Genomic DNA, 57,671 nt, shown 5'->3' on the forward strand with positions numbered 1-57,671 from the left:
GGGATCGTCGCTGCGTGCGTCGTTGGGGATGGTGCCGCCGGGGTTGTTGCTGGCGACCGGGCAGGTGCTGCCCGTCTCCAGCGTGCACCGCCTCGCCCGGACCTCGACTCTGGTGCGGATCGTCATGAACGCCGACGGGCAGGTCCTGGACATGGGGCGCAAGGTCCGCCTGGCGACTCCTGCCCAGCGCCGGGCCGTCTTCGCCCGGTACGCCACCTGCTGGGTTGACGGCTGCCCCCTGCCCGCGACCATGTGCCAGATCGACCACGCCGACAACTGGAGCAGCGGCGGGCTCACGGACCTGAAGCTGCTGGGCCCGGCCTGCCAGTTCCACAACCGCTACACCCGCCGCAACGTCGGCGAAGACCGCTGGGCCTTCACCTACCACCGCCTCGGAAGAACCCCACGACTACACGAGTAAGACGCGGGGGCACACAGGGAGCGCGGCGCGGCACCGGGCGACGCGCGGGAGCCCGCACGGCCGCGAGCAAGGCGGGAGGCAGCGGGCGGGGTGGACGCGCAGACAGGCCCAGCGGCTGCGAAGTGAAGCGGGAGGCACAGAGAGAGCCTGCCGCGCAGGCAAGCCCGGCGACGCGCGGACAGGCCGCACGGCTACGGGAAGGAGACAGGAAGCACAGGGGGGCGTGGCACGCAGGCCGCCCCGGGCGGCGCAACCACAGGGTCCCCAGCGCGGACCGGCCCGCGCGGCTGCCGAAGCGAAGCGGGGAGGCGCAGAGGGAGCGGGGCGCGCGGGCAGACCCGGGGCGGATATGGGAATGAGGCCGGAATGGAGAACTCGGGCCGACGAGGTCAGGACCCGAAGCGCCAGGAGCGGAGATACTCCTCCTGCTCGCCGGTGAGCGCGTCGATCGAGATCCCGGCGGCGGCGAGCTTCAGGCGGGCCACCTCGGCGTCGATGTCGGCCGGCACGTCATAGACACCCGGCGACAGCCGGGCGGACTCGCGGACCAGCCAGGCGACGGCGAGCGCATGAGCGGAGAACGACATGTCCATCACGGCGGCCGGGTGGCCCTCGGCGGCGGTCAGGTTGACCAAGCGCCCTTCGGCGAGCAGCAGCAGCCTGCGGCCGTCTTCCAGGACGTACTCGTCGGTGTTGGGCCGGATCCCGAAGCGCACCTCGCGCGCCATCTCCTCCAGCGCCCGTACGTCGATCTCGACGTCGAAGTGACCCGCGTTCGCGAGGATCGCGCCGTCCTTCATGACGGCCAGGTGCTCGGCGCGGATGACGTCGCGGTTGCCGGTGACGGTCACGAACACGTCGCCGGCCTCGGCGGCCAGGCTCATCGGCCGTACGTCGTAGCCCTGCAGGGCGGCGTCGAGTGCCTTGACCGGATCGATCTCGGTGACGACGACCCGCGCACCAAGGCCCTTGGCCCGCTCCGCGACACCCCGGCCGCAGAAGCCGAAGCCGGCCACGACCACGGTGCGGCCCGCGAGCAGGACATTTGTGGCCCGCATGATGCCGTCGAGGGTCGACTGGCCGGTGCCGTAGCGGTTGTCGAACATCCGCTTGGTCCGGGTGTCGTTCACGGCGACCATCGGGAAGCGGAGCGCGTTCTCCGAGGCCATCTGACGCAGCCGGATGATCCCGGTCGTGGTCGCCTCGCACCCGCCGACCACGCCGTCGAGGAGTTCGACGCGCTCGGTGTGCAGGGTGTTGACGAGGTCGCATCCGTCGTCGAGAACGACGTGGGGCGCGATGTCGAGCGCCTGGTGGATGTGCCGGTAGTAGGTCGCCTTGTCCACGCCGGCGCGGGCGTGCACGGCGATGCCGTACGTCCTGAGCGCCTCGGCCACGTCGTCCTGCGTGGACAGCGGGTTGGACGCGGCCAGGGCGATGCGGGCACCGCCCTCCCGCAGCGCCCCGAGGAGCACCGCCGTCTCGGCGGTCACGTGCATGCAGGCGGCGATGCGCAGGCCGTCGAGCGGCCGGTCGGCGCCGAACCCGGCGCCGACCGCCTGGAGGACCGGCATCGAGCGGGCCGCCCACTCGATGCGCCGCTCTCCGGCCTCCGCGATGTCCGCCGTGATGTCCGGCTGAATCACGCCGTCTGCCTCCTGACGAGGGGCGCGGGCCGGGCCCACGCCCCCGTCGTGCGAGTCGCGATCAGTAGCGGTAGTGGTCCGGCTTGTACGGGCCCTCGACGTCGACGCCGATGTACTCCGCCTGCTTCTTGCTGAGCTTGGTCAGCTTCACGCCGAGCGCGTCGAGGTGGAGGCGGGCGACCTTCTCGTCGAGGTGCTTGGGCAGCACGTAGACGCCGGTCGGGTACTCGTCGGTCTTCGTGAACAGCTCGATCTGGGCGATGACCTGGTTGGTGAACGAGTTCGACATGACGAACGACGGGTGGCCGGTGGCGCAGCCGAGGTTCATCAGGCGGCCCTCGGCGAGCACGATGATCGAGTGCCCGTCGGGGAACACCCACTCGTCGACCTGCGGCTTGATGTTGACCTTCTTGATGCCCGGGATGCGGGCCAGGCCGGCCATGTCGATCTCGTTGTCGAAGTGGCCGATGTTGGACACGATCGCCTGGTGCTTCATCTGCGACATGTGCTCGGCGCTGATGATGCCGTAGTTGCCGGTGCAGGTGACGAAGATGTCCGCGATGCCGACGACCTCCTCCAGGGTGGTGACCTGGAAGCCGTCCATGGCGGCCTGGAGCGCGCAGATCGGGTCGATCTCGGTGACGATGACCCGGGCGCCCTGGCCGCGCAGCGCGTCGGCGCAGCCCTTGCCCACGTCGCCGTAGCCGCAGACCACGGCGACCTTGCCGCCGATCAGCACGTCGGTGGCGCGGTTGAGGCCGTCGATCACCGAGTGGCGGCAGCCGTACTTGTTGTCGAACTTCGACTTGGTCACCGAGTCGTTGACGTTGATCGCCGGGAAGAGGAGCGTGCCCGACTTGTGCATCTCGTAGAGGCGGTGCACACCGGTCGTGGTCTCCTCGGTGACGCCCTTGATGCCCTCGGCGACGCGGGTCCACCACTTGTCCGCGGAGACCGTACGGCGGAGCGTGTCGAGGATGACCGCCCACTCCTCCGGGTCGTCCTCACCGGCGACCGGTACGGCACCGGCCTTCTCGAACTCGACACCCTTGTGCACGAGCAGCGTCGCGTCGCCGCCGTCGTCCAGGATCATGTTGGGGCCGGAGCCGTCGGGCCAGCGAAGGGCCTGCTCGGTGCACCACCAGTACTCCTCCAGCGTCTCGCCCTTCCAGGCGAAGACCGGGACACCGGAGGGGTTGTCGACCGTGCCGTTCGGGCCGACGACGACCGCGGCGGCGGCGTGGTCCTGGGTGGAGAAGATGTTGCAGCTCACCCAGCGGACGTCGGCGCCGAGCGCGACCAGCGTCTCGATCAGCACGGCGGTCTGGATCGTCATGTGCAGCGAGCCCATGATCTTCGCGCCGCGCAGCGGCTGCGCCGCTGCGTACTCCTTACGGGTCGCCATGAGGCCCGGCATCTCGTGCTCCGCGAGGCGGATCTCTTTGCGGCCGAATTCCGCAAGCGAAAGGTCGGCGACCTTGAAGTCCATGAGCGTCTCCTCCGTTGTCCGTCGTTGCGAGTTTAGGCGTCGCGAACGCACGAACGCATACGCAGGGCCGCGAACCTGACACAAGAATGTGAGATTCCCTGTCCGGCGGGTTCCGGAGGCACTCAGAACTGTCTAGCGTGGACCCAGGAACGGGGACCGGAGGCACGATGCGCATCACCGAGGCGGCCAAACGGCTCGGCATGTCTCCCCGGATGTTGCGCTACCGGGAGGCTCTCGGCCTGCTGCCGCCCGTACGGGACAGGGGCGCCCATCGGCGCTTCGGGCCCGACGAGCTGGAGGCGGTGCGCCAGGCGATGGAGCTGGAGAGGCGGTTCGACGTCTCACCGGCCGAGCTGGCCTTCGCGCTCCGGGCGCTGTCCGAACCCGCGGTGGCCCAGGCCGTACGGGATCTCGGCGTGCGCATCGGACGCATCCAGGCGCCGCGCCGGGCGCTGGACTTCGAGAAGGAGAAGGCCCTGCGACTGCTCCGGCACCGGTGAATCAGGCGCTCGGGCAGCCAGAGCTCAGGCGCCGACCACGAGGCGCAGGTCGTCGGCCCGCAGGGAGTCGGCCGTGACGTACGGCTGCTCGCTGACGATGTCGGTCATCGTCAGCGGGACGTTCAGGGACGGCACCAGTTTGAGCGCCCTGACCAGCAGGTTCGGGTGCTCGGCGGTGAACTCCTGAGGCACGCCGAGAAGCTTGGCGGTCATCTTCGTGGTGCAGATCACCACGTTGCCCTCGAAGGTGAACGTGCTGCCGGTCAGCGTCGCCGGGCCCATCGTCTGCTGGGGCTGCTCCAGCACGGCCTTGTCCATGGTGAAGCGCAGCATCTTGACCGTGCCGGTCGCGGTGGGCATCTCGACCACGCCGGTGAACTTCATGCCGGTCATGGTCAGCGAGGGTGCGCGTACGGCGGCCGGCTCGGTCGCGACCCGCACCGCCCCGGGCGTCGAAGGGGCTCCCGGCTGGTCGTCCCCGTCCTCGCCGGGTGACGGCGAGGGGCTTTTCCTGCCGGTGAGCGACCCCACGGCGCCCTCCAGATCCGTGGGCAGCTTCGTGGGTAGCTTCGTAGGCAGCGACGTGGGGAGCGCCGTGGGGAGTGTGCTGGGCAGGACACCGCCGAGGACGTCGGACAGGCCGCTGGGGACGGCACTCGGGAGGACGCCGGGCAGGAGGGAGCCACCCTGCCCGGAACCGCCCTGCCCGGAACCGCCCTGCCCGCCCGTTCCCGGATCGTCCCGCGCCAGGGCCGTCCCGGCCGCCAGGATGACGGGCAGCACGGCGATGGCCAGCGCCTTGGCCCCCGGACCCGGTCCGGTGTCCCCGCGCCCGCCGCCGTCCGGACGTACGCCACCGCCACCGTCGTCGGGGTCCTCATCGGCACCGCCGCCAGAGCCGGGGGCGTCGGGGGCGTCGGGGGCGGGATCGGCGTCGCGCTTGACCCGGGCGACCAGGATGCGCGGGCTCTCGTCCGCGGGTTCGGCGGGCCGCTGCGGCGGGGCGGCTTCCAGGCGCTCGTCGCCGCTGCCCCCCCGCCGCTCGGTGAAGGTGATGCCCCCGTCCGAGAGCGCGGGAGGCGCCGCGGGCGCGGCCGGAGCCGTGCCGGCCTCGGTGGTCTCCGCGGGCGTCCAGGCGACCGCGAGCGCGCCTCCGACCAGGCCGAGCAGCATGCCGATCAGGAAACCGCCCAGGTTGGCGTAGACGAACGAGGCGATCGAGACCAGTACGGCGACCACGCCGAGGAAGGCCCGCTGGCCGGGCTGGAGCCACACCATCAGGCCCAGGATGATCAGCACCAGCGCGATCAGATAGGTGGCGCCGACCGTGCCCGACTGGATGACGAGCGGCAGGGCCTGGGTCGCGAACGGGATGCTCAGCAGCTCCAGGCCGGCCGCGAGCACGAGCAGGCCGCCCCAGAACGGCCGCGACCGCCGCCATTTCACCGGCCGCTCCATCAGAAGCACTCGTGCCGGCCCGGCTCCACGGCGAGTTTCAGCCCCGGCAGCTTGAACGTGGCCGCGTTGACGGCCCAGGAGACCTGCCGGAAGTCCTTGATGGTGATCCCGGCGGCCTGCTGGCCGAACATGCCGGACGCGCCCTGTCCGTCCGGAAGCTGGTCGAGGGCGCTGGCGTCGCGGCCCGCCTCCAGCTTCGTGAAGACCGCGTTGCCCTCGATCTGGGTGGCGTCGACGATCATGTTCTCGGCGGTCACCGGGTCTTTGCCCGTGCCGGCGGTGATCCGGATGGTCACGGCGCCGACGGGCGACTTCACCAGCACGGTCTGGCACATGTTGGTCAGAGTGGCCTTCCGGATGCCGGAGACGGCGACCGGGATCTTCTGGCCCTTCTTGTTCTCGACCGTGCTGCCGTACTGCACGAAGCCCTGGCCCTGCAGTGTGTCCGCGGAGACCTTGAAGGTGTCACCGGAGACGACGAACGACGCCCCGATCGCCCCCTCCGCGGTCGCACCGACCAGTACGGAGGCGACCGCGAGCGCGGGCACGAAGACGAGGGCGAATCGTTTCCACCGCACGCGTCCCTGAACCACGAGTCACCTCCGGAGTCAACCAGCCGTAATGTAAGGGTAAAGTTACCGACTGGTACCACCAGCGATGAAGTGACCGTGCATCACATTTCAATCACGGTGCGCAAGGAAATCGAACCGCCCGTAACGGGCGTTATGCGCCGGTACGTTGCCCCGAGGCGGCGTCCGCCCGATAGAGGTCCGGCTCCAGGTAGATCACCCGGGCCATCGGAACCGCCTCGCGGATGCGCCGTTCGGCCTCGTCGATGCCGCGAGCCACCTCACCGGCGGTGTCGTCGTGCTCGACGGCGATCTTCGCGGCGACCAGCAGCTCCTCCGGGCCGAGATGCAGAGTGCGCAGGTGGATGACCCGGCTGACCTCGGGCGCGGCCTCCAGCGCGGCGCAGATCTTGTCCTCGACCTCGGGCGTCGCGCTCTCGCCGATCAGCAGCGACTTGGTCTCGGTGGCCAGGATGACCGCGATCACGGCGAGCAGCACGCCGATCACGAGGCTGCCCACGCCGTCCCACGCGCCGTTGCCGGTGACCACGGCCATCGTCACGCCGAACAACGCGAAGATCAGACCGAGCAGCGCGCCGAAGTCCTCCAGCAGCACCACCGGAAGCTCGGGCGCCTTCGCCCTGCGGATGAAGGCCACCCAGGAGTGGTCGCCCTTGAGGGCGCTCGACTCCTTGATGGCCGTACGGAACGAGTAGCCCTCGGCGAGGATCGCGAAGATCAGCACCGCGAAGGCCCACACCGGCGACTCCACCGGCTCCGGGTCCGCGATCTTGTGCCAGCCCTCGTAGAGGGAGAACAGGGCGCCGATCGTGAAGAGCACCACGGCCACCACGAACGCGTAGAAGTAGCGCTCCCGGCCGTAGCCGAAGGGGTGCTTGCGGGTGCTCTGCTTGGCGGCGCGCTTGCCGCCGAGCATCAGCAACGCCTGGTTGCCGGAGTCGGCCACCGAGTGGACCGACTCGGCGAGCATCGACGACGACCCGGTGAACAGGAACGCCACGAACTTCGCCACGGCGATCGCCAGATTGGCGCCGAGCGCCGCAAGGATCGCCTTGGTACCGCCACCCGCACTCACGATGGACTCCTCATTTCAAACGGCCGAGGCGATCCTATTGGGAAATCCTGGCCTGAAGTTCCCTCGCCGCGACGGCCGACGCCGGGTCGATCCCGTACCCGAGAGCGAGGTAGACACTCGCGTAGTCGCACAATCCGGCCAGTGCGGCGAACCGGTCCAGCGGGTGCGCGCCCTCGCCCAGGATCTCGGAGACCGGAATCCCCCGGTCCTCGGCCAGCCGTACGGCGGCCGTGCGCGACCTGGTCACCTGCGGGTGCTCCTCCTCGTCACGCAGCAGGAACAGGCGCAGGCGCGCGCCGTCGCCCGGCTCGTCGGCGAACGGGTCGGCGAAGATGTCCCGCCCGGCGAGGGGTCCGTCGAACGTCGTGATCTGGTTGTGGGCGGCCTCGGGCAGCTCTCCCCAGATCGCCGGATAACCGGCGTCCCCGCTCAGCCGGCCGGCCAGACCGTGGGCCGCCACCGCGGCCAGCGGCGAGGTGCCCCAGATGACCGGGAGCGTCCCGGCCAGTTCCATCGCCAGCGTCTTGCCGGGGTTGATGAACGCCTCGCTCGACGGCCGGCACCGATGGGCCAGGTCCTCCAGCCGTTTGGCCACCGACTCGAACTCGCTCTCCCCGGCCGTCACCAGCCCGAGCGAGGCCGCCGCGAGAATCGGCGGCACCATGAGCGACCACAGCGTGGCCCTCGGCTGCCCGGCCACCCCGGTCGCCCCGCCCACCTGCGCGTACGGCCCGCCGGCCCGCTCGACCAGCGCCGACAGCGGCGTGCCGGGCGCGCCCACGCCCACGAGCGCGCACCCGCGGCGTACGGCCTCGGCGGTGACTGCGACGGTCTCCTCGGTCTTGCCGGAGCGGGAGACGGCGATGACGAGATCGGCGGCGCCGACCCAGCCGGGCAGCCGGTGGCCGCGCACCGTCACCACGGGGACCGGGGCGCCGTATCGGCAGAGCGCCTCGAGCACGTCGCCCACGAGGGCGGAGACGCCCATGCCCGCCACCACGATCGCGCGGGGGCGGCCGTCACGGCCGACCCGGGCCACGCCGTTCTCCACCGCCGACCGGTAGGCCGCCCGCACCTGGGCGGCCGACGACGCCACGGAACGGAGCACGCCGGAGGGGTCGCCCTCCACCAGGTATGCCTGGTCGTCGAGCCGGTCGGGCTCGAATCGGGCCCCTCCGGCACTGCTCATGCCTTGCGTGCCTCGTCGACGAGGAGCACCGGGATGTCGTCGCGCACCGGGTAGACCAGCCCGCACGACTCGGAGGTGCACGCCAGCTCGTCCGCGTCGGGGACGGCGCGGAGCGGGGACTTGCACGCCGGGCAGGCGAGGATGTCCAGCAGCCAGTCGTCGATCTTCAACTCGTCAGCTCCTTACAACGGCGAGAACTTCGTCTCGGACTGCGGCGACCTTCTCCTCGTCGGCTGCCTCCGCGTTGAGCCGGAGCAGCGGCTCGGTGTTGGACGGACGCAGGTTGAACCACCAGTCCGGACCGCTGACGGTGAGTCCGTCCAGCTCGTCGAAGGTAACACCCTCACGGCCCGCGAAGGTCTCACGCACCCGGGCCAGGGCGCCGGCCTGGTCGTCGACCCTGCTGTTGATCTCCCCGGACGCGGCGTACCGCGAGTACTGCGACAGCACCTCCGACAGCGGCCGGTCCTGCTCGCCCAGCGCGGCGAGCACGTGCAGGGCGGCCAGCATGCCGGAGTCGGCGTACCAGAAGTCGCGGAAGTAGTAGTGGGCCGAGTGCTCTCCGCCGAAGACGGCGCCGGTGCGGGCCATCTCCGCCTTGATGAACGAGTGGCCGACGCGGGTGCGTACGGGCTTGCCGCCGTGCTCGGCGACGATCTCCGGCACGCCCTTGGAGGTGATCAGGTTGTGGATGATCGTGGCGCCGGGGTTCTTGGCCAGCTCCCTGACCGCGACCAGCGCCGTGATCGTGGACGGCGAGACGGACTCGCCCCGCTCGTCGATGACCCAGCAGCGGTCGGCGTCGCCGTCGAAGGCGATGCCGATGTCCGCGCCCTGCGAAACGACCGCCTTCTGCAGGTCGCGCAGGTTCTCCGGCTCGATCGGGTTGGCCTCGTGGTTGGGGAAGCTGCCGTCGAGCTCGAAGTAGAGCGGGGTCAGCTCGATCGGCAGGCCCTTGAAGACCTCCGGGACCGTGTAGCCGCCCATGCCGTTGCCGGCGTCCACGACCACCTTCAGCGGCCGGATGCCCGACAGGTCGACCAGCGTCTTGAGGTGGGCGGCGTAGCCCTCCAGCAGGTTGCGCCGGGTCACCGTGCCCGCGCCCGGCGTGCCGCCCAACCCGGTGTCGAGCAGTTCGGCCGCGTGGTCGCGGATCTGCAGCAGGCCGGTGTCGGTGCCCACCGGCACGGCGCCCGCCCGGCACATCTTCATGCCGTTGTATTTCGCCGGGTTGTGGCTCGCGGTGAACATGACGCCCGGCAGGCCGAGGCTGCCGCTGGCGTAGTAGAGCATGTCGGTCGAGCCGAGCCCCGCGTTGATCACGTCGGCGCCCCGGGAGGTCGCGCCCCGCGCGAACGCCTCCGCCAGCGGGCCGGACGAGGTGCGCATGTCGTGCGCCATCACCACCGATGACGCGCCGGTCAGCTCGACGAAGGCCGCTCCGACGGCCTGTGCGATCTCCTCGTCGAGCTCGTCGGGCACCACGCCCCGCACGTCGTACGCCTTGAAGATCCTGCTGAGGTCGGCCACTGCACGCCCCTAAAAGTCGTTAAGTCTTCGCACCTGAGCCTATAGCGCCCTATCGCCCACGCAGCGGGGTGTCAGCGCTCCCTGTTGGGCTGGGCGGACTTGAGCACTCTCAGGTGACCTCGGCGGCCCACCTCGACCGCCTGGCCGACGGGTTCGCCGGCGGCGGGAGCGGGGCGCGCGGCCTCGCGTACCGCGTTCGCCAGGGCCTCCAGGTCGTCCCCGCTGGGGGTGGCGGACTCGGACGGAAGGCGCACGACCTCCCATCCCCTGGGCGCGGTGAGCCGTTCCGCGTGCTCCGCGCACAGGTCGTAACAGTGTGGCTCGACGTACGTCGCCAGGGGGCCGAGGACGGCGGTCGAGTCGGCGTAGACATACGTGAGTGTGAAGACGGCAGGCTGCCTGCAGGCGGTACGGGAACAGCTGCGGACGGGGCTCACGGAGGGACCGTATCCGGTCCGCGTTCACATTGCCCCCCCCCCGCCGCTCTTATTGAACGTGTCGCCACAATTCCGCGATCTCTGAAGTCGACATGACGTTGTTGGGCAAAGCGGACACGAGCGGACACGAGCCGTCGGGCCCACCGCATCGGCGGGGTGGGCTCTAAGCTGACTGCGTGAGCGATCGGAGCGGTGACAGGCCGGATCGAGGGCGGCGGGTGCGCCGGCGTGACCGGCATGGCCGCGGCATGCGCGGACCCCTCGCGCCCTCGCACGTCCCCATCGCCAAGTCGCGCGGCGAGCGGTTCGACGACCTGGTGCTCGACGCGGTCGACCGGCTCAAGCCTCGGTGGGGCACCCAGCTCGCGTCAGTCGAGTTCGCGGTCGAGGAGGTGCCGCCCGCCGCGGAGCTGCTGGACGGGCCGGCGCGGCTGTCCTCCGACCCGATCCCCCTGGGACGGGCGGAGTCGGCCTCGGGGGACGAACCCGCCGCCGTGGTGCTGTATCGCCGTCCGCTGGAAGCCCGGGCCCGCGACCGCGAGCAGCTCGGCACGCTGGTCCTCGACGTGGTCGTCGAGCAGGTGGCCAGCCTGCTGGGCCTCACCCCGGAGACGATCGACCCCGGCTACGACGACCGGCACTAGCTCCTTAAGGAAGCACGGCGCCCGGGGAGTCGACGGTCGGGGGCACCAGGGCCCAGATCCTGGCCATGGCCAGCGGCTGCGCGGTCACCATCTGACCATCACCGGCCCCCTCGTCGAGGACGCGCCCGCCGTAGACGGGACCTGAGCCCGGCTTCGGCCGTACGACGACGCTGAAGCCGCCCTTGCCGCCCTTCGGCGGCGCAAGCTTGAGCTCCTTGGTGCGGGCGGCGGGCAGCTTCACCTCGACCGGGTCCGGCGCCGCCCCCTTCGTCGGCACCATCTGGACCTCCACGGTGGCCGCCGCGAAGGGCGCCGACAGCACCAGCCGGGAGGTCTGCTTGCCCTCCGCGCGACCGTCCGCGACGACGCTGCCGAGGTCGATGGACGGGGCGCCGGCCGTGAAGGCGACGTCCTGCCGCATGCCCGTTCCGGTGATCTTCAGGCCGGCCACGATCGGGACGTCGGACTCCAGCACCAGCGCGGCCGGCTGGCCGCCGATCCCGGTGGACAGGTCGAGCGAGGACGCCGACCCGGCCGGCACCTCGATCGTCTCCTTGTTCTTCAGCGCGTAGGAGCCGTCCTTCAGCACGGCCTTGATCCGCACGGACGTGTCCCGCTCCCCCGGCGCGGCGACGTACAGCTCCCGCTGCCCGGCGGTGCCGGGAATGCCGGGGACGACGACGCGGGTGGCCGGGGCGGCGGCGACGGGCAGCCAGTCGACGCCCCTGCCCTCGCCCAGCACGGCCTTGACCGCGGCGGCCACCCGGCCGCTGCGGGTGCTCACCTGCAGCGCCATGATCAGCGGGGAGGGCGCGAGGTCGCGCAGCCTGATCACACGGTGCTGGCCGGGCTTGACGACGACGCCGTTGCCGCGCTCGCTCAGCACCGGGCCTTCCCCGGAGTAGACCATGAACGAGACGTTGGCCGGGGCCGCGTCGGGGTTGGCGAGGTAGAGGGTCATCTCCGCCGCGGCCGGCCCCGGCCCGATGAACCAGCTCTCCGCGCCCGGCTCGACGCACCGCACTCCGGCGAGCCCCCGCTGGGCGCCCGACGTCTCCCTGGCGGTCTGGGCGCTCTCCAGCCCGGCGGCCATGGAGCCGGTGGCGTCGACCACGAGAGGCCCGCCCCCGGCGGCGATCTCGCGCTGCCACAGCAGGCCCGGCCGGTCGATCACGGCGTCGCCCTTGCCGCCCTTCCCTCCGCTCCTGTCTCCCGGAGCCTTGATCCCCGACAGGGTGGCGCTTCCGGGGGCCTCGGGCCGTTCGGGGTCGGCCGGGGTCACCACGCTCACCCGGCTGCCGGACGGCGCGGGGCACACGGCGGTCACCGACTCCACCGGCGCCCTGACGGCCTGCGGACGCGCCTGCGCGACCGGCGCGGGCCGGCTGACGAAGGCCACGCCATACAACGCGCCCAGCGCGACCAGCACCAGGGCGAGCAGGCCGAAGCGGTTCTCGATCAGTCTCCTCACGCGGGCACCCGATCTTCCTTGGCCCGGCCTTCCTTCGCCCTGCGGCGGTTGCGCGGGGCCTCCTCGGGGGGCGCGTCGATGTAGTCGCCCTCCGGCTCCTTCGTACGGGCGCCGGGCGAGGCCAGGATCAGCACGAGCACGAGCAGCCCGCCCTGTGCCCACAGCCAGCCCCGATGCAGCGTGCCCGCGGTGGCGGGTGGCGGGGGCACGGTCACCTGACCGGCCACGCGCCACAGGCCGCCCGTCTCCGAGAGGCTCACCCTGACCAGGGCGGGCTGGGAGTCGAGCGCCCGTTGCAGGGCGGGGTCGACCGGGCCCGGCACGGTCACGAAGCGGACCCCCGACGACGCGAGCGTCTCGACGTACGTGCTGCCGCGGCCCGAGGCGAGCCCGGCGACGGCGGTCGTGAAGCGGTCGGTCACGTCGCGGGGTGATTCGAGGTCGGACTCGCCGATCAGCGGGCCCCGTCCGCGCATCAGCGTGTAGCCGACCCTGCCGTCCCTGGGACGCAGCAGGAGCGTGCCCTCGCCGGGCTCCGACTGGAGCTCGGCGAGCACCGGCACCGGGTCGCTCAGGTCGCCGCGCAGCGGGCCCTGCGCGCCTCTCATCACCCACAGCGCGGCGGCGGCGAGCGGGGTCGCGAAGGCGACCACGACGATCAGCATCGCGCCCAGGCGGCGCCACCCTCTCGCCGCCCGGAACTCGGCGATCCGGTGCGCCTGATGCGCGGCGGCCACGAGCAGGCCGGTCGCCGCGAACGCCAGCGGCACCCCCGGCCACGCCGCGATGTTCACCCGGCTGACCACGATCGCCACCAGCAGCCCGAAGAGCATGACGCCCCAGCCGATGGCGACGACCATCTGGTGCCGCCGCAGCAGCAGCGCGGCCAGCGCGACCGCGATGAGGCCCGCGGTCGCCCACACGGGCGGCACCCCCGGCCCGCCGGGGCTCAGCATGAGCAGGTGGTCGGCGCCGAGGCGGGGATCGATGAGGCGGGCGTCGTGCAGGCCGGACTCGAGCAGGATCCGGCCCGGCTCCCTGGCGATCTGCACCAGCCACGGGAACAGCAGCACGACCGGGGTGCCGAGGCCGATCACGAGCGACCGCCTGACGCCCCTGCGGATGCCGCCGAAGGACACCGCGGCGAGCCCGCCGAGGATGGCCACCAGCGCGTACACGAGCGGGACGAAGGCCGTGCCCACGGCCAGGAGCAGGCCGAAGCCCCAGGCGGCCCGCCGCGACCCGGCGATCACCCGCGTGGCGAGCGCCGCGTAGACGGGCAGCAGCACGATCACGATCGCGGTGCCGAGCCGCCCGCCCGCGATCACGCCCGTCGTGACCGGCAGCAGGGCGTAGGTGGCGGCCAGCCAGACCCGCGCGGGCGTGTACGAGATCATCCGCTTGGTCGCGGCGTACGCCGAGATCCCGGCCAGCGGCACGCAGCCGAGCAGCACCACGGCCACGGCCAGCCACGTCTTGCCCAGCGCGACCGCCGACAGCCCGGCCAGCACGGCGACGTACGGCGGCGCCCAGGTCTGCGAGCCGAGCCCGGCGGCGTGGTGGTCTTCGACGTAGAGCCGCCACAGGTCGGACGCGCTCCCGGTGACCGGCACCAGAGCGCCGCCGCCCAGGTGCCCGTCGGACGACAGGAGGGCGGGCAGCAGCGTCCTTTCGGCCGCCAGCGTGATCACCGCGAGGATCAGGCAGAGCACGACGCCGGGGCTGCTGAACACGCGCTGGACGCCGCCGGAGTCGGTCAGCAGCTCGTCGCCGTCGTCCTCCTGGCCGGGGTCCGCGGCCGCGTGGTGGCGGCCCGCCGAGTCGACCGGCCCGGCTCCGGCGAGGAAGCCCTGCACCATGTCGGCCAGCCGCCGCAGCGCGGCGCCCGGCGGGGTGAGTTTGCGGCGGATCGCGGGCCAGCCCTGTTTTCTGCCCTTCTTCCTGGCCTTGCGGGCCCGCCGCAGCCGCCAGGGGTGGCCGATGACCGAGCCGAGCGCGGCCAGCTCGTCGAGGGCGTTGGCCGGCTGCTTGGCCAGCAGGAACAGCAGGGCCCGCAGCGTCGACCCGATGACGTTGCGCAGCAGCGCTCGCACGAGCGCGCCGAACGGCACGTTGGCCATCAGGACGAACAGGCCGTTGCGCCGGTCGAGCCTGCGCGGGTGCTGCTCGCTGGTGGCGATCCTGCGCCGCCGCCGCGCCGACGCCTCGGCGTGCCAGGCCACCGCGTCGCTCACGTTGAGCACGCGGTGCCCGGCCGTACGGGCCCGCCAGCACAGGTCGAGGTCGTCGCGGAACAGCGGCAGCTCGGGGTCGAGGCCGGACAGCTCGTCCCACACGTCCCTGCGGATGAGCATGCCCGCTGTGGAGACCGACAGGACGTCGGCGATCCCGTCGTCATGCTGGCCCTGGTCGTACTCCCTGGGCTCCAGGCCGGTGTCGCGCCGTCCCGACCTGCTGACGGTCACGCCCATCTCCAGCAGCACCCGCCGGTCGAGCCAGTCGCGCAGCTTGGGGCCGAGGATGGCGGCCTTGGGATCCTGCTCGGCGGCCCACAGCAGGGCCTGCAGCGCGTGCGGGTCGGGCGCGCAGTCGTCGTGGAGCAGCCAGACCCACTCCTGCGCGGGCGCGGGCGGCAGCCGCCGCAGCACCTCGTGGACGGCCTCGCCGAACCCGGTCGACCTGGGCAGGGTCAGCACGTTGCCCTGCCCGAACGCCTCGGTCAGCAGCTTCCCGCTGCCGTCACGGCTGCCGTTGTCGACGCCGACGACACGGTCGAGAGGCCGGGTCTGCCGCAGCACCGCTGCCAGCGTCTCCTTGAGCCAGCGGGCGCCGTCGTGAGCGACGACGATCGCGGTCACCGAGTGCACGTCGAGTCCTAGGGGGGTCGTACGGCTGAGCGCCGACCACGATACGGCAACCCGGACTCACCCGATCACATCCAGGCGAAACAGGATGTCAACAGCAACCCAGACAGATGCCCGCAGACAGCCGCGTACAGACATGAGTGCGGGGCCGCGCGTCGAACGCACGACCCCGCTCACGTCGCAGTCATGGACGCCTAGACAGCCTGGCGCTTGATCTTGCGTCTTTCCCGCTCAGACAGGCCGCCCCAGATGCCGAAACGCTCATCATGCTGAAGCGCGTATTCAAGGCATTCGGCGCGTACCTCACACGAACGGCACACCTTCTTTGCTTCCCTGGTGGAACCGCCCTTTTCAGGAAAGAACGCCTCAGGATCGGTCTGCGCGCACAATGCGCGTTCCTGCCACCCAAGATCTTCACCATCGAGCGCCTGTGCCATGACCAGATCGGTCATTGCACACCTCCCTGTCGCTCGCCCGCCCACATGGAGCCCCCCATAAAAACGCCTGCCCTATACCCACCCTCGGGAAGGCGTAACAACATGTCTGTAATTACACGCGCGTGGCGCGTGTGGCGTCAAGCGGCATAACGATACCCGGGGAAAGACCTGCTCGCCCCGGTTCGTAACGCCCCGATCTACGGTCCTATCAGCGTTCGGAACCATACCAAGGGAGGTTGGGGTCGGTTCCGCGGCCTGCCTGATCAGGGGCGGAACCTTCCTCATACTTTGCCTGCGACCGATCCGGGGTGTAGATGGCCGTCGGATCGAGCGGCTCCTCCCTGCGCAGGGGGTCGCTGAGCGGGTCTCCCTGATAGCCGGAGGGGTCGAAGCGGAGCGTCTGGTCGGCGGGGCCGGGCATCGGGGGCTGGAACGGCGCGGGCTCGGACTGGGGGTGGCCGAGCGGGTTGTCGTAGTACTCCGGCATGTCCTGCGGGCCGGTGGGGTGGTCGGGCAGGGCGCCCTGCTGGTAGCTCTGCGCCTGCTGGTAGGCCTGCGCGAGCTGCTGCTCCCTCGGGTCGGCCGGGGCCTCGTACGCGGGGGGAGCGTCGAAGGCCGTGCCGCCGGCCGGGTGCTCGCCGCCCGGGCGGGCGAACGCCTGGCCCGAGTAGCCGGAGAACGGCGAGCCCTGCCCGTAGGACTGGTCCTGCCCGTACGACTGGTCCTGCCCGTACGACTGATCCTGCTCGTACGGCCTGGCCTCGGGAGCCGGGCTCGGGCTGTAGGAGGAGGGCTGGCCGTAGCCACCCGAGACGCCGGGGGCGTTGGAAGCGCCGGGGGGAGCGCTCGGGATCTGGCCGTAGCCGCCGGAGCCGGAGTCCGTCTGCTGGCCCGCGTAGCCGTACTGGTCGAACACCGGGCCCTGCGGCGGCGGGGAGTAGTCGGGCCGCTGGGGCGCCGCCGCGGCCTCGGGCTGCGCACCGTAGGCGCCGTAGTCGGAGTAGTGCGCGCCGGTCTGGACGTCCTGCAGCGACGGCCGGGGCGGCTGCTGCGAGTGAGCCGGGAGCGGGGCCGGAACGGGCGCGGGGGCGGCAGCCGGGGTGGGAGCCGGGGCCTGCGCGGGCTGCGGGAGGAACTGCGGGGGCTGCGGCGCGGTCGGGGCGGGGTTGTAGGAGGGCTGCTGCTCGTACTGCTGTTCCTGACCGAACTGCTGCTCGTACTGCTGTTCCTGGGCGTACTGCTGCTGGTGCTCCGGATACCGGTGCTCGGCGGGCGGGAGCTGGGGGTGAGCCGGCACCGGCGCGCTCTGCCCGTACGCGGGCTGGCCCTGCGGCTGATTCTGCGGCTGATTCTGCGGCTGGCCCTGCTGCGGAGTCTGGGGGGCGCTCTGCGGCGCGGTCTGGGGGACGTTCTGGACGGGCGCCTGCTGAGCGGGCATCGGGCCGGGACCCTGCTGGGGAGCGTGCGGAGTGTGCGGGTCCTGCGGGCCGTAAGCGCCCTGCGGCACCTGCGGGCCCTGCGGAGTTTGCTGGGGCGGCAGGCCCGGAGCGTACGGCTGGGGCGGGTAGGCGTCGTCGCGCCTGCCGAAGAAGTCGCCCGCCGGTTCCCTGGCGGGCTGGAGCGCCGACGCCGTGCTCAGCGCGTACAGCGCGCCGAAGACGGCGAGCGCGACCATCGGCAGTCCGGTGATCAGGTATTCGAACCGGTCGCGGAACGTGGGCAGGTCGCCCACGAGCACGCCCAACAGGGCGATCACGCCGAAGACGATGCCGAGAGCGAGCGACCCGGCCGCGCCGAGCGCCACCAGGCGGGCCCGGGGGGTCGGCGCGCCTGCCTTGGCGACGAGCAGCACGGCGCCGAACGCGAGCGCGGCCGACACCGGGGACACGAGGGAGTAGAGGTTCGCCGCCGCACGGATGCCGAAGGTGCTGCTCACCGTCGATCCGATCAGCATGCGCGCGATGCTGACGAGGACGCTGGTGATCACCACCGCGAGCATCGTCCACGCGGCCGGCTCTCGGAGCCGGCCGGTATCGACCTTGAGCACGACTACCCCCATCGGTCCAAACGGCACTCGGGGAAGTTTTGCACATGACTGACTTAAGCGTCGTCAGACCCAGCAACCTCACAAGCCGAACACACCCTACATATCGCTGTTCGTCCCGTTCCTGGGGTGGGTGTCGGCGATCCCGTGGGCGGCCGGTGGAAGACTGGCGGCATGCGCATCGTGTCCCTCGCCGGAGGAATCGGCGGCGCCCGGTTCCTCCGAGGTCTCAAGGCGGCGGCCCCCGATTCCGAGATCACCGTGATCGGCAACACCGGCGACGACATCACTCTCTTCGGCCTGCGCGTGTGCCCGGACCTCGACACGGTCATGTACACGCTGGGCGGCGGCATCAACGAGGAACAGGGTTGGGGACGGGCAGGTGAAACGTTCACCGTCAAGGAGGAGCTCGCCGCCTACGGCATGGAACCGCAGTGGTTCGGCCTCGGCGACCGCGACTTCGCCACCCACATCATCCGCAGCCAGATGCTGGCGGCCGGTTATCCGCTCTCGCAGGTGACCGAGGCCCTGTGCGACCGCTGGCGGCCCGGGGTGCGGCTGCTGCCGATGTCCGACGACCGCACCGAGACCCACGTGGTCGTCTCCGACGAGGCGGGCAGGAGGGCCATCCACTTCCAGGAGTGGTGGGTGCGGCTGCGCGCCTCCGTGCCTGCCGAGCAGATCGTGCTCGTCGGCGCGGACGAGGCCCGGCCCGCGCCCGGTGTGCTCGACGCCATCGCGGCGGCGGACGTCGTCATCCTGCCGCCGTCGAACCCGGTCGTGAGCATCGGCACGATCCTCCAGATCCCGGGCATCCGGGCGGCCCTTGAGGACAAGACGGTCGTCGGCGTCTCCCCCATCATCGGCGGCGCGCCGGTGCGCGGCATGGCCGACGCCTGCCTCACGGCGATCGGCGTGGAGACGAGCGCCCAGGCCGTCCTGGAGCTGTACGGCTCCGCGCTGCTCGACGGGTGGCTCGTGGCCGAGGAGGACAAGGGCGTGGCGCTCGACGGCGTGGTGGTGGAGGCCCGCCCGCTCCTGATGAGCGATCCCGAGGCCACGAGGGACATCGCCGCCGCGGCCCTCACCCTGGCCCGGTCGCTGAAGTCCTGACGCAGATGGCAGAGGAGCACATGCCCCAGATCACCGTCAACGGCGTGCCCGGCCTGCCCGAGGTGCGGCCCGGCGACGACGTCGCCCTGCTCGTGGCGCAGGCCGCGCCCGACCTGCGGGACGGCGACATCCTGGTCGTCACCTCCAAGATCGTGAGCAAGGCCGAAGGCCGGATCAGGCAGAGCGCCAGCGATACAACACAGCGCGACAGCCGTACGGCCGCGATCGAGGAGGAGACCGCGCGCGTGGTCGCGCGGCGCGGGGACACGGTCATCGCGCAGACGCGGCACGGCTTCGTGATGGCCGCGGCCGGGGTCGACGCCTCCAACACCTCTCCCGGCACCGTGCTGCTGCTGCCCGAGGACCCGGACGCCTCGGCGGGCCGCATCCGCCGGGGGCTGCGCGAGCGGCTCGGCGTGCGGGTCGGTGTGATCGTCTCCGACACCTTCGGCCGGCCCTGGCGGCACGGCCTGACCGACGTCGCCATCGGCGCGTCCGGCGTACGGCCGCTTGAGGACCTGCGTGGCGGCACCGACGGCTACGGCAACCCGCTCAACGCGACCGTCACGGCGCTGGTCGACGAGATCGCGGCGGCGGGCGACCTGGCGAAGGGCAAGCTGTCGGGCGTCCCGGTGGCCGTCGTGCGCGGGCTGGGCGGCCTGGTGACCGACGACGACGGCCCGGGCGGGCGGGTGCTCGTCCGCCCCGCCGACGAGGACATGTTCCGGTTCGGCTCGGCCGACGTCGTCTTCGCCCGCCGCACGATCCGCGAGTTCTCCGACGCCGAGGTGGACCCGGCGGCCGTACGGCGGGCCGTGGCGGCGGCCATCGCCGCGCCCGCCCCGCACCACACCACGCCGTGGCGGTTCGTGCTGCTGGAGACCCCGCGGGCGCGTACGGAGCTGCTCGACGCGATGCGCGACGCCTGGATCGAGGACCTGCGCTCCGACGGCTTCTCCGAGGAGTCGATCGCCAAGCGGATCCGGCGCGGCGACGTGCTGCGCAACGCGCCCTACCTGGCGGTGCCGTGCCTGGTGATGGACGGCTCGCACACCTACAGGGACGACCGCAGGAACGCCGCCGAGCGGGAGATGTTCGTGGTGGCCACCGGCGCCGGCGTGCAGAACTTCCTGGTCCAGCTCGCCGTGCAGGGGCTGGGCTCGGCGTGGGTGTCGTCCACGATGTTCTGCCGCGACGTGGTGCGCAAGGTGCTCGGCCTGCCGCAGAACTGGGACCCCATGGGCGCCGTGGCCATCGGCCATCCCGCTGCGCCGCCGAAGGACCGGCCGCCGCGCGACCCGGCCGACTTCTACGTCGTCAGGTGACCGGCGAACAGGTGGGGTGACACAGCCGCCGGGCCAGCGCCGACAGGAACACGTCGATGATCTGGCCCGGCTCCTGGGCCACGTAGAGCTGGCCGTTGGTGGCCGAGACGATCTCGCCGAGCGCCCGCCGGTCGGCGGCCTTGCCGAACGCGACCACGATGATCTGCACCGGCCTGTCCGGATCCCACTCCTTGCGGAGCTTTCCGACGAGGTCCCGCCGCGACACGCCCTTGCCGTCGTCCACGCCCGCGGTGAGCACCAGCAGAGCGTTGCTCATCTGCGGGTCGTAGCCCTTCGACACCGCACGGAAGCCCGCGTCGATCGCGTCGTACAGCGAGCCGGTCCGGTCATCGCGCGCCCTGATGCCGTCGGCCACCCGGAACAGGGCGGTCTTGCGGATCTCCTCCTGGCCGTCGTCGGGCTTGCCGATCGGGCCGAGACCGACGAGCTCGCGGTGGTCCGCGCCGCCTTCCAGGTCGCGGGCGAACTCCCACAGGCCCATGTGGGTCTCGTTCGGGAAAAGCTGCAGGCCGGGCTTGGCCGCCTCGACCGCGACGTCCAGCCGGGTCTTCCCGCCGTGCCCGCTGATCGGTTGGGCGTTCTCCTCGGACACGTCGGCGAGCACGAGGAGACGGCTCGGCGGGGCGAGCCGGCTCCACGCCTCCAGCGCCTCGTCGATCACCTGGGCCGTGATCGACGGCCGCGGGCGCGGCACCTCGGTCGAGATGCCCGCGCCGGTGTCGAACGGCGGCTGCCCGTCGGCGCCCCGGAACCCGGCCTTCCGTACGGCCTCCTGCGTCGCCGCCGACCGCAGCCAGGCCGCGAACAGCCGCGAGGCCGCCGCCCGGCCGGGGTCGGCGGCCGTCACGACGTACGGATAGTCGAGGTTGATCGTGCCCTCCTTGGGCTGGAGGGCGACCACGGGCTCGGCGCCGCTCTCGCGGTTGTGCGCCCACACCGACTGCTCGGGGACGATCACCACGGGACGCGACCAGAAGCCGGGGGCGTCCACCGCGCCGAGCATGCTGCGGTAGTCGGGGGCCGACCCCGACTGCGCCATCCGCACGAACGCCGTGAGGTCGCGGTCGGCCCTCTCCCCCGAGCCCACGATGTCACGGGCCGCCGCGACGGTCGCGATGCCCGCCCCCGACACCGACGGGTCGGGGATGCGCACGATGTCGGGCTCGTGCTCGGTGGGCTGGAGGCGTCCCCGCACCGTGGCGGGGAAGACCATGTCCCAGCTCATGGCCGTCCCCCCGGCGGCGAACCGCTCGGCGAGCGAGCGCCGGGTGGCGAAGACCAGCGGGGAGGTCGCGACCACGGTCTCGTCGGCGGCGATGTCCTGCCCGCCCTGCGCGCGGGCCAGCCGCACCCAGACGGACGAGTCGGCGATCCATCCGTCCGGGCGGTCGGGCAGCACACCGGCCCGGTCGCCGATCAGCGTGCGGAGCACCGGCGCCGGGGGCTGCTCGGCCACCTGGACCTGGACGCACCGCCCGTCCACTCCCGCGCCGGAGGCGTTGAACCGCTCGGCCGCGTCCATGACCGGCCGCGCGACGTCCACGGCCGCCGCGACGCTCACGAGGATCGGGTCGCGGGCGGAACACGTTCCCGTCGAGCGCGTGAGGAAAACGGCGATCCCCGCCACGACGATCGCCACGGCCGCCAGGGCCGCGGCCCCGCCCTTCCATCTGGCCTGCCTGCGCCGCCGCTCGGCGGCGAAGGCGGCGCGGTGACGACCGGACGGCACGGTGCGGGGTCCCTTCCCAGGCTCATCGACGGCACTGCGATTCTGCCCGCCCACCCCGCGTACGGCGCAAGAGCGAATTAGAACTCGTTATATACAGCGCGTCCAATTACTCGGACCGGGAGGCGGGTGAGATCGTGAGCAGCGGCCTGCGGACCGACTGGCACACCCCGTCGCTGCGCCGGGCCGCCTCGGCCCGCTCCTCGCTCGGCGTGCCGTACGACGTGGTGCGCTGGCGCAGCGGACGGCCGGTCGGCGCGACCATGGCCGCGATCTCGCTGATCGTCTTGTAGGAGCCGTTCTCCGAGCCGGCCATCCGGCTGATCGTCTCCTCCATGAGCGTGCCGCCGAGGTCGTTCACTCCTCCGGCGAGCACGTCACGGCACAGGTCGTCGCGCAGCTTCACCCAGGAGCACTGGATGTTGCGGATCGCGCCGTGCAGCATGATCCGCGCCAGCGCGTGGACGGCCCGGTTCTCCCGCGCGGTCGGCCCCGGCCGGGCGATCCCCGCCAGGTAGATCGGGGCGCTGTGGTGCACGAACGGCAGCAGCACGAACTCGCTGAACCCGCCCGTCTCCTCCTGGATCGTCCGGATGAGCCGGATGTGGCGCACCCAGTGCTCGTGGGTGTCCACGTGGCCGTACATCATGGTCGAGGTCGTCGGGATGCCGACCCGGTGGGCCGTGGTGATGACCTCGATCCACTCCCGGGTGGGCAGCTTGCCCTTGGTCAGCACCCACCGCACGTCGTCGTCGAGGATCTCGGCGGCCGTGCCGGGCAGCGAGTCGACCCCCGCCTCCCGCGCCGCGATCAGCCACTCCTCGACCGACAGGTTCGTACGGCTCGCGCCGTTGACGACCTCCATCGGCGAGAACGCGTGCACGTGGATCTCGGGGCAGCGTTCCTTGACCGCGCGGGCGATGTCGAAGTAGGCCGTGCCGGGCAGGTCGGGGTGGATGCCGCCCTGCATGCACACCTCGGTCGCCCCGGCCTCCCACGCCTCCTGGGCCCGGTCGGCGACCTCGCTCAGCGACAGCGTGTAGGCGTCGGCGTCGGTGCGCCGCTGGGCGAACGCGCAGAACCGGCAGCCGGTGTAGCAGACGTTGGTGAAGTTGATGTTGCGGTTGACGACGTAGGTGACGTCGTCACCCACGGCCTCGCGGCGCAGCCCGTCGGCGATCCGGCACAGCTCGTCGAGACCGGCGTCGTCGGCGCCCGCCCCCGACTGGTCACCGGCGAGGTCGAGCAGCGTCAGCGCCTGCTCCTCGGTCAGCCGCGCCGGGTCGGCCTCCGCCTGCCGCAGCGCCTCCCGCACGTCCGCCCGGACCGTGCGGCTCCGGGCGTCCGGCAGGCGTTCGCGCAGCGCGTCCCAGTCGCCGTACACGCTGTCGAAGTCGGCACGGCGGTCGCCCGTACGGCCCTCGGCGTCGACGGCGGTGTGCAGGTCGGCCCGCCCTCCGGTGACGAGGCCACCATCGGGCTCCTGCCAGGGACGGCCCCGGAGCACCGCGTCCTCCCGGGCGAGCCCGGTGGCGGGGTCGGCCAGCGCCGCGACGTGCTCGGTGAGGCGGGGGTCGAGCCACGGCTCCCCCGCGAGCACATACTCGGGATAGATCGTGAGGCGCTCGCGCAGCGTGAACCCGGCGCCGGCGGTGCGCGCCGCCAGGTCGTCGATCTGCGGCCAGGGGCGTTCGGGATTGACGTGGTCGGGCGTGAGCGGCGACACCCCGCCCCAGTCGTCGATGCCCGCCCGCAGCATCAGCGCGTACTCCTCGCCGATCAGGTTGGGCGGCGCCTGCACGCGGACCTTCGGGCCGAGCACGAGCCGGGTCACCGCGATCGTCGCGGCCAGCTCGTGCAGGTCGGCGTCGGGCATCCCGCGCATGGCCGTGTCGGGCTTGGCGCGGAAGTTCTGGACGATGACCTCCTGGATGCCGCCGTACTCCCTGGCGACGCGGCGGATCGCGAAGATCGACTCGGCCCGCTCCTCGATCGTCTCGCCGATGCCGATCAGCAGGCCCGTCGTGAACGGCACGCTGGAGCGGCCCGCGTCCTCCAGCACGCGCAGCCGTACGGCGGGGTCCTTGTCGGGAGAGCCGTAGTGGGCCTCGCCCTTCTCGGTGAACAGCCGCCGCGAGGTGGTCTCCAGCATCATGCCCATCGACGGCGCGACCGGCTTGAGCCGCTGCAGGTCCTTCCAGGTCAGCACGCCGGGGTTGAGGTGGGGCAGCAGCCCGGTCTCCTCCAGCACCCGGATCGCCATCGCCCGGACGTACGACAGCGTGTCGTCGTATCCGTGGGCGTCGAGCCACTCGCGCGCCTGGTGCCAGCGGTCCTCCGGCCGGTCGCCGAGCGTGAACAGCGCCTCCTTGCAGCCCATCGCCGCGCCCTGGCGGGCGATGTCCAGCACCTCGTCCGGGGACAGGAAGGCGGCGGGCAGCTTGTGGGGCGCGGTGGCGAACGTGCAGTAGCCGCACCTGTCCCGGCACAGCCGGGTCAGCGGGATGAACACCTTGCGGCTGTAGGTGATGACACCGGGCCGGCCGGCGGCCTCCAGCCCCGCGTCCCTGACCCGCGAGGCGTGCGCGAGCAGGGCGTCCAGGTCGTCGCCGCGGGCGCGCAGCAGGATCGCCGCCTCCGCGAGGTCGAGGGCCTTGCCGTCCCTGGCCCGCGCGAGTGCCCGGCGGGTGCCGCTGTCGGAGCTGACGTTCGGGAGTCGCTTCGCCGTCATACGCGCACCCTATGAGGCGTGGGTCCGTCCGGCGCACTCAGCCCCCGGCCGCACGTACGGGAGAAGTCACGGGAGAAGTCATGGCGCAGCCGCGCCGGGGAGTTTGCGGCCGGAGGGTATGAGCGCTGGAGCGAGATCGATGAACGGGCGGGGAATAGATGGCCGTTATCAGGGTGGATGGCGCGTTTTGTCTGGTTGTGGCGTTCGTCGTCGGGTTGTCGGCGCCGCTCGCCGGCACGGCGTTCGGGGCTGTGCAGGCGGGGCACGGCCACGGATCGGGCAAGAGCAAGGGCCACGCCAAGCAGGTCACGGACGGCCGCAACACGGCCAACACGCCCGCGATCGCCAGCGGCCCCCTGCAGATCTCCAGGGGCAGGCGCAACGTGAACGCCGCCGCCGGCAACAACGCCATCGCGTTCACCGGCCTCCAGCAGGTGACGAGCGTCAGCGTCTTCACCGACACCCTCAGCGGCAGGTGCGTGGACGGGATCGACGACTGCGGGATCAACCAGAACGTGAACGCACGTCGTCAGAAGGCCCGGTAGTCCCGCGCGGCCATGCGCGGGCCACGGGCCGGCGGCCTGACACCGCTGAGCTCGATCAGCCTGACCACGCGGTGGCGGTGTCCCCGGAACGGTTCCAGCAGGTCGAGCATGCCGTCGTCGTCGGTCTTCTGCCCGGTCAGCGCGTAGCCGACGATGCCCGGCAGGTGGAAGTCGCCCACGCTCGGGGCGTCGGGATCGCCGTGGGCCCGCTGGCGCACCTCTGCGGAGGTCCACACGCCGATGCCCGGCAGCGCCCGCAGCATGCGGTCCGCCTCCTCCGATGACGCCGCCGTGGTCGTGCCCTCTAATTTCCCGGCGTGCCGGGCCGCGTTGACGATCGTCCTGGCCCGTACGGCCTCCGCGCCCGCCCGATGCCAGTCCCACGACGGGATCTCCCGCCACACCTCCGGCGGCGGGATGACGTACATGCCCTCGGGGGCCGGGCCCGGGGCCGGCTCGCCATAACGGCGCAGCAGGAAGCGCCAGGCCCGCCACGCCTCCCTGCCGACCACCTTCTGTTCGAGCACGGCGGGCGCGAGCGCCTCGAAGACCCGCAGGGAGCGCCCCACCCGCAGCCCGGCGGCGCGGCTCGCGAGGCCCGCGACGAACGCGGCGGCGCGGGCCTGCCGGGGGTCGCCCGCGCGGGTGAGCCGCGCGAGCAGGGCGGCGAAGCCCTCGATGTCGTCCTCGGCGCCGAGCAGCGACGGCAGCGTCTCCAGCAGCCAGCCCGCACCCGGCCCCCACGCCTGCGCGTGGACCTCGCCGCGGCTCGCCGTCACGCGCAGGGTGCCGGGCCCTTCCGGGGTGCGCGAGGTGCGCCAGATCGCCCCGTCCGGCGTACGCCGCCAGGCCGGGTCGCCTCCCCCGCGCCGGTGCGGCGACAGCGTCAACGCGACGTCGAGCTGCGCGGACGGGCGCCAGCGCCGCTCGCTTCGCCGTCCGGTGGAGGCCGCGGGGATCATGTCACACGTCGCTGGAGAAGCGGACGGCGCACTCGGGCAGGTTCACCCCGGGCCAGACGCGCATGCCGGAGGTGAGCTCGTTGCCGGGGCCGATGTGCGCGCCGTCGCCGACGACGACCTCGCGCAGCACCGCGCCGGAGGCGACGCGGGCGCCGACGCCGACGACCGAGTTCACGACGGTCGCGCCGGACGCGACGTGGCAGCCCTCGGACAGCACACTGCCGCGCACGCTCGCGCCGGCCTCGACCCTGGCCCGCGGGCCGACGACCGTGCCGCAGGTGACCTTGGCCTCGGGCGACACGACGGCCCCGTCCAGCAGGAGGCACTCGCCCACCGGGCCCGGCAGCGCGGGCGAGGCGAGCTTGCCCAGCACCAGGTCGGCCGAGCCCTGCACGAACGCCGCCGGGGTGCCCACGTCGAGCCAGTAGGACGTGTCGGCGTAGCCCAGCACCAGCTCGCCGGCCGCGATCAGGCCGGGGAAGGTCTCCCGCTCGACCGACACCACCTGGCCCTCGGGGATCGCGTCGATGACCGAGCGCTGGAACACGTAGCAGCCGGCGTTGATCCGGTTCGTCACGGGATTGGGGGTCTTCTCCAGGAAGGCGCTGACCCGGCCGTCGTCGTCGGTCGGCACGCAGCCGAACCGCGACGGGTCGTCCACCTCTGTGAGGTGGAGGGTCACCGCGGCCCCCCGTGAGACGTGCAGGTCCACCTGCTCCGCGATGTCGTGGCCCGACAGGATGTCGCCGTTCAGCACGAGCACCGGCGCGTCGGGCGGGCAGGTCAGCGCCCGCGCGGCGTTGCGGATCGCGCCGCCGGTGCCGAGCGGGGTGTCCTCGGTCATGTAGACGATCTCCAGGCCGAAGCCCGACCCGTCGCCGAACGCCTCGCCGAACATCGACGCGCGGTAGGACGTCGCGAAGACCACGCGGCGCACTCCGTAGGCCCGCGCCTTCGCCAGTTGGTGCGCGAGGAAGGGCACCCCCGCCGTCGGAAGCAGCGGCTTGGGCGTGCTGAGCGTCAGCGGCCGCAGACGCGTGCCCTGGCCGCCCACGAGAAGGATCGCCTCGAGACCGTCAGGCGACCGCACAGAACTCTCCCTCACAGCCGCGAGGGTAGCCTAGGTAGGCCGTCCGTATGGCTCGCCGATGCCGACCGTTGCGCGGACGTTTCATGACACTGGCACGATCTCCGGCCGCCGCGCGAAACTTTCATGATCCATCGTTTTGGTCAGCCCTCGACCGCCCGTTGGTAGGCGAGCAGATGCGCCTCCGCCGAGTGCCGCCACGTGAACTCGCGCGAGCGGGTGACGCCCGCCCGCGCCAGCGAGGCGCGCCGCTCCGGCGACTCCAGCAGGGCGCGCAGCGCCCGCGCGATGCTGTCGGCGTCGGGTTCGGTGTAGGCCACGGCGTCGCCGCCCACCTCGGGCAGCGAGGCGCGGTGGGTGGTCAGCACGGGCGCCCCGCACGCCATCGCCTCCAGCACGGGCAGCCCGAACCCCTCGCCTCGCGACGGGGAGGCGACCACGAGCGCCCCGCCGAGGAAGCCCGGCAGGTCGGCGAAGGGCAGGAAGCCGGGACGCACGACCTTCACCCGGGGCGGCAGCGCGGCCACGGCGGCGTCGACCTCCTCGTCCCAGGCGGGGCCGCCGGCCAGCACGAGCGCGGGCGGCGAGGACAGGTGGGCGACCGCCCGGCCGAACCCGGTCACCAGGTTGGGCACGTTCTTGCGCGGCTCCAGCGCGCCCAGATAGGCGACGTACGGCCGGCCGTGCAGGCCGATGCGCCCGGCCACCCGGCGTACGTCCTGCGGCGTGGGCGGGTGGAACAACGCGGGGTCCACACCGTGATAGGCGACGTCGATCCGGGTGGGGTCGGCGGCCAGCACCCGCACCAGCTCGTCCATGGTGGCCTTGGAGGGCACGATCACCCGGCTGGCGTGGCGTACGGCGGTGCGGGTGGCCGACCGGAAGAAGGAGGCTCTGACGGGGTCGTGCTGGTCGGGGTCGGTGAACGAGGTGACGTCGTGCACGGTGGCCACGGTGGGCAGGCCCGCGCTCAGCGGGATCGAGTAGTAGGGAGCGTGGATCACCTGGGCGCCCGCGTGCCGGGCGAGGACCGGCAGCCCGGTCTGCTCCCAGGCCAGCCGCTTGTTCCGGTTCGTGATCGCGGGCGGTCCTGACAGGATCCGCGCCGAGGGGGCGAGGGCGGCATAGCGCTCGGCGTCCGCGCGCTGGCAGACCACGGCGAGGTCCGCGCCCGCCTCGTGCAGGGCCGCGACCAGTCCATCGACATACCTGATCAGGGCGCCGCGATCGGCGGGGACCGCGGCGGCGTCGACGAGCACCCGGGGTGTCAAATGAATCGCTCCCCTCACTGGGCCCGCACCGGGCCGGGAGGATCGCTCCCCTGCCCGCGCGGTCCCGCTGGTTCCGGCGGTGTTCCGGCAGGGCCGGGGGCCCACGCCACGAACTGACGCCTTCCCCCGCGTCCCTGCTTGTCACTCTATTTCCGGCGTCCCCCAAAACGTGAGGGATATCACATGAGGATCATGTCCGCGCGCGGCCGACCCGCGCCGATTCCACGGATTCAGGCCCGGGTTACGGGTTCCTCCCGCGTACGGACCACGCGCCGGGAGGCCAGACCGGCGACGCCGGCGCACACGAGGTCGCCGACGGACACGATGAGCCGGGAGCACAGCGCGGCGGCGATAGCGGCGGGCCGGTCGAGCACCGGGGCGAGCGCGGCCACCATCGCGACCTCCCGCACACCCGCGCCCGCCGGAGCGATCACGAACACGAACCCCAGGCACCAGGCGAGCGCGAACGCGCCGAAGCTCAGGATCACGGCCGAGGGCCCGCCCGCCCCGAGGCCGTGCACGACGAGCGCCAGGTGCACGCCGTACGCCGCCCAGCCCACCAGGGCCCAGCCGCACGAGACGAGCACGCCGCGCCGGGTGAGCGGCCGTTCGAGCGGCGGGCGGCGCAGCACGCGCAGCCCGAACGCGATGACGCCGTTGACCACCTTCGGATGCAGGGCGGCGGCGACCACCGGCACGAGCAGCAGCAGCCAGGCGTATCTCATCACCGACTGCCCGGCGAGCACCGGCAGCGTGACGACGGCGACCAGCAACCCGGTGCCGAGATAGATCGGATAGGTCAGGAAGAAGGCGGCGGCGCTGCGCGGCCGGGGGATGCCGTGGTCGCGGCCCATCTCCATCTGCGCGAGCATCGGCCACACCGACCCGGGGATGTACTTGCCGAGCTGGCCCACGAAGAAGATCTTGGACGCGTCGGTGAACGCCAGCGGGGAGCCCAGGTCGGTCAGCAGCGCCCGCCACATGAGCATCCCCGACAGCAGCGCACCGAGCACCGCCACCAGCGAGCCGGTCAGCTCCACCCATGACAGGCGGGCGAACCCGTCCGCCACGGCGGTCCACTGGCTCGCCACCGCCCAGACGCCGAACCCCAGCGCCACGAGCAGGAACAGCGCGCGCACGGCCTTGCGGCGGGTCATCGGGACGTGCGGACCGGCTCGGGCGACTGCGGGAGCGGCGCGCCGAGGGGACGGCGGGGCGTCTTGGTCGCGACCCACAGATAGGTGGGGACGACCGGCAGCAGCGCCCGCAGGGCCGGGCGCGGCGTCCGCTCCAGCGTGGCCTTGGCGGCGCGGCCGACCGCGCCGGGGAACAGCTCGCCCCCGGCGAACCGCTCGGGCGCGGCCAGCACCGGGAACGTGTAGTCCCACACGTGGAAGTCCGCCAGCATCCGCCGCAGCCCGGGCCGGGTGCGGAAGCGCTCGTAGTAGTGGTCGGCCCGGCCGAACGCCCGCACGTAACGGTCGGCGGCGGCGGGCGGCAGGTAGGACAGGAAGGGCAGCTTGTAGTGCGGCTCCATGATCCCGAGCCGGTTGCCCAGGCCGAGATAGAGCACGCCGTCGTCGGACAGCACCCGGTGCATGTCGGCGATCACGGCGTCGGGGTCCACCACGTGCTCGTAGATGTGGTTGAAGACCAGCACGTCGATCGACCCGTCCGGGAACGGCAGGCGGGAGCCGTCCGCGCAGACGAACCCGACCCGCCCCCCGAAACGGTCGGACGCCTTGCGCAGACCAGGCACATCGATGTCGAGCCCGAGCGTGCGGCGCGCGCCCGCGGCGGCGAGCTCGTCGGCGATGAACCCGGCCGAGCACCCGACGTCGCCGACGGTCAGCCCCGACAGCACCTCACCGGGCTTGGCCGTGTCTCTGCCCAGGAAGTGCGCGAGCACCGCGATGATCTTCGCGGCCTTGCGCCTGCGCTTGTCCTCGTCGAGCATCGCGGCCTGGAACTCGGAGTATTCGAGCTGGGCCGCGCGTTCCGCGCTCATCCTCGCCCCCCGCTCACTCTCGTCCTCCGCTCACCCTGGTCGTCCGCTCACCCTGGTCGTCACGCTGCCCAACAGTACCCGTGCCCGCGCCGCCCCCGTCTCCCGATCGGCCCACCCTGTGGACAACCCGGCGCGGCGGACCTACCCACGAGTAGCTTCAGGCTTTACCCTGGGGCGCGTGCCGCGCCTGCTGAACCGCCTGCGCTCCAGCCCGCTGCTGCGGGTGCTGCTGGCCCTGGTCGCGCTCGCCTTCCTGGCGTACGGCCTGGCCCGCAACTGGACGGAGACCTCGGCCGCCCTGTCGCGGCTGTCATGGTGGTCGCTCGGGGGCTCGTTCCTTGCCGTGCTCGCCGGGCTCGGATTCATGCTGGTCGCCTGGCGCGACATCCTCGCCGGGCTCGGCTCGCCCCTGCCGCTGCGCGTGGCCGCACGGGTGCTGTTCGTCGGCCAGCTCGGCAAGTACATCCCCGGCTCGGTCTGGGCGTTCGCCGCGATGATCGAGCTGGCCCGCGACCACGGCGCGCCGCCGCGGCGGACGTTCAGCGCCACCGCCCTCGGCCTGGTGACCTCCCTGGGCTGCGCGCTCGCCCTCGCCGCGGCCACGCTGCCGGGGCAGATCGCCAGACAGGCGTGGTGGCTGCTCGCGCTGGTGCCGCTCATCCTCGTCGGCCTCCACCCCCGGGTGATGACCTGGGGGCTCAACCTCGCCCTGCGCGTCGCCCGCAGGGAGCCGCTCGACCGGGTGCTCAGCGGCGCGCAGATGGCCAAGGCCGCCGCCTGGACGATGGCCGGCTGGCTCGTCTACGGCGTGCACCTGTGGGTGCTCGTCGGCGGGATGCGGCCCGCCGGCCCGTCCCTCTACGCCGTCGCCGCCGGGGCGTACGCGCTGGCCTGGGCCACGGGCATCCTCACGGTCGTGGTCCCCGCCGGGATCGGCGTGCGGGAGGGCGCGATGGTCGTGGCGCTGGCGCCGGTGCTCGACACGCCCCGGGCGCTGGCCGTCGCCGTGGTGTCGCGTGTGATGTTCACCGCCGGCGACGCCGTCTGGGCGGGGCTCGGCTTCCTGCTCGCCCGCGGCCGCGCCGTCCCGGCCGCTCAGCTCTCCGACGCCGCCAGCAACGTGTCGAGGTAGACGGCCCAGTGCGGCTCGGGATCGACGGGCGCCACACCCGCCCGCAGCCGCTCCGGCGTCCCGGGCTCGTAGAACCGCTTGATCGCCTCGGCCAGCGGGCCGGCCGAGCCCGGCTCGACCAGGAGGCCGTCCACGTCGTCGCGTACGTTGTCGGGCAGCGCCCCGACCCGGGTGGCGATCACCGGCACGCCGTGCTCGTGACCGAGCCACACGTTCTGGCTCGCGGTCGCCGAGCGATAGGGCAGCACGAGCGCGTCGGCCTCGGCGAACAGCCCGGGCACGTCTTCGGCCGCCACGTATCCCGGCCGGATCTCCACCCGATCGGCCAGGCCGAGCCGGGCGATCAGGGCACGGGTGTCCTCCAGGCCGCCCCAGAACTCGCCCGCGACCGTCAGCCGTACGCCGGGCACCTGCGCGAGGGCCTCAAGCAGCAGGTCGAGCCCCTTGTAGGGCCGCACGATGCCGAAGAACAGCAGCCTGCCCGAGGGCTGTCGGCCCGCGGCCTTCCGCGCGCCGCGCGCGGGCAGGTGCGGTGCGAGTGCGGCCACCCGCACCGGCGCGCCGGTGAGCGCGCGGGCGAGGTCCGCCTGCTGCTCCGAGTGCGCGAGCACGCCGTCCACCCGGCGCAGCAGCGCCGTCATCAGCGGCCTGTCGTACGGCTTGCTCTCGTGCGGCAGCACGTTGTGACACAGCGCCACAACGCGCGCCTCGCGGCACGACGCCACCACGCGCGCCCGGCGGCGCAGGCCGTACAGGATGCCGAGATAGGCGGGCACCTGCACCGGACTGAGCACGGCGAACACGACGAGGTCGGCCGCGCGCAGCCGCCGCCCGCAGGCCACCCAGCCGTCCGGCCGCCGCCAGTCGAGGTCGCGGCGGGTGTCCGGGTAGGGCTCGCCCTCGGGGCTGTCGATCGTCTGCTGCCCGGGGTAGAGGAACGAGGGATACTGCGCCCGCCACGACTCGATGACCACGTCGTGGCCCCGCGCCCGCAGCCGGTGGGCCAGCTCGGTCGTGTGCTGCGCCCCGCCGCCCTTGTACGGATATGTCGGGCCGACGATCGCGATCCTCACACATCACCCCGGGATCGGACGATCAGGTCGGCCAGCAGGGCCACCGACCCGATCAGCATGCCGGAGATGAAGATCACGATGGCGTTGCTGGTGAGGTAGAAGCCGTAGCGGATCACGTCGTACAGGCCCTTGACGAACCCGATGCCGACCAGCCAGAGCGCGGGCGGCATGAGCACCTTGAGCGGGTTGAAGTACATGACCATCCGCAGCACCTGCAGGATGTAGCGGTAGGCGTCGGAGACGAAGTTGAACTTCGACTTCCCGGCCCGCTTCGAATACTCGATCGGCAGGTAGAAGACGTCGTGCTGGTTCGACATGAACGCCAGCGTGATCGTCGTGACGCAGGAGAAGCCGGGGGGCAGCAGCCGCAGGTAGGGCTTGGCGACCGACTTGCGGAAGGCCCGCAGGCCCGAGTTGAGGTCGGGGATCTTCTGCCCGGCCAGCCGCTCGGCCACCTTGCGGATGAACCACTTCGCCGGCACCCGCAGGATCTTGTGCGAGCCCTCCTCGGTGGTGCGCGCGCCCACGACCTGGTCGATCGTCGGGTCCTTGTCCAGGATCTGGACCAGCTCGGGGATGCGCTCGTTCGGGTAGCTCATGTCGGCGTCGGTCCACACGACGATCTCGCCGCGGGCCTCCTGGCTGCCGATCCTGCGTACGGTGCCGGAACCGCCGTTGCGGTGGAACGCCCTGATCCGCATGTGCGGGAAGCGCGGTGCGGCCTGTTCCAAGCGCGCGAGCGTATGGTCGGTGGAGCAGTCGTCCACGGCCAGCAGTTCGTAGGTGTACCCGCTGGCGTCCATGGCCGCGCAGATGCGCTCCACCTCGTCGATGACGTGGTCCTGCTCGTTGTAACACGGCAGGACAATCGTGACGTACGGGGTTTCTGCGGGAGTCACGGCGCTTCCAGAGGTCTCGGGCGAGGTCACGTCCGGCTAGGGTACTCTGCCCCGGCACATCGCGGTCTCACTTCCCGGACGCCTCCTGCCGGTCAGGTGGGCACGGTCATCCAGACGTTGACGGTGAGCGACCAGGTGCCGTTGGGCGGGTCGACCAGCGAGCGTTCGTCCTGCCGGGTGCGCAGGCTCATCACCCGTCGCGCCGGGCCGTACGCCATGAGCTGCTCGGGCTCGGCGGCGAGCAGCACGGGCACGCGGCCCGTACGGCGGACGGCCTCGGCCAGGCGCAGCACGTCGGCCTGCAGCGGCACGTCGGACTTCTGGGGATAGACCACCCGGGCCGTCGGGAGCCCGCACTGGCCGCGGATGACCTGCGTCAGCCGGTCGCCGGTGACCCGTTCGACGATGAGCACCGAGGCGTTCGCCGGGATCGCCCGGCACAGGCCCGCCACCGCGGCGGCCTCCCCCCGGTTGACCGGCGTGAACGCGGTGCCGATCGACGTGATCGCGGGCGGGATCACCATCAGCAGCGCCCCGGCCGCGACGGCGACCCGCGACCGTGCCGGGCTGGACCAGCGCGTACGCGCCGGCCGTTCCGTAAGCCAGTGCAGCCCCCAGACGGCGAGCAGCACCAGGCCGGGGATGACGACCGGCACCAGCCTGCGCGAGGCGAAGGGGTGGTCGGGAGTGATCGCGGGACGCCAGAGCGTCGTCACCGCCGTCCACCCGATCACGGCCAGCGGCAGCAGCCAGCCGAACTCCTTCGTCAGGCCGCTCTTCATCAGGCGGCGCACGAGCACGGCCGCCGCCAGGGTGGCCAGCACGACGGCGGGAATCCCGACGTACCAGAAGACCCAGTCGAGGGAGTGCTCGTAGTAGAGCCGGGACGAGTCCTTCGCGAGGCCGTTGGCGATCTGCGTCTTCTCGATGAAGTCGGCCGTGAGCCGGTCCTCGGGCGTGACCGCGTGACGGCGCACGGTCTGCACCCAGGGCCGCACGGCGAAGCCGATCATGACCAGCACCACCAGGGCCGCGGCGGCGTCCGGCAGCCATCTCACCCTGGGGAGGCGGCGCGCGCGGACGGCGATCCAGGGCGCGAGAGCCGTGCCGGCGGCCGTGAGCACCACGACGACGGCGCAGATCGCGAGCAGGGGGACGAGCGAGCCCGACAGATATTCCAAATACGGCCGGGCGAGGACATAGCCGCCGATGAACCCCCACAGCGCGCCCACGACCAGGCCGGTCAGCAGGGGCACGCCCAGCCGTCCCTCGGGATAGGGCCTCTCGCGGGGAATCCGCCGCAGCGCGATGAGCAGCCCGGCGAAGGCGAGCACGGGCAGCACGTCGCGCAGGCCGTCGATGCGCACCAGCAGCGCCAGCCCGAACGACAGCCCCGCGAGCACGGCGGACGGGAAACCCGCCCCGGGCAGCGCCGCGCCGAGCCGGGCGCGGGCGTCGAGCAGCAGGTTCATCCCGCCGAACAGCAGAATCAGCGATGGGATCTCGCTGAACGTCGTCCGCGACGTGTAGAGGATCGGCAGGCTGATCGCGAACACGAGCGCGGCGAGGGGCGCCCAGCGCGTGCCCACGAGCCGCGCGGCGGTCCCGGCGACGGTGAGCACCGCGAGCGCGCCCAGCACGGGCGGCACGAGCAGCAGGCCGGGGACGCCGCCCAGCCAGTGGCCGATCGCGTAGGTCATCGGCGGCCCGGCCATGAACTGGGGGACGATCCCGTCGCCCGTCATGTAGACGCCCATGCTGTCGAAGCGGAGCGCGGGATCGGGGCCGCCGAAGTCGCTCACCGGGATCGGCAGCGACCCGTGCCGGGCGAGCCAGACGGCGTACTGCGCGTAGGTCGACGGGTCGCGCCGGACGATCAGCTGCTCGCCGTGCAGGAGCCCGTTGAACACTCCCGATCCGAGCGCCACGGCGAACGTGGCGGCCGTGGCCCACCGGTGCGGCGCGGCGGTGGTCCCGGGCAGGCGGCGCAGGCCGCACACGCACAGCAGGAGGGCGGCGGCGCCGCCGAGCAGCGCCATGGGCAGCGGCCGGAACCACCCGAGCAGCAGCAGCGGCAGCCCGGCGAGCAGCCATCCGCTCAGCGCGAGCGCGGGCACGACGGAGACGGCCGCGAGCGTCCTGCCCGCCGCCTCCCGCTCGGACGGCAGCCGTGTGCGGCCGGATCTGTTCACTGGGATGCCCCCGAGATTAGCGGCCCCCACGCCTTCACCGGGAAGATCGTCCGCTGCGCGCGTCGCGATTTCCACAGGCGCGTGCTCGGCTCGCACGGGGGGTCGTACGGAGCCGGTAGCGTACGCCGGGAGGCAGGCAGGGGGGCCATATGAGGGTGTCGGACGGCCGGGGCTCGGCGCCCTGGCCCGGGTGGGACGGGCCGCGGCACGCGCGTCCCGAGCCTGCTCTGTCCGGCGAGCCGCCGTCCCGGAGACCGATGAGCCGGGCACCGATGAGCCGGGGACCGATGAGCAGGGCTCGCGCGCGTGCGACGCGAACGGAGCTACGCGGGTGGGCGCGCAGGCACCGGTGGTTCCTCGTGGTCTTCGGGCTGGGGACGCTGCTGCGGCTGGTGACCATGCTCGGCTACCGGCCCGCGCTGTGGTTCCCCGACTCCTACACCTACGTCGTGACGGCCATGCGGCCGAGGCCCGACCTCGTCCGCCCCGCGGGCTACTCGATGTTTCTGAGGCTGCTGGAGCCGTTCCACAGCTTCGCCCTGGTCGTGACCGTGCAACATGTGCTGGGGCTGCTCGTCGGCGTGATGGTCTACGTGACCGTCCTGCGGCGCGGCGGCCCCCGGTGGGCGGCCGTCCTGGCCTGCGTCCCGGTGCTGCTCGACGCCTACCAGATCGAGCTGGAGCACCTGCTCGTCTCCGACACGCTGTTCACGTTCCTGGTCGTGGGTGCGGTGTGCCTGGCCATGCGCCGCACCCTGACGCCGCGCTCTGCCGCCGCGCTCGGCCTCGTGCTGGCCGCCGCCACGCTGACCAGGACCGTCGGGCTGCCGCTGATCGCCGTCTTCGCGCTGCTCCTGCTCGCGTACGGCGTGCGCCGCGCGGCCGACGGCGCCCGCCCGGGAAGGGTGGTGGCCCGGCTCACCGTGCCGTTCCTGGTGGCCGCGCTGCTGCCGATCGCGGGTTACGCGGGCTGGTTCTACGCGACCTACCAGCGCGTCGGGCTGGTCGGCTCCAACGGAGTCTTCCTCTATGCCCGCACGATGGCGTTCGCCGACTGTTCGGTGATGAAGCCGCCGCCCGACCTCGCCGTATTGTGCGATCCCCGGCCTCCGGCGTCCCGGCCGGCGTCCCAGGAGTACATCTGGAACGCCGAGTCCCCGCTCGTCCGGTTGCCCGGCATCACGTTCACCAAGGAGACCGACACCCTGGCCGGTCGGTTCGCCTCGCTCGCGATCCGCAGCCAGCCGCTCGACTACCTGCGTGGCATGCTGACCGAGCTCGGCAGGTCGTTCACGCTCGGCCGCCCCGTCTATCCGGACCCGGAGACGTACGGGTACTACGAGTTTCCGGCGACCGTGCCGCCGTCGCCAGGCAGGCACCCCGCGCTCGTCGGCAAGGAGTTCGCGCAGCGTTACGAGCAGGGGCCCATCGCGGTGGACGTCGTCGAGCCGATCGCCGGGGTGATGCGGGCCTATCAGGGCGTCGTACGGCTGCCAGGAACGGCCCTGCTGGTGATCCTCCTGGTGCCCCCGGCCGCCTGGGCCGTACGGGCGCGGTGGTGGCGCGACGCGGCGCGGGCCCGATGGCAGCCGGGGGCGGCGCGGACGCGACGGCCGGCCGCACACCGCGCATATTCGAACGGCGCACATTCGAACGGGGCGCACTCGAACGGGGCGCACTCGAACGGGGCCGGCCTGGACGGGGCCGGCCCGGACGTGGCAGCCGCGAGCAGGGCCGCCACGAGCAGGGCCGTCGCAGGCCGGGCCCGCTCGAACGGGTCCGCGTCGAACTGGGGCGTCGCCTGGGCGACCGCCTGGGCCCTGCTGCTCGTTCCGCCCGCCACGGCCCAGTTCGACTACCGCTACGTCCTGCCCGTGGTGCCGCTCGCGTGTCTGGCCGCCGCCCTGTCCGTCCGGGCCTCCCAGACCGGACATGACCGGCTGAGCTGACCAAACAGCGGCTGAAACATCAAATCCCGGTAAAGGGAAACTCAATGTCATACCCAGAATGTCGGTGTTTAGTATGCTCTGCCCCTGGATCAGGGGGACGTGGCACGGCGTGATCGCGGCCCGGATCCTCCCAATCGCGGCGCCCGCAGACGCTCCAGTGACCTAACCTCGGAGCGCCACGTGATCGCCAGGCAAGGAGGACAAGTGCGCGAGCGAACCAGTAATCCTGCCGGCCTCTCGCCCACTAGTCCGGCCGCCCGACCAGGCCGTACGGCCGCCTGCCGGGCGGGCCTGCGATGAGCGAGCACAGGCGCGTCGGCGCGCGTTCCGGCCGTCCGCCGGCTCCGGCCGACCAGAGGGTCTGGGGTCCCCGGGAAGACGGCGCGTACGACGACGCCTTCGAGGCTCCCCGCGGACGCAGGGGGGCTCCCGGGCCCGCCGGATACGCCGACATGCCGGTGGCCGCCGGCCCCGCGGGCTACGCGGAGATGCCGGGGAGACGAGGCCGGCAGCGACCGCCCGAAGACGACTACCCGCCCGATTACCCACCGGAGGCGTACGACGCGGGAGGACGCCGCAGAGGCGGGCGGCGCGCCGAGCCGCCCGAGCCCTTCTTCGAGCCCGGTGATCCTCTCTACGAGGATGAGGAGCCGCCGCGGCGGCGCGGTCGCAGGCGTGGCGGCGACGATGACGGCCTCGGCCCGGCCCCCACCGCCGCGAGCCGAGCCTCCGGAGGCGGCGGGGATCTCCCCCCGGACGACAGGCCATCCCGCCGGCGCGGAGGCGGCGGGGGCGGCGGCCGGTCCGGCCTGGGGATCGGCGGCTGGATCAGCGTGGTGCTCACGTGTGTGATGGTCATCGGCACGCTGACGGCCTACAAGGTCTATCGGAGCACGATCGGCCTGATCAACAGAGGCGCGTCCACCGACGACCTCGACAAGAACCGTCCCGTCAACGAGACCGGCGCGATCAACGTGCTGCTCGTGGGCTCCGACACCCGCGCGGGTGACAACAAGAAGTACGGCCAGCACCTGGTCAACGACGGCGAGCGCACCGACACGATCATGCTGCTGCACGTGTCGCCCAACCGCGACGGCGCGACGCTGCTGAGCTTCCCCCGCGACTCCATGGTGATGATCCCCGCCTGCTACAACAAGAACAAGACGCTCGTCCCGGCGCACCTCGGCATGATCAACTCCGCGTTCTCCGACGGCGGGATGATCTGCACGCGCCGCACGATCGAGACCCTCACCGGGATCCGCATCCACCACTACGTGAAGGTCGACTTCACCGGCTTCAAGAACATCGTGAACGCGCTCGGCGGCATCGAGATCTGCCTGCCGCAGGCCGTCAACGACAAGAAGGCGAAGCTCCAGCTCCCGGCCGGCAGGCAGATCGTGAAGGGCGAGGCGGCGCTCGGCTACGTGCGGCTGCGCTACGGCCTAGGCGACGGCAGCGACATCTCCCGCATCAAGCGCCAGCAGGTCTTCATCTCCCAGGTCGTGAAGAAGGCGACCAGCAGCGCCCTGCTCACCGACGTCGGCAAGCTGCAGAACTTCATCGCCGCCGCGGCGAAGTCCGTCACGATGGACGACGCGCTCAACACCGAGGAGCTCATCAAGATCGCGCAGAGCGCGCAGAAGCTCTCGGCGAAGGGCTTCAAGGCCACCACCGTGCCGTGGGAGCCGTACGTCGCCGACAAGAACCGCGTCCAGTGGAAGCAGCCGGCCGCGGGCAACCTCTTCAAGGCCATCGCGAACGACACCGAGGTCACCCCGACCGCGAGCGCCACCCCGACCGCGGCCGCCTCGCCGTCCGGCCCGGTGGTCACCAAGCCGCAGCAGGTCAAGGTGCAGGTGTTCAACGGCACCAACACAGCCGGGCGGGCCAAGGAGGTCGCCGAGGAGCTCTCCGCGCTCGGCTTCAACGTCGTCGGCGTCGGCGACGCCAGGAAGCCCGACGGCACCGATCAGCCGAAGACCATGGTCCGCTACACCGGTCAGGGCTGGAACTACTCGAAGATGCTGGTCGGCAAGCTGCTCAACCCCGTCAGCCCGGAGACCGGCAAGGTGGCGAGCGGCCCGGTCACGCCGTTCACGCCGTCCTCGCCCCCGCCGGACGCGCCCAAGGGCAAGGTGCGCGGGCCGATCATCCAGCTCGTCGTCGGCGCCGACTGGAAGGGCGTCCGCTCGCCCATCGACCTGGGCGACAACGCCATCACCGCCGACACCAACCCCTGCGCGACCTGAACCGCGCCACGGCCGGGCCGGGGCTCCTGCGTCGTCCACGAGGACGCGGAGCCCCGGCCCGTTTCCGTTTCCGGCGGTCTGCCGGTTTCCGGCGTTCTGACACCGGGATTCACAGAAGCCACAAGAGCTTCGTTCGGCCCCAGAGGCGACATACGCGTTCAAGAACGTTAGGGTGAACACCTGGCGGACGCGCCCTGTTCGCCCGTTCGGGCTTATGCGCCGGGGCGCCTTCGCTAGTGTCCGAAAGGACGCGGCGACGCTACGCCATGCGTGGCCGTTCCCCCGAGCCTCCCAACAGATAGCTGAGCGTTTCTCCCGTGAGTGACTCCCGCCATCACGCCCCGGTTCCCGGATCTCCACAAGGCAACGACCCCGACGCCGAAGAGGCTCCCACCGGAGTGATAAGCCGCATCACCGGAGACTGGCCCGCTCCGGACGGCGGCGGCCTGCCGCGGCGGGAGCCGAAGACCACGGGTGGTCCGGAAGCGGAGCAGCACGGGCGTCACGAGAGCGGCTTTCGAGCGCCCGGCGACGAGAGCGCCGGTGAGAGGGGCCCGGGCAGCACGGGCAGCGCGGCGGGCAGCGCGACAGGCGCCGCCGAGACGGGGAACCCCGAAGGCCCCGCGCCGGCCGGTTCCGCACCCGCCGGGGCCTCGCCGTACGACAAGCCGCCGCTGCCGGTGCGCAAGCCGCGGAGCACCGGTGCCGCTCCCCTCGCCGCCCCGACTCCCACCGCCTCCACACCAAGCGCTTCGACACCGGGCACCTCCACACCGGGCACGTCCGCACCGGACGACAAGCCGCCCCTGCCCGTACGGAAGCCACGCCGGCCGGGCGCCTCCCGCATGGGCATGCCACCCGCGTCCGCCCCGCAGCCGGAGGGCTTCGACTACTTCTCCGCGGGCCGGGGCCCGGATCGCGCGGACACGGCTCGTCAGGGCGCGGAGCACGCCGCCTCGCCCATGGGCGCCGCCGACAGTCCCACGGCGTGGCCCCAGGCGTTCCCGGAGAACGGCCCCCGCAACCTCGCGGACGCGTTCCCCGGCGCCGCCCGGCGCTCGTCCGGACCACAGGCAGGCCCCGGAGCACAGGGTGGCCCAGACGCCCCCACGCCCCCCTTCGGCGAGCCCCCGGCCTTCCCCACCCCGGCCTTCGGCGCCGGGGCCGACACGGCGGGAACGCGCTTCGGCGGTTTCCCCGAACCTCCCGCTTTCCCCGAACCTCCCGGCTTCCCCGAACCTCCCGGCTTCCCCGAGCCCCCGCCGGCGGCCGCCGGCCGGACGGCGAACCCCTTCCTCGACACTCCCCCGTCCAGCACCGGCCCGGCCGGCACCGGCCCGTCCGGCGCGGGCCCGGCCGTGACCCCGGACGACCCCTTCGGCGCCGCGCCGTACGCGCCGGCCCCCGCGTGGCCGGGTCAGGGCGCCGACCCCGCCCAGTGGGACCCCTGGCGGCGCTCCCAGGACGGCTCAGGCGGCGCGAACGACCCCCGCCAGACCGGCCCGCTCGGCAAGCCGCTGCGCGCCCCGCTGCCCGCCTGGGCCGAGGCCGCGCCCGCCCGGCCGGACGACCCGTCCGCCCACGGCGCGAAGCGGCGTGACGGCGCGGAGGGCGAGCCCGCGCGGGAGCACGCGCCCCGGGCCAAGAAGCCGCGCGACCCCTACCTCGACAACGTGAAGTTCGTCGGCATCGCCCTGGTGCCGATCGGCCACTCGCTGGTCCCGACGCTGGCGGCCGACTCCTCGCGGGCGGCGTACCTGTTCATCTACGTCTTCCACATGCCGTTGTTCGTCATCGTCAGCGGTTACCTGTCCAGGAACTTCTGGAACTCCAACGCGAAGACCAACAAGCTCGTCGACACGTTCCTCGTACCGTACGTGATCGTCGAGCTGGGGTACGCCGTGCTGCGCACCGCCTTCGGGCACAAGTTCAGCATCACGATCACCGACCCCGCCTGGTTGAACTGGTATCTGCTCGCGCTGCTGTTCTGGCGGCTGTCCACACCCGTGTGGAAGCGGATGAAGTACCCGTTCATCATCTCGATCGTCGTATACCTGTTCGCCGGGTTCTCCCAGCTCTCCGGCGACTTCAGCATGGACCGCTTCTTCGGCCTCATGCCGTTCTTCGTCCTCGGTCTCGTGCTCAAGCCGGAGGTCTTCGACTTCCTCAAGAAGCGCTGGGTGATGGTGCTGTCGGCGTTCGTGCTGCTGGGCGCCGCGGCCGTGGCGATCTTCCTGGTGAAGAACTACTCGATCAAGCTCGGCCCGATCTACTACAAGAACAGCTACAAGACCCTCCACCTGGTCTGGTGGAAGGGCATGATGCTGCGGACGGCCCTGCTGGTGGCCGCGCTGGCCATGTCGGCGGCCGTGATGTCGCTGGTCCCCAAGCGCCAGACGTGGTTCACCGACCTCGGCACCCGCACGCTCTACTGCTACCTGCTGCACGGCGTGCCGGTGATGATCGCCAAGGAGATGGGCTGGCTCAGCTTCTCCTGGCTGCACGGCCCGCTCGGCGTGGCGGCCATCGCGTGCTCCTGCTTCGCGCTGGCCATCGTGCTGTGCCTGCCGATCACCCGTACGGCGTTCAAGTGGCTGCTCGAACCCCGGCTGACCTGGTTGTACCGGAGGCCGAGCGCGCGGCCGGCGCAGCCGGCGAGCACCGGAAGTTAAGCCGCATTTCGAGGAGCATTCACCCGGCACATCCGGTCATTTCGGACGGTGCGGTCAGCCTTCCTCCATGAGGGTATGCGTCGGCACGACAGTCCATCATCCCGAGGACGCCCGGATCACCCACCGGCAGATCCGGGCGCTGCTCGACTCCGGTCACGAGGTCACCTTCGTCGCGCCGTTCAGCCACTGCAACGTGACGCCGCGGCAGGGCATCCGGGCCGTCGACGTGCCGCGGGCCGTGGGCCTGCGCGGCGGCAAGGCGCTGCGGGCCGCCGCCTCCGCCCTGCGCACGGCGGCCCGAGACGCCGACCTGCTGCTCGTGCACGACATCGAGCTGCTGCTCGCGCTGCCGCGCCGCCGGCCTCCCACGGTCTGGGACGTCCACGAGGACACGATCGCGGCGCTCGGCGCCAAGACGTATCTGCCGGGGCCGGTGCGGAGCGTGCTGCCGCCGCTGATCCGCGCGATCGAGAGCCGGGCGGAGCGGCGGGTCCATCTCATGCTCGCCGAGGAGTCCTACCGTGCGCGCTTCCCCGGCGCGCATCCCGTCGTGCCCGACCACACGTACGTGCCGCCGGCGCCGCCCGCGCCGCCGGGGGACAACCGGATCGTCCACGTGGGCCACATCTCCCTCGCGCGCGGCGCGGCCGAGATGGTGGAGGTCGCCCGGCGGCTCCGGCCGTACGGCATCCGCCTCGACCTGATCGGGCCGGCCGACGCCGAGGTGCGTCCGATGCTGCGCGACGCGCAGCGCGCGGGGCTGCTCGACTGGTTCGGGTACGTCCCCAACAACCACGCGCTGCGGATGGCCGAGGGCGCCCTGGCCGGGCTGTCCCTGCTGCACGACGTGCCGAACCATCGCCACTCGATGCCCACGAAGATCATCGAATACATGGCCCGCGGCGTCCCCGTCGTGACGACCCCGCTGCCGATGGCGGCGTCCCTGGTGGAGCGGGCCGGCTGCGGGACGATCGTCCCGTTCGGCGAGGTCGGCGAGGTGGCCGACGCGGTCGTGCGGAGCGTGCTCCGCCTGCGCGAGGACGCCGAACGGCGTGCCGAGATGGGCGCCCGGGGCCACGCCGAGGCGCTGAACCACTACCACTGGCCCGCCGTGGCCGGCGAGTTCGTCGCCCTGCTGGAGCGGTGGGCCCAGGCCCCGGACACGGTCCCGGCCCTGAGCCCGAGCCGTACGGTCCCGGCCTGACCGCCCCTCATGCCGCGGGCCGGCCGGAGCCGGGTGGCGCGGACAGCAGGCGCAGCCCGGCGGCGGCGAGGCCGGCCGCCTGGGTGACCGCGCCCGCGACCTCGAACCACTCGGAGCCGGTAACGAGGCCGATCACGTGCAGCGGCGGCCACGCGACGACCCCCGCGGCGGCCCAGATCGGCACCACGCGGGCGCGGAGCAGGGCCAGCCCGAGCAGCAGCGTGCCGACGAGGTTGCCGAGCGCGAAGAGCGGAAACACCCAGACGACCGTCGGCTCGCTCTCGACGCCGTCGATGACCGCCGCGTAATCGGCGGCGTGATCCCCACGCTCGGCCATGACGACGTTGCCGATCCCGTTGAAGGCGATCGCGAAGTAGCAGATGTATCCCGCTGCCACGAGAACCGTGCCGAGGAACCCGAGCCTGCGGCTCCGGTCGCCGATGAGGCGCCTCGCGCCGAGCATGGCCGGCACCATGAGCAGGCTTCCCACCATGGCGGCGAGCGAGCCGAGGCGGTAGAGGCCGGGATGGGCCGACGCCAGGGCCAGTGCGTTCGCCCCGGTGCTGTCGTCTCCTCCCGCGCGGGTGGCCCAGGCGTAGGCGGCGTTGGCGACGACGAAGCCCAACGGCGCGGTGAACAACGCCAGGGCGAGCGGCAGATGACGAGTGCGCGGCGGCGTCATGTGCGGGACCGCAGAGCCGGGGCGAGGAACGCGACGCAGACGAGGGTCAGCACGACGCCGGCCGCGGCCGTCGCGATCGCCGGTGTGGGGACGTCGTCGACGAAGAACGCCGGCACCGCGGTGAGCCCCGACAGCAGCCTGGTGACGACCACGGCCACTACCGCGGCGCGGCTGCCGCGCCAGGCCAGCACGACGCCGACCACGGTGATCAGGCCGAGCACGCCGTCGAGGAGCGCCACCGCGAACGGCGGGTGCTCGCCGTCGCCCAGCGGCAGCGAGACCACGTCGACGAGACCGAACAGGCCGGCCAGGACCAGGCCTGTGACGAGGAGAACCGAGCGTTTCACCATGCCTCCTGAGATGCGGATCGGATACCGATGTCCGCAGTGTGAGCGCACCGGCCCCGCCGGCGGATCCGGGCTATCCCTGGCCGGATCTCCGTGCTGGCACGCATTCACTCCGGCCGCCTCGCGGCCTGCGGTGTGCTCTCGCGGCACTCCCCCGCCTGCTCACGTACGCCCCGGGTGCTGCCGCTGCCGCAGGCGACGCAACGGCGGCGCTGAACGGCACGGCGCTTGCGATCGGCTGCCCGGCATGGAGGACGACCACCGCCGCGTGCTCGCCGTCCTGCTCTACCTCGGCAGTTCCCGCACCTGCCGCAGGCGCCGGTCGAGGAACGCCCGCTCGGAGGCGTTCCGCGTGCGTGTGATCGCCGCCTCGTACGCCCGCGCGGCCTCCCCGGCCCGGCCGAGCCGCCGCAGCAGGTCGGCCCTGACGGCGTGGAACAGGTGGTAGCCGTCCAGGTCGAGATCGTCCACGAGGGCGAGCGCGGCCTGCGGCCCGTCCACCTCGGCCACCGCGACGGCGCGGTTGAGGGCGACGACCGGGTTGGGGGCGAGGGCGAGCAGGTGGTCGTACAGGCTCAGGATCTGCCGCCAGTCCGTGGCGGCGGCGACCGGCGCGTCGGCGTGGACGGCGTTGATCGCCGCCTGGATCTGGTAGTGTCCCGGCCTGCCGCGCCGCAGGCACGCCCGCACGATGCCCTGGCCCTCGGAGACGAGCGCGTGGTCCCACCGGCCGCGATCCTGCTCCGGCAGCGGCACCAGGTCGCCGGCCGGGGTGGTGCGGGCGTCGCGGCGGGCGTGGACGAGCAGCATGAGCGCGAGCAGCCCCATGACCTCCGGCTCGTCGGGCATCAGCGCGGCCAGCAGGCGGCCGAGCCTGATGGCCTCCGCGCACAGGTCCTCGCGGGCCAGCCGGTCGCCCGCGCTCGCCGTGTGCCCTTCGTTGAAGATCAGATAGACGACGGCGAGCACTGCCCGGAGGCGGTCGGGCAGGTCGGCCTCGCGCGGGACGCGGTACGGGATCCCCGCGTCGCGGATCTTGGCCTTCGCCCGCACCAGCCGCTGGGCCATGGTCGGCTCGGGGACCAGGAACGCCCGCGCGATCTCGGCCGTGGTGAGGCCGCCGAGCAGGCGCAGCGTCAGCGCGACCCGGGCGGCCGGGGCGAGCGCGGGATGGCAGCAGGTGAAGATCAGACGGAGCCGGTCGTCGTGCACGGGACCCTCCTCGTCGGCCGGTTCGCCGCCCGCGTCGCCCGGGGCGTGCAGCAGGGCCGCCCACGCCTGCTTGTCCGCACGCCGGGACTCCCGCCGGTGGCGGTCGATCACCCGGTTGCGGGCGGTCGTGATGATCCAGCCGGCCGGGCTGGGCGGCGGCCCGTCGCGCGGCCAGCGCCGCACCGCCTCGGCGAACGCGTCCTGCACCGCCTCCTCCGCGACGTCGATGTCGCCGAAGTGGCGGACCAGGACCGCGACGGCCCGGCCGTACTCCTCGCGGAACACCCGCTCGATGTCGAGGTCCCTATCGCCGGTCGTCATCGCCCTCCACGATGCCCGCGAACGGGCGCACCTCGACCGGGAGCGTGGTCGCACGGGCGAGCCTGCGCCCCCATTCGAGCGCCGCGTCGAGGTCGGGCGCCTTGATGATCGTCAGCCCGCCGACGTGCTCCTTGCCCTCGGCGTACGGGCCGTCGGTGACGAGCTCCTCACCATCGCGCACCCGCACCACCGTCGCCGTGCCCGGATCGTGCAGCCCGCCGGAGAAGACCCATGCCCCCGCGGCGCGCAGATCCTCATTGAGGACCGCCAGATCCCGCATGATCGGCTCCAGGACCTCCGGCGGGGGCGCGTCGCCGTCGGGCTGCTGGATGCTGAGCAGATAGTGCCTCATGGCCTCGTCCACCTCCTCGGTGAGGCCCGCCTGATGCGGGCCCGTTCACCTTCTACACGACCGGCCACCCCCCGAATCGACACCAGGACTGGCACAACCTTGCCGCCGTACGGCTGTCGCCCGGCCGCCCGGCTTGCTGTACTGGGAGCATGGCAAGCCATCTCGTCCAGGGTCGCAGGGTCGAGACGCCGGTGGAGGTCCGCGACGCGTCGGTCTGCGTCGCCGCCTACCTCGTGCGGGCCGACGCGGCCCGCGCGGTCCTCGCGTACTCCAGGATGGACGTCACCGAGGTTCTGCCGGGCAAGGCCCTGTGCTCGCTGGTGTTCGTCCGCTACCACGACTCCGATCTCGGCTCCTACAACGAGTTCGGGGTCACCTTCCTCGTACGGCCGGACGGCTCGGGCCCGCCGCCGAGGCCCGGGCTCCTGGCCGGGCTGAAAGACCTGCGCGGGGCGGGATCGGGCGCCTTCGTCCACTGGCTGCCGGTCGACCAGGCGTTCACGCTGGAGGCCGGACGGGTCATCTGGGGCTTCCCCAAGGAGCTGGCCGACGTGGACCTGCGACTCCGCTCGCCGTACAAGCGGTGCCTGCTGCGCAGGGACGGCCGGATGGTCGTCGACCTGCTGCTCAGGCCCGGCATCGCGGCGACGCCCGTGCCCCTGCTCGGCGAGGCCCTGCCCGTGCCGGACGCCTACGCCCCCCGGGACGGGGTCACCCGCCGCATCCCCTGGACGGCCCGGGCCCGGGGGGTGCGCTGGCGGCCGGGCGGCGCGCTCATCCGCCTGGGCAACCACCCCATCGCCAAGGAGCTGAGCGAGCTCGGCCTGCCCCGGCGGGCCCTGATGACGGCCACCGCCGAGCACGTGTCGATGACCTTCCAGGAGCCCGGACCGGCGTGACGCCCGAGGTCACTCGCCCTGACGCCGGCCGTCCGCCTCGGCCTGTGCCCCCTTGGTCTGTGCCCCCTTGGTCTGTGCCCCCTCGGTCCGTGCCCCCTCTGCTTGGGGCGCCTCGCCGTGTGACGGCTGATGATCGCAGGAGCGCCGGTCCCGGGCGGCGGCGTCCGCGAGCGCCGGCAGCTGGGCCGCCAGCCGGTCGACCTTCTCGTTCAACGCCCTGATCTCGTTCATGACCGCGATGTGCTGCTGCAGCTCCAGCTCCTGGTCATCCTTCCAGCGCTGGGCGTTCACCTCCGCCTCCATCGCGGAGACGATCACACCGATGAGCAGGTTGAGCACGAAGAACGCCGTGATCACGATGAACGTGGCGAAGAAGATCCACGCGAGCGGCTCCTTCGTCATCACGTCCTCGGCCACCTCCGGCCAGCCCTCGACCGTGAGCACCGTGAACATCGTGAACAGCGACCGCCCGAGGTCGCCGAAGTAGCGCGGGGCCACTTCGTGGAAGAGCTGCTCACCGATCACGGACGCCGTGTAGAGCGACAGCAGCAGGAGGACCACGGCGGAGGCCAGCCCCGGCAGCGCCGCGAACAGCGCCGAGACGACCCGCCGCATGCCCGGCACGACGGAGATCAGCCGCAGGACCCGCAGGAACCGGAAGAGCCGCAGGATCGACACCGACTCCGAGGCCGGCACGAGGGCCATCCCGACGATGACCAGGTCGAACCAGTTCCACGGGTCGCGGAAGAACGCCTTTCCGTGTACGGCGATCCGCAGGATGATCTCGACGACGAAAACGGCGAGGATGGCCCGGTCGATCACGAGGAAGGCCGTGGCGTATCGGTCGGCCAGCTCGTGCGAGGTCTCCAGCCCGAGCGAGAGCCCGTTCAGCGCGATGACGGCGATGACCGCACGTTGGAAGACCGGAGAGTCGATGAAGACACGGAGCCGCTCGCGCTGGAAGGGCAATCCCACACTCCAAGATCAGACAGCGTGACCGCCCGAAATCCTACAGTTTGCCCCTGACCTCCGTTCCCAGGGAGGGTCGGTAGCGCCATGCACCCTGCTTTGATCGACTTTGTGCGGTGCCGTGCTCCGGGCATAGAGGCCGGGGGCGCTACCGTCGGAGAGCAGTCGAGGGAAAGGTGGCCATGAAGCCCGCAGACCCGTCCGTTCCGCCCGTCCGCCGTCTTGGTCTCGCGGACGTGCCGCACTGCCTCGACCTGGCGCAGGACCGCTCCTGGCCGAGGGAGGAGCGCAAGTGGCGGCTCCTGCTGGAGAACGGCGAGGGCTTCGGCATCGACGCCCCGGACGGCCGCGGGCTGGCGGGAACGGCCGTCCTCACCCGGTATGGCACGACGGCCGCCGCGGTCGGCATGATGCTGGTGGCCTCCCGCTATGGCGGGCGAGGGCTGGGACGCCGTCTCCTGGAGCACGTCCTGGCGGAGGCCGGCGACGCGACCGTGTTCCTGTGCGCGACGGAGTATGGCAGGCCACTGTACGAGAAGCTGGGCTTCGAGACGGTCGGCGTGGTCGAGGCCCGGGTCGGCCGCTTCCACGCCGGCGACGGCCCGTACGGCGAGGCGGACCCCGGCCGGAACGCGACCCGGCTCGCCGAGCCCGGGCGGGACCTGGCCGCGCTGTGCGCTCTGGACGTCAAGGTCTTCGGGGCCGACCGATCGCGCCTGCTGGCCCGCCTGTTCGCCTTCGCCGAGCAGGTCAGGGTCGCCGAGCGGGACGGTGAGATCACCGGCTACGGGGCGGCCTGGCGGAGCGGCGACCGATTGTTCGTCGGGCCGGTCGTCGCGGAGGACGACGCGACCGTCCGGGCCCTGGTCACCGGCCTGGCCCGGGGCGCGGACGTCCGGATCAGGCTCGACCTCCACCGCCGTCACGAAGAGCTGGTCTCGTGGTTCGACGGGCACGGCCTGGCGCGGTCCTCCACGACGTCCTTCATGGTCCACGGCGGCCGGCCGCTCCCCGGCGACCGGTCCCGTCTCGTCGCCTCGTTCATGTCGGCGCTCGGCTGAGCGCGAGAGGCCGCGCGCGAGAGGCCGGGCGCCGGGACGTTGGGGACCCGGCCGCTCGTCCGGATCTAGACGATGGGCGGGCGGCCGAGCCGCAGCATGCGCCAGGCGGTGCGCCAGGCCATGGGACGGCGCTCGCCCGCCGGCTCGCGCAGCCCCTCGAAGAAGCCGCGGAACCACGCCTTGATCGCGGGCATCGAGCGCTCGCGTAGGAGTGTGAGCACGACCCAGTTGAGCAGGTAGAACATCGCCAGCGGCCACGGCAGGTTGCGCCGGGCCAGCCAGACTCGGTTGCGGGCGTTCAGCCGGTAGAAGTCCGTGTGCCGCGACGGCAGCACCAGCGGGTGGTACATGACCGGCTCGGCGTCGTATTCGATGCGGTAGCCCTCGCCCAGCAGGCGCCAGGCGAGGTCGGTCTCCTCGTGGGCGTAGAAGAACTTCTCCGGCAACCCGCCGACCTGGAGGAACGCCGACTTGCGGATCGCGCAGGCGCCGCCGAGGAAGGTCGTCACCGGCGACGACCGCTCGGGGTCGCCGGCCCGCAGGCGGGGCACGTGCCGACGCTGCACGGAGCCGCCCTCGGGGTCCATCACCCGGAAGCTGATCACGGCGAGGTCGGGCTCGTGCGTGAACCGCTCGCGGACGTGCGCGGCGACCTTGGAGTTGGCATACCAGCCGTCGTCGTCCAGGAACAGGACGATGTCACCCGAGCACTCCTGCACGCCGCGGTTGCGCCCCTCGGGGATGCCCGCGTTGCGCTCCAGCCGTACGGTCTTGATCGTCGCGGCGGTGCCGGGCAGCGGCCGGGCGGTCAGCTGCGGGACGTCCGCGCCGTTGCCGACGATGACCACCTCGATGTCGCCGTCGGTCTGGGTGAGCGCGGACTCCACCGCCCGGTCGAGCTCGGCGATCCTGTTGCCCATGGTGAGGATGACACAGGAGATTTTCACCGCGTCACTGCCTCGACATGGGGCGCACTACACACGACTTCATGATCACCGAGTCTGTATGGCCGGGCAATCCGGAATCTGCCTGGTTTACCTTCGGACAAGGGTATCGGAACTGACACCAAACCCCTACCCAACCGTGAATGTACGGCCTGACAGCACGCCACGCGGGACTCGACGCGCTCATGAGAGCCGCCGGGAGGCGAGGATGCTGACCAGGTGCAGCACGAGCTGGACCACCGCGATGATCACGCAGGCGACCACGAGGATGCGGGTGGCGGAGAACCAGTTGTCGAGCACCGCCGCGACCACGACGATCAGCGACAGTTCGACGGCCTGGATCACCCGGTGGAACCGCAGCGCCGCCGCGGCCCTGCGGGCCAGCGCGAGCCGGGGCGAGGTGAACTGCTGCGCCGCCGCCTCGGTGGTCGCCACCAGGCCCGACCGGGCGCGGGCGACGTCGACCAGGTCGGTCTCCGACTTGATCAGGATCGCGCCGAGCGCCGCCGCCACGCCCATCACCGTGTACCAGTCGGGCAGGGTCTCCGACGCCCGGAAGCCCAGCCCGATCAGCAGGGCCGCCTCGGCGAAGTAGTGCCCGACCCGGTCGAGGTAGACCCCGGTGATCGAGGTGCGGCCGGTCCAGCGGGCCAGCTCCCCGTCCGAGCAGTCGAGCAGCAGGTAGACCTGGATGAGCAGGGCCGCGCCCAGTGCCGCCCAGAAGCCCGGGATGGCGAGCACGGCGCCCGACGCCACCCCGCACAGGATCATCAGGCCGGTGACCTGGTTGGGCGAGATGGGGGTCTTGGCCAGCAGCCAGGTGGCGTAGATGGACAGGCGCCGCATGTACAGCAGGCCGGCCCAGTGCTCGCCGCTGCGGCGGTCCATGGTGGTCTGCGGCTGGGCGACCGCGCGAAGCTCAGCGACCGACGGCGCGGACATAGTCCTCAACTCTCCCCCGGACCTCGTGCTCCGACAGCCGGAGGTGCTCAAGGATGGTGTAGCGGCCGGGCCGCGTGCTCGGGGCGAGCATCACTGCCTCGGTGAACTGTTCGTGCGTCAGGCCGACGTCGCCGGGGGCGACGGGCAGGTTGTGCTGCCGCAGGCAGCCGACGACCTGGCCGAGCCGGTGGGAGTCCTCCCGGAGGAAGAAGCAGAAGGCCGCGCCGATCCCGGCCAGCTCGCCGTGGTTGGCGGTCCCAGGGAAAAGCTGGTCCACGGCATGCATGATCTCATGATCTCCGCCGCTCGCCGGACGGCTTGACCCGGCGATGACCATCGACATGCCCGACATGATCAGCGCCTCGGCCAGCACGGTCAGGAACGCGTCCGACTCGATGGAGTCCGCCCGGCCCAGCACCGCCTCGGCCGCCGTACGGGCCATGGAGATCGCCACCCCGTCGACGGGCTCGCCGCGCTCGGTCCGGCCGAGCTGCCAGTCCTCGATCGCCGACAGGTTGCTCACCACGTCGCCGACACCGGCTCGTACGAGGGACTGCGGCGCGTCGTGCACGAAGTCGAGGTCCACCATGATCGCCAGCGGCATCGGCACGCCGAACGACGGCTTGCCCCCGTCGTGGACGAGGGAGGCCACCGGCGAGCAGATGCCGTCGTGCGAGAGGTTGGTCGCCACCGCGACCATCGGGATCCCGGCCAGCGAGGCGGCGTACTTCGTGGCGTCGATCGTCTTGCCACCGCCGATCCCGACGACGGCCTCGAACGCTCCCTTGCGCAGGTCCGCGCCGAGTGCGATGGCGGCGTCGACCGTGCCGTCGGCGACCCGGAAGACCTTGGCGTCACCGAGCGAGGGCGCGATGACCTCGGTGATCCGGTCCCCCTGGTTCGGGCCGACCGCGACCGCCACCTGCCCGGACGTGGCCACCCGGCTGTCGGCCAGCAGGGTCCCGAGCTGCGCGATCGCGCCCCGCCGCACCTCCATCGAGAGGGGAGCGGGAAGCATCCTTGCCAGAATCGGCATGCGAACTCCTCACAAGACCGCGGAAATCAGTAACGGCACGCGATCTCACGGGCTTTCGCGAGGTCGTCGTGGTTGTCCACCTCGACCCACTCGACCTTGCCGATCGGGGCGACGGCGATCTTCTCGCCGCGCTCGACCATCTCCTGGTAGCCGTCCTCGTAATAGAGCTGCGGGTCGCGCTCGAACGTGGCCTTCAGCGCGTCGGCGAGCCGCTCGGCCGCGCCCGGCCGGATGAGCGTGGCGCCGATGTACTCGCCGTACGCGTCGGCCGGGTCCATGAGCTTGGTGATCCGCTTCAGCCGGCCGTCCTCCAGGGTCACCTTCATCTCCTCGTCCGCCAGCGACTTCACATCGTCGACGGCGAGCAGGATGTCGGAGGTGTTCTCTGCGGCCAGCAGGGTCCGCTCCACCGACACCGGGTGGACGGTGTCGCCGTTGACCAGCAGCGCGCCCTGGGAGAAGTAGTCGCGGGCGCACCACAGCGAATAGGCGTTGTTCCACTCCTCGGCCTTGTCATTGTGGACAAGCGTGAGCTTCACCCCGTGGCGCCGCTCCAGGTCGGCCTGCCGTTCCCGTACGGCCTGGGCCTGGTAGCCGACGATCACCACGACCTCGCGGAGGTCCACGGCCGCCAGGTTGCGCAGAGCGATGTCGAGGATCGTGGTCTCACCGTCGACCGGCACCAGCGCCTTCGGCAGCGTGTCGGTGTACGGCCGCAGGCGACGTCCGGCCCCGGCGGCCAGCACCATTCCGAGCAATTTCCCGCACTCCTTGAGGTCGAGCGTCAGACAGTAACCCCAAAGGTTAGTTGGCTCGGCACCCCGATTGGGTAATCCACCGTTGGTCTGACGTTAATCCTGGGCCGCCGGTTCCACCGCCTCGTCGGGAGTGCGGGGTGCGGCGAGCCAGCAGGTCACGCTCTCCCAGGCGAACAGGCACCACAGGTAGAGCGCCAGCAGGACGAACACGACGGGCACCAGGCCGAGCAGGCCGCCCAGGGCGACGACCAGCATCCGGCCGTCCCAGCCGAGCCCCGCCGTCGCCAGCCACGGCGGCGGATACACGTGCTGGCGCAGCCGATAGACCGTGTCGTAGTGATGGAATGCCAGCGCGCCGAGCAGCGCGACGATGATCACCGGCGGCACGGAGCGGGCGAATCCGGCCGAGGCGATGAAGCCATACTCGGTCAGCCGCAGGATCGGGGGCGCCAGCCAGTCGAGCCGACCGTCGTGCCGGTGGGCGCTGCCCGCCCCGGCCAGCAGCAGCGCCACCGCCGGGGCGAAGACCGCGAAGTCGTCGGCCCCGGCGATGCCGAGCACGAGCAGCACGGCGGTCACGAAGGCCCCCGCGATCGCGGGCGGCAGCGGCGGGAGCTGCCCGGCCACGAGCAGCCCCATCGCCTTCGACAGCGGGCCGTCGTCACGGTTGGCCACCACGACGCTGCGCGGCACCGGCGTCATGTGCACGGAGATCGCGCCCCGCGTCTTCCCGCCCGCCTCCCGGGGCCGACGGCTCATGCGAACGACCTCGCCATCCGCCCGGCGGCCGTGTAGGCGAGGGCCACCGCGCCCCAGCCAAGCAGCGCGAGGAACGTCACCCGCGCGTCGAACAGCGCGGCGGTCACCGAGATCAGCGCCATGCGCTCCCCAATCGGCAGGACGATCATCTTCTTCGCCCAGTAGGCCACGCCCCGCGCGCCGCTCAGCGCGTCGAGCCGCCGCGACAGCGCCAGCACCGATCCGGTGCCCTTCGCGGCGGCCGCGGCGGGCGCCTCGTCCCAGGGCACCGCCATCGAACGCGGGGCCGCCGCCCGCAGCCCGGCCGCCCTGGCCCGGTCGGCCACCGCGCCCGCGTAGGAGAAGTCGACCATGTGGCGGACCGTCTGGAGGATCATCGTGCCCACCGCCAGGGCCCAGATCTCCCACGGCTCCCGGGACGCCGACACGTATCCGGCCGCGAGGCCGACGTACACCAGGTATTCCTTGAACCGGTCGCTGATCGCGTCGAGCCAGCTCCCGAGCGGGGAGAAGCGGCGCGTGTATCGGGCGAGCTGCCCGTCCAGGCAGTCGAGCACGAACGACAGGTAGAGCGCGACGGCGCCGACGACGAGCCCCGCCCTGCCGCCGTCGGAGAACCAGATCGCGGCGATGGCGGCGAAGGCGACCGAGATGCCGGTGACCGTGTTCGGAGTCAGGCCGAGACGGGCGGCCGGGCGGATGAGGTGACGCGACCACGAGCTGACGCAGAAGGTGGTGAAGAAGCCGTCGCCGCTCTTCACCGCGGCGTCGAGCCGGGCCTGCGCCTCGTCGACGTCGGCAAGCTCGCGCACCGCGCGCTCGGCGGCCGGGCGTGTGCCGACCCGCCCGCAGTGCAGGGTGTTCAGCGTGACGGCGTGCACCTGCACGCCCGCCCGCACCAGGCCCGTGAGCAGCAGCTCCGGGACCTCGCCGTCGCCGACCCGCCCGAGGTGGCGGCGCTGGGCCAGGTCGGCCAGGTCCTCGGCGATGTCGGCCAGCCCGGCCAGGTGGGCCTCGCCGACCTGGAGGACGCCGCGGAAGGTGCCGTTGGCCCACTCGACCTCGTGGAAGGACGTGCCCGCCGACACGACGCGGCCCCACTCGGTCCGTACGGGCGGACGCAGCGGGGCCGGGTCGCCACTGGCGACGAGCGCGCCGGTCGGGCGCGCGGGATGTTCGAGCAGCAGCGACAGCGCCTCGGTGTGCGCGACCAGGTCGGCGGCCAGCACGGCGACCGGGGAGGTCGAGGCGCGGGCCGTCTTGGCCACGATCCGCAGGTCCTCGGCGAGCCCGTCGCTGACGCAGATCTGGTGGCGTGGGCCGCCCTCGGCGCTCTTCTCCCACTCTCCGGCCTGGGCGTCCTGGCTCCGGACCACGACCAGCACCTCGCGGACCGGCAGCGTGAGGAGCTGGGCGATGAGCCGCTCCAGGAGGCTGCCCTCGGATCGGGCGCCGTCCGACCAGGGCAGCCCGGCGGCCGGCGAGGTCGCGAGGACGACCGCCACCGTTTCTGTGTCCCGTGACGTACCGGGCTTGCTCGGATCCGCCCCCATATGAAACCCGTTTCACGTTGACCGCACGTGCTCACCTCGCAAAGTAACCGAGTGATCACAAGGTGGCAATCACCTTCTCCGGCTTCCGGCACGGGTATGGTCTCCTCCGGGGAGGACAACATGATCGCCGAATCGCGTCTGCGCAGGGTGGGGGTGGTGCTGGCCGGCGGCGTCGGTCAGCGCGTGGGCCTCAACACCCCGAAACAGCTTCTGAAGATCGCCGGGAAGACGATCCTGGAGCACACCCTCGACGTGTTCGACGGCCACCCGGAGATCGACGAGGTCGTCGTCCTGATGGCTCCCGGCTTCGTCGCCGAGGCCGAGGAGATCGTCAGGAGGAACGGTTACACCAAGGTCGGCCGGGTGCTCGAAGGCGGTGCGAGCCGCACCGAGACGACCTGGCGGGCGCTGTGCGCGCTGGGCGAGCAGGAGTGCGACGTGCTGCTGCACGACGCCGTACGGCCGCTGATCGAGCCCCGCATCATCAGCGAGTGCGTGGCGGCCCTCGAACGCTACGAGGCGGTCGAGGTGGCGATCCCCTCTTCCGACACGATCGTGGTGGCCGCCCCAGGCCCGCGCGGCGACATCATCCGCGACATCCCCGACCGCTCCCGGCTGCGCCGGGGGCAGACCCCGCAGTGCTTCCGCCTGTCGGTGATCCGGGCGGCGTACGAGCGGGCCCTGGCCGACCCCGAGTTCCCCTCGCTGCCCACGACGGACGACTGCGGCGTCGTGCTGCGCTACCTGCCCGACGTGCCGATCTACATCGTGCCCGGCAGCGAGCACAACATGAAGGTCACCCATCCGGTCGACGTCTTCATCGCCGACAAGCTCTTCCAGCTCGCCGAGAACACCGCACCCGCGCTGGACGAGGACGCGTACCGGGCCGGGCTCGAAGGCCGCACGCTCGTGGTCTTCGGCGGCAGCTACGGCATCGGCGCGGACATCGTCGCGCTGGCCAAGGGCTACGGCGCGAGCGTCCACTCGTTCTCCCGCAGCCAGAACGGCGTGCGCGTCGAGGACGTCGCCGCCGTGGAGGACGCGCTCGCCCGCGTGTACGCCGAGACCGGCCGGATCGACTACGTCGTCAACACGGCGGGCGTGCTGCACATGGGCAAGCTCGGCGAGTCCGGGCAGCACACGATCGAGGAGACCATCGGGATCAACTACCTCGGACCGGTCAACATCGCCCGCGCCTCCGTGAAATACCTGATGGAGACCCGCGGTCACCTGCTGCTCTACACGTCCTCGTCCTACACCCGCGGCCGGGCCGACTACAGCCTCTACTCCTCGACGAAGGCCGCCGTCGTCAACCTCACCCAGGCGCTCGCCGACGAGTGGGCCTGCCAGGGTGTCCGCGTCAACTGCGTCAACCCCGAGCGCACCGCCACCCCCATGCGGCTGCGCGCGTTCGGCGACGAACCCGCCGGAACGCTTCTCTCCCCCGCCGCCGTCGCCCGCACCAGCATCGACGTGCTGCTGTCCCGCCTCACGGGACAGGTCGTGGACGTACGGCTCAACCGATGAACACAACCATCAACGGAGGGACGGGCGCCCGCCCATGGGGGGAAACAACAGGGGGCGCAGGGCCCCGCACGCACTGGTCAGGCTGGCCCGGCGACCGGCGCTGAGAGGCCTGGCCGGTGGGCGCAGGGGCGCGTTCACCGCGCTCACGCTCGCGTCCTACCCGGCCCTGCTCACGGCCGCCGTGTGGCCGCTGCCGGCGACGTTCGCACTGCTCGTGCCGCTGTCGTACGCCGCGGAGATCGCGCTGCCCGGCCGGGCGGCGGCGATGCTGAGCCGGGCCCATCTCGGGGCCACGGTCCGCTTCCTGTCGCGTGAGACGGCCGTCGTGGTGATGCTGGCGCGGCTGGCCCCGGGA

General features: G+C 72.2%; 49 protein-coding genes (1 of these 49 running past the window's edge). 15 read left to right on the plus strand and 34 right to left on the minus strand.

Translation table 11 applies throughout. The features are described 5' to 3' along the window. Positions 1-421, plus strand: a 421-nt coding sequence (locus tag FLV34_RS23175) for an HNH endonuclease signature motif containing protein (RefSeq protein ID WP_147944039.1), incomplete at its 5' end; no start/stop codon positions are given. A gap of 389 nt (positions 422-810) precedes the next feature. On the opposite strand, the gene FLV34_RS23180 is transcribed toward FLV34_RS23175, so the two are convergent. Together FLV34_RS23180 and ahcY are read right to left on the minus strand one after the other, a co-directional pair. Then, a complete protein-coding gene (locus FLV34_RS23180; protein ID WP_147944040.1) occupies positions 811-2,067 on the minus strand; it encodes an adenosylhomocysteinase in 1,257 nt (418 codons plus the stop codon). 61 nt (positions 2,068-2,128) lie between these two features. Then, entirely contained in the window at positions 2,129-3,556 is a 1,428-nt protein-coding gene (gene ahcY, locus FLV34_RS23185; protein WP_147944041.1) for an adenosylhomocysteinase, read from the minus strand. Between the two features lie 167 nt (positions 3,557-3,723). Here ahcY and FLV34_RS23190 point away from each other — a divergent pair, with 167 nt between their 5' ends. Continuing rightward, positions 3,724-4,056 carry a MerR family transcriptional regulator gene (locus FLV34_RS23190; protein ID WP_142622861.1) on the plus strand — a complete coding sequence of 111 codons (333 nt, stop codon included), beginning with the start codon at positions 3,724-3,726 and terminating at the stop codon, positions 4,054-4,056. Between the two features lie 24 nt (positions 4,057-4,080). On the opposite strand, the gene FLV34_RS23195 is transcribed toward FLV34_RS23190, so the two are convergent. From FLV34_RS23195 to FLV34_RS23225, 7 genes are all read right to left on the minus strand, one after another. Continuing rightward, entirely contained in the window at positions 4,081-5,502 is a 1,422-nt protein-coding gene (locus tag FLV34_RS23195) for a DUF6114 domain-containing protein (RefSeq protein WP_147944042.1), read from the minus strand. Positions 5,503-5,513: 11 nt separating this feature from the next. Further along, positions 5,514-6,092: a DUF6230 family protein gene (locus tag FLV34_RS23200; RefSeq protein ID WP_205830305.1), complete on the minus strand. Its 579-nt coding sequence runs from the start codon at positions 6,090-6,092 to the stop codon at positions 5,514-5,516. A 145-nt stretch (positions 6,093-6,237) separates the two neighbouring features. Continuing rightward, on the minus strand, positions 6,238-7,179 hold the full coding sequence (locus FLV34_RS23205; protein WP_142648096.1) for a cation diffusion facilitator family transporter: 942 nt from the start codon (positions 7,177-7,179) through the stop codon (positions 6,238-6,240). Between the two features lie 34 nt (positions 7,180-7,213). After that, a complete protein-coding gene (locus FLV34_RS23210; protein WP_147944043.1) occupies positions 7,214-8,368 on the minus strand; it encodes an SIS domain-containing protein in 1,155 nt (384 codons plus the stop codon). Further along, the gene (locus FLV34_RS23215) at positions 8,365-8,538 is read right to left on the minus strand and encodes a Trm112 family protein (protein ID WP_076432865.1); all 174 of its coding nucleotides are present in this window, start codon (positions 8,536-8,538) and stop codon (positions 8,365-8,367) included. Before FLV34_RS23215 ends, FLV34_RS23210 begins: the two co-directional genes overlap by 4 nt. 4 nt (positions 8,539-8,542) lie before the next feature. Further along, complete coding sequence (locus tag FLV34_RS23220) at positions 8,543-9,898, minus strand: phosphomannomutase/phosphoglucomutase (protein ID WP_142648094.1); 1,356 nt, start codon at positions 9,896-9,898, stop codon at positions 8,543-8,545. A gap of 71 nt (positions 9,899-9,969) precedes the next feature. Beyond that, entirely contained in the window at positions 9,970-10,335 is a 366-nt protein-coding gene (locus FLV34_RS23225) for a DUF3499 domain-containing protein (RefSeq protein ID WP_142622849.1), read from the minus strand. A gap of 248 nt (positions 10,336-10,583) precedes the next feature. On the opposite strand from FLV34_RS23225, the gene FLV34_RS23230 reads away from it, so the two are divergent. Next, positions 10,584-10,979, plus strand: a complete 396-nt coding sequence (locus FLV34_RS23230; RefSeq protein ID WP_168065971.1) for a metallopeptidase family protein — start codon at positions 10,584-10,586, stop codon at positions 10,977-10,979. A gap of 4 nt (positions 10,980-10,983) precedes the next feature. Here FLV34_RS23230 and FLV34_RS23235 read toward each other — a convergent pair whose 3' ends face one another. From FLV34_RS23235 to FLV34_RS40650, 4 genes are all read right to left on the minus strand, one after another. After that, entirely contained in the window at positions 10,984-12,450 is a 1,467-nt protein-coding gene (locus FLV34_RS23235; RefSeq protein WP_147944044.1) for a DUF5719 family protein, read from the minus strand. After that, on the minus strand, positions 12,447-15,317 hold the full coding sequence (locus tag FLV34_RS23240; protein WP_142648091.1) for a glycosyltransferase family 2 protein: 2,871 nt from the start codon (positions 15,315-15,317) through the stop codon (positions 12,447-12,449). Before FLV34_RS23240 ends, FLV34_RS23235 begins: the two co-directional genes overlap by 4 nt. A gap of 191 nt (positions 15,318-15,508) precedes the next feature. Continuing rightward, positions 15,509-15,766 carry a WhiB family transcriptional regulator gene (locus FLV34_RS23245; protein ID WP_079313297.1) on the minus strand — a complete coding sequence of 86 codons (258 nt, stop codon included), beginning with the start codon at positions 15,764-15,766 and terminating at the stop codon, positions 15,509-15,511. A 193-nt stretch (positions 15,767-15,959) separates the two neighbouring features. Then, positions 15,960-17,798, minus strand: a complete 1,839-nt coding sequence (locus FLV34_RS40650) for a hypothetical protein (RefSeq protein WP_187280706.1) — start codon at positions 17,796-17,798, stop codon at positions 15,960-15,962. Between the two features lie 171 nt (positions 17,799-17,969). Between FLV34_RS40650 and cofD the strand changes: the two genes are divergently transcribed. Beyond that, positions 17,970-18,908, plus strand: coding sequence for a 2-phospho-L-lactate transferase (gene cofD / locus FLV34_RS23255; RefSeq protein ID WP_147944045.1), 939 nt, complete (start codon positions 17,970-17,972; stop codon positions 18,906-18,908). A gap of 20 nt (positions 18,909-18,928) precedes the next feature. After that, complete coding sequence (locus tag FLV34_RS23260; RefSeq protein ID WP_142648089.1) at positions 18,929-20,233, plus strand: coenzyme F420-0:L-glutamate ligase; 1,305 nt, start codon at positions 18,929-18,931, stop codon at positions 20,231-20,233. On the opposite strand, the gene FLV34_RS23265 is transcribed toward FLV34_RS23260, so the two are convergent. Together FLV34_RS23265 and FLV34_RS23270 are read right to left on the minus strand one after the other, a co-directional pair. Continuing rightward, on the minus strand, positions 20,226-21,983 hold the full coding sequence (locus FLV34_RS23265) for a substrate-binding domain-containing protein (RefSeq protein WP_147944046.1): 1,758 nt from the start codon (positions 21,981-21,983) through the stop codon (positions 20,226-20,228). The two genes, FLV34_RS23260 and FLV34_RS23265, sit on opposite strands and share 8 nt — an antisense overlap. Before the next feature lie 106 nt (positions 21,984-22,089). After that, positions 22,090-24,711, minus strand: coding sequence for a bifunctional FO biosynthesis protein CofGH (locus FLV34_RS23270; protein WP_147944047.1), 2,622 nt, complete (start codon positions 24,709-24,711; stop codon positions 22,090-22,092). A gap of 197 nt (positions 24,712-24,908) precedes the next feature. Here FLV34_RS23270 and FLV34_RS23275 point away from each other — a divergent pair, with 197 nt between their 5' ends. Next, complete coding sequence (locus FLV34_RS23275; RefSeq protein WP_147944048.1) at positions 24,909-25,256, plus strand: hypothetical protein; 348 nt, start codon at positions 24,909-24,911, stop codon at positions 25,254-25,256. On the opposite strand, the gene FLV34_RS23280 is transcribed toward FLV34_RS23275, so the two are convergent. From FLV34_RS23280 to FLV34_RS23300, 5 genes are all read right to left on the minus strand, one after another. Further along, entirely contained in the window at positions 25,241-26,218 is a 978-nt protein-coding gene (locus FLV34_RS23280; RefSeq protein ID WP_147944049.1) for a DNA-3-methyladenine glycosylase, read from the minus strand. The two genes, FLV34_RS23275 and FLV34_RS23280, sit on opposite strands and share 16 nt — an antisense overlap. Before the next feature lies 1 nt (position 26,219). Further along, complete coding sequence (locus FLV34_RS23285) at positions 26,220-27,308, minus strand: sugar phosphate nucleotidyltransferase (protein WP_142648084.1); 1,089 nt, start codon at positions 27,306-27,308, stop codon at positions 26,220-26,222. Positions 27,309-27,448: 140 nt separating this feature from the next. Beyond that, positions 27,449-28,576, minus strand: a complete 1,128-nt coding sequence (locus FLV34_RS23290) for a glycosyltransferase family 1 protein (RefSeq protein ID WP_142648083.1) — start codon at positions 28,574-28,576, stop codon at positions 27,449-27,451. Between the two features lie 230 nt (positions 28,577-28,806). Next, positions 28,807-29,733 carry a lysylphosphatidylglycerol synthase domain-containing protein gene (locus FLV34_RS23295; RefSeq protein ID WP_142648082.1) on the minus strand — a complete coding sequence of 309 codons (927 nt, stop codon included), beginning with the start codon at positions 29,731-29,733 and terminating at the stop codon, positions 28,807-28,809. Next, positions 29,730-30,584 carry a class I SAM-dependent methyltransferase gene (locus tag FLV34_RS23300; RefSeq protein WP_142648081.1) on the minus strand — a complete coding sequence of 285 codons (855 nt, stop codon included), beginning with the start codon at positions 30,582-30,584 and terminating at the stop codon, positions 29,730-29,732. Before FLV34_RS23300 ends, FLV34_RS23295 begins: the two co-directional genes overlap by 4 nt. Before the next feature lie 178 nt (positions 30,585-30,762). Here FLV34_RS23300 and FLV34_RS23305 point away from each other — a divergent pair, with 178 nt between their 5' ends. Then, positions 30,763-31,716: a lysylphosphatidylglycerol synthase domain-containing protein gene (locus tag FLV34_RS23305; protein WP_312845742.1), complete on the plus strand. Its 954-nt coding sequence runs from the start codon at positions 30,763-30,765 to the stop codon at positions 31,714-31,716. Here FLV34_RS23305 and FLV34_RS23310 read toward each other — a convergent pair. The 3 genes from FLV34_RS23310 to FLV34_RS23320 form a co-directional block, all read right to left on the minus strand. After that, complete coding sequence (locus FLV34_RS23310) at positions 31,680-32,789, minus strand: glycosyltransferase family 4 protein (protein WP_147944050.1); 1,110 nt, start codon at positions 32,787-32,789, stop codon at positions 31,680-31,682. The genes FLV34_RS23305 and FLV34_RS23310 overlap by 37 nt on opposite strands. Beyond that, on the minus strand, positions 32,786-33,688 hold the full coding sequence (locus tag FLV34_RS23315; RefSeq protein ID WP_261985869.1) for a glycosyltransferase family 2 protein: 903 nt from the start codon (positions 33,686-33,688) through the stop codon (positions 32,786-32,788). Before FLV34_RS23315 ends, FLV34_RS23310 begins: the two co-directional genes overlap by 4 nt. A gap of 92 nt (positions 33,689-33,780) precedes the next feature. After that, the gene (locus FLV34_RS23320; protein ID WP_261985870.1) at positions 33,781-35,880 is read right to left on the minus strand and encodes a hypothetical protein; all 2,100 of its coding nucleotides are present in this window, start codon (positions 35,878-35,880) and stop codon (positions 33,781-33,783) included. A 287-nt stretch (positions 35,881-36,167) separates the two neighbouring features. On the opposite strand from FLV34_RS23320, the gene FLV34_RS23325 reads away from it, so the two are divergent. The 4 genes from FLV34_RS23325 to FLV34_RS23345 all read left to right on the plus strand — a co-directional run bounded on the left by FLV34_RS23325 (position 36,168) and on the right by FLV34_RS23345 (position 43,954). Continuing rightward, positions 36,168-37,829 (plus strand): hypothetical protein, encoded by a 1,662-nt coding sequence (locus FLV34_RS23325; RefSeq protein WP_261985871.1) that lies wholly within the window; start codon positions 36,168-36,170, stop codon positions 37,827-37,829. A gap of 296 nt (positions 37,830-38,125) precedes the next feature. Then, on the plus strand, positions 38,126-40,078 hold the full coding sequence (locus FLV34_RS23335) for an LCP family protein (protein ID WP_147944052.1): 1,953 nt from the start codon (positions 38,126-38,128) through the stop codon (positions 40,076-40,078). 317 nt (positions 40,079-40,395) lie between these two features. Then, positions 40,396-42,750, plus strand: a complete 2,355-nt coding sequence (locus FLV34_RS23340; protein WP_147944053.1) for an acyltransferase family protein — start codon at positions 40,396-40,398, stop codon at positions 42,748-42,750. Between the two features lie 67 nt (positions 42,751-42,817). Beyond that, the gene (locus FLV34_RS23345; protein ID WP_147944054.1) at positions 42,818-43,954 is read left to right on the plus strand and encodes a glycosyltransferase; all 1,137 of its coding nucleotides are present in this window, start codon (positions 42,818-42,820) and stop codon (positions 43,952-43,954) included. A gap of 7 nt (positions 43,955-43,961) precedes the next feature. Here the strand turns inward: FLV34_RS23345 and FLV34_RS23350 are convergent, their stop codons facing one another. The 4 genes from FLV34_RS23350 to FLV34_RS23365 all read right to left on the minus strand — a co-directional run bounded on the left by FLV34_RS23350 (position 43,962) and on the right by FLV34_RS23365 (position 46,868). Then, positions 43,962-44,636, minus strand: a complete 675-nt coding sequence (locus FLV34_RS23350; protein WP_142646369.1) for a hypothetical protein — start codon at positions 44,634-44,636, stop codon at positions 43,962-43,964. Further along, the gene (locus FLV34_RS23355) at positions 44,633-44,986 is read right to left on the minus strand and encodes a hypothetical protein (RefSeq protein WP_147944055.1); all 354 of its coding nucleotides are present in this window, start codon (positions 44,984-44,986) and stop codon (positions 44,633-44,635) included. The genes FLV34_RS23350 and FLV34_RS23355 overlap by 4 nt, the downstream gene beginning before the upstream one ends. 282 nt (positions 44,987-45,268) lie before the next feature. Beyond that, complete coding sequence (locus tag FLV34_RS23360) at positions 45,269-46,516, minus strand: RNA polymerase sigma factor (protein ID WP_142646373.1); 1,248 nt, start codon at positions 46,514-46,516, stop codon at positions 45,269-45,271. Continuing rightward, positions 46,500-46,868 carry a YciI family protein gene (locus tag FLV34_RS23365; RefSeq protein ID WP_142646735.1) on the minus strand — a complete coding sequence of 123 codons (369 nt, stop codon included), beginning with the start codon at positions 46,866-46,868 and terminating at the stop codon, positions 46,500-46,502. Before FLV34_RS23365 ends, FLV34_RS23360 begins: the two co-directional genes overlap by 17 nt. A gap of 149 nt (positions 46,869-47,017) precedes the next feature. On the opposite strand from FLV34_RS23365, the gene FLV34_RS23370 reads away from it, so the two are divergent. Further along, positions 47,018-47,767, plus strand: a complete 750-nt coding sequence (locus FLV34_RS23370; RefSeq protein ID WP_147944056.1) for an acetoacetate decarboxylase family protein — start codon at positions 47,018-47,020, stop codon at positions 47,765-47,767. A 9-nt stretch (positions 47,768-47,776) separates the two neighbouring features. Here the strand turns inward: FLV34_RS23370 and FLV34_RS23375 are convergent, their stop codons facing one another. Beyond that, the gene (locus FLV34_RS23375) at positions 47,777-48,742 is read right to left on the minus strand and encodes an ion transporter (RefSeq protein ID WP_222709594.1); all 966 of its coding nucleotides are present in this window, start codon (positions 48,740-48,742) and stop codon (positions 47,777-47,779) included. A gap of 176 nt (positions 48,743-48,918) precedes the next feature. Here FLV34_RS23375 and FLV34_RS23380 point away from each other — a divergent pair, with 176 nt between their 5' ends. After that, positions 48,919-49,797: a GNAT family N-acetyltransferase gene (locus FLV34_RS23380; protein ID WP_147944057.1), complete on the plus strand. Its 879-nt coding sequence runs from the start codon at positions 48,919-48,921 to the stop codon at positions 49,795-49,797. 65 nt (positions 49,798-49,862) lie between these two features. On the opposite strand, the gene FLV34_RS23385 is transcribed toward FLV34_RS23380, so the two are convergent. From FLV34_RS23385 to FLV34_RS23410, 6 genes are all read right to left on the minus strand, one after another. Beyond that, entirely contained in the window at positions 49,863-50,744 is an 882-nt protein-coding gene (locus FLV34_RS23385) for a glycosyltransferase family 2 protein (RefSeq protein ID WP_142646379.1), read from the minus strand. Positions 50,745-50,924: 180 nt separating this feature from the next. Beyond that, the gene (locus FLV34_RS23390) at positions 50,925-51,683 is read right to left on the minus strand and encodes a CDP-alcohol phosphatidyltransferase family protein (protein ID WP_142646381.1); all 759 of its coding nucleotides are present in this window, start codon (positions 51,681-51,683) and stop codon (positions 50,925-50,927) included. After that, a complete protein-coding gene (locus FLV34_RS23395) occupies positions 51,661-52,701 on the minus strand; it encodes an iron-containing alcohol dehydrogenase family protein (protein WP_168065758.1) in 1,041 nt (346 codons plus the stop codon). Before FLV34_RS23395 ends, FLV34_RS23390 begins: the two co-directional genes overlap by 23 nt. A gap of 44 nt (positions 52,702-52,745) precedes the next feature. Further along, complete coding sequence (locus FLV34_RS23400) at positions 52,746-53,477, minus strand: sugar phosphate nucleotidyltransferase (RefSeq protein ID WP_142622796.1); 732 nt, start codon at positions 53,475-53,477, stop codon at positions 52,746-52,748. Between the two features lie 93 nt (positions 53,478-53,570). Then, a complete protein-coding gene (locus FLV34_RS23405; protein WP_142646385.1) occupies positions 53,571-54,236 on the minus strand; it encodes a DUF5941 domain-containing protein in 666 nt (221 codons plus the stop codon). After that, on the minus strand, positions 54,233-55,741 hold the full coding sequence (locus tag FLV34_RS23410; RefSeq protein WP_260617161.1) for a CDP-alcohol phosphatidyltransferase family protein: 1,509 nt from the start codon (positions 55,739-55,741) through the stop codon (positions 54,233-54,235). The genes FLV34_RS23405 and FLV34_RS23410 overlap by 4 nt, the downstream gene beginning before the upstream one ends. 168 nt (positions 55,742-55,909) lie before the next feature. Between FLV34_RS23410 and FLV34_RS23415 the strand changes: the two genes are divergently transcribed. Together FLV34_RS23415 and FLV34_RS23420 are read left to right on the plus strand one after the other, a co-directional pair. Beyond that, on the plus strand, positions 55,910-57,316 hold the full coding sequence (locus FLV34_RS23415) for a bifunctional cytidylyltransferase/SDR family oxidoreductase (RefSeq protein ID WP_185948938.1): 1,407 nt from the start codon (positions 55,910-55,912) through the stop codon (positions 57,314-57,316). 34 nt (positions 57,317-57,350) lie between these two features. After that, a protein-coding gene (locus FLV34_RS23420) for a CDP-glycerol glycerophosphotransferase family protein (protein ID WP_147944058.1) crosses the window boundary here: on the plus strand, positions 57,351-57,671 show its 5' portion. Its footprint extends 1,530 nt past the window's final position; the window shows 321 of its 1,851 coding nt (coding positions 1-321); the start codon lies at positions 57,351-57,353; its stop codon lies off the right edge, out of view.

It is taken from the genome of Microbispora sp. CSR-4 (genome assembly GCF_008033685.1).
Classification (GTDB): domain Bacteria; phylum Actinomycetota; class Actinomycetes; order Streptosporangiales; family Streptosporangiaceae; genus Microbispora.

Coding starts and splice junctions, on each gene's coding strand:
- ahcY (WP_147944041.1), bottom strand. CDS start 3,556: ATGGACTTCAAGGTCGCCGACCTTTCGCTTGCGGAATTCGGCCGCAAA.
- FLV34_RS23190 (WP_142622861.1), top strand. CDS start 3,724: ATGCGCATCACCGAGGCGGCCAAACGGCTCGGCATGTCTCCCCGGATG.
- FLV34_RS23210 (WP_147944043.1), bottom strand. CDS start 8,368: ATGAGCAGTGCCGGAGGGGCCCGATTCGAGCCCGACCGGCTCGACGAC.
- FLV34_RS23230 (WP_168065971.1), top strand. CDS start 10,584: ATGCGCGGACCCCTCGCGCCCTCGCACGTCCCCATCGCCAAGTCGCGC.
- FLV34_RS23245 (WP_079313297.1), bottom strand. CDS start 15,766: ATGACCGATCTGGTCATGGCACAGGCGCTCGATGGTGAAGATCTTGGG.
- cofD (WP_147944045.1), top strand. CDS start 17,970: ATGCGCATCGTGTCCCTCGCCGGAGGAATCGGCGGCGCCCGGTTCCTC.
- FLV34_RS23260 (WP_142648089.1), top strand. CDS start 18,929: ATGCCCCAGATCACCGTCAACGGCGTGCCCGGCCTGCCCGAGGTGCGG.
- FLV34_RS23270 (WP_147944047.1), bottom strand. CDS start 24,711: ATGACGGCGAAGCGACTCCCGAACGTCAGCTCCGACAGCGGCACCCGC.
- FLV34_RS23280 (WP_147944049.1), bottom strand. CDS start 26,218: ATGATCCCCGCGGCCTCCACCGGACGGCGAAGCGAGCGGCGCTGGCGC.
- FLV34_RS23295 (WP_142648082.1), bottom strand. CDS start 29,733: ATGACCCGCCGCAAGGCCGTGCGCGCGCTGTTCCTGCTCGTGGCGCTG.
- FLV34_RS23300 (WP_142648081.1), bottom strand. CDS start 30,584: ATGAGCGCGGAACGCGCGGCCCAGCTCGAATACTCCGAGTTCCAGGCC.
- FLV34_RS23325 (WP_261985871.1), top strand. CDS start 36,168: ATGAGCAGGGCTCGCGCGCGTGCGACGCGAACGGAGCTACGCGGGTGG.
- FLV34_RS23335 (WP_147944052.1), top strand. CDS start 38,126: ATGAGCGAGCACAGGCGCGTCGGCGCGCGTTCCGGCCGTCCGCCGGCT.
- FLV34_RS23345 (WP_147944054.1), top strand. CDS start 42,818: ATGAGGGTATGCGTCGGCACGACAGTCCATCATCCCGAGGACGCCCGG.
- FLV34_RS23350 (WP_142646369.1), bottom strand. CDS start 44,636: ATGACGCCGCCGCGCACTCGTCATCTGCCGCTCGCCCTGGCGTTGTTC.
- FLV34_RS23355 (WP_147944055.1), bottom strand. CDS start 44,986: ATGGTGAAACGCTCGGTTCTCCTCGTCACAGGCCTGGTCCTGGCCGGC.
- FLV34_RS23360 (WP_142646373.1), bottom strand. CDS start 46,516: ATGACGACCGGCGATAGGGACCTCGACATCGAGCGGGTGTTCCGCGAG.
- FLV34_RS23365 (WP_142646735.1), bottom strand. CDS start 46,868: ATGAGGCACTATCTGCTCAGCATCCAGCAGCCCGACGGCGACGCGCCC.
- FLV34_RS23370 (WP_147944056.1), top strand. CDS start 47,018: ATGGCAAGCCATCTCGTCCAGGGTCGCAGGGTCGAGACGCCGGTGGAG.
- FLV34_RS23380 (WP_147944057.1), top strand. CDS start 48,919: ATGAAGCCCGCAGACCCGTCCGTTCCGCCCGTCCGCCGTCTTGGTCTC.
- FLV34_RS23390 (WP_142646381.1), bottom strand. CDS start 51,683: ATGTCCGCGCCGTCGGTCGCTGAGCTTCGCGCGGTCGCCCAGCCGCAG.
- FLV34_RS23395 (WP_168065758.1), bottom strand. CDS start 52,701: ATGCTTCCCGCTCCCCTCTCGATGGAGGTGCGGCGGGGCGCGATCGCG.
- FLV34_RS23405 (WP_142646385.1), bottom strand. CDS start 54,236: ATGAGCCGTCGGCCCCGGGAGGCGGGCGGGAAGACGCGGGGCGCGATC.
- FLV34_RS23415 (WP_185948938.1), top strand. CDS start 55,910: ATGATCGCCGAATCGCGTCTGCGCAGGGTGGGGGTGGTGCTGGCCGGC.